The following is a 57,671-nucleotide window of genomic DNA, read 5'->3' on the forward strand; positions in this document are numbered from 1 at the left end:
GGCGACGGCGAAGTAGGCCGGACGGATCGCCGACCGGCACCGAAGCGGGGGGAAGAGGAACGGTCGTCGTGGCAGTGGCTGCAAGCTCCCCGTCCAGCGCGCCTGGCGCCTGTCCTGTGAGAACAGCGAGCGCGTTCAGCAAGGCATCGCATTCCGTCGCAAGATCCCGCACATTTCCGTTCGATTGAGCGATCTGTGGTTCGAGTTGCTGACTTTCGAGCGTTGGGGCGGTTCCGGCCGCGACGCGACGGTTGAGAGATGCGAATTCCTCCTGATGCAGGCGGGTCGAAAGCCGAGCAAGATTTAATCTTGCCTGCCGGTCGCGCAGCTTAAGATATGCCTGTGCGACGTCTGCGCTCAGACTCAGGCGGGCATCGTCGACCTCCGTTTCGGCGGCTTCGGCTTCCGCTGCCGTCGCGCGAACGGTGCCACTTGCAGCGCCGAACAGATCCAGTTCCCATGACGCGTCAAAACCGAGATTGTAGAAGTCTAGTGCGGAACGGCCTCCATCATTGTTGCCGAGACCCAGATTCGTAGGGGGCAGTTCGCCGTGCAGATAAAGTGCGCTTGCACTGTTCTTTGGCAGTTTGTTAGCACGGTCCAAAAGTGCAGCGGCGCGGGCCTGACGCAGCCGTGCCTCGGCAACCGCTACGGAGGGGTGATCGCGCAACGCGCGCTCCTCAAGCCCGTTTAGCACTGGGTCGCCGAACGACGTCCACCAGTGTGCAAGCGAAGGTGAACTGGCGGTGGCGGCACCCGGCATTCGGACGAAGCCCGCCGTAACGGCGGTAACTGGAGGGGGGCCGTGATACCCGGGACCCAAGGTGCAGCCGCCGAGCACAAACAGCGCGATGAAGATGGTCGGAAGTCGCATAGATGCCTCAATGCATGGTGCCGAGCTTCACGCCCCTGGGTAGTGGGCGGAGCAGCAGGGGCAAGGGAATGATTACCACGATGCCGATCGTCAGGAGGAAGAAGAGATCGTTGAACGTCATGACTAGAGCCTGCTGGGCAATGGTATCGGCTAACATTCGAAGAGCAGCGCCTGGGTCACCGACTACGTCCGACAGATTGCTCAGGTGCTCCTGAACGAGGTCAGGATTGACGGACAGGCTCTCCTCGAGCTGGCGGCTGTGGAAGGTCAGCCGTTGATCTTGGATCGTGGCAATCGCGGCGAGCACGATCGATCCACCAAGGTTGCGGCTGGCTGCGAACAGACCTGCGGCATCGGCCGCAAGATCGGTAGGAACCGACGAGATGGCTGCCTGATTGAGGAACAGGAAGCACAGGATCGTTCCGACACCACGCATAAGCTGCGCCTGCGTAAAGGCGCTGCCGTCCGAACTCGCCGAAAGGTGCACGTTCAGCCAGCAGGCGACCGCCAGGATCAAGAGCCCGCTGATGATTGCGACGCGGATATCGATTGTTCGGATCATGCGAGGCACGAGCGGCATCATCAGCAGGGCGGGTATCCCGGACAGCACGACCACGTAGCCCGACTGCAAGGCATCGTACCCCGCGATTGCAGAAAGGAACTGCGGGATCGCGAACGACGTACCGAAAATCACCATGCCCAGCACGAAGCCCATGAAGGCAACCGCTCCGAACTGGCGGTCCAGCAGGAGCGAAAGCTTGATCACCGGACGGCTGGCGTAACGCTGGCCGACCAGAAGCATCGCGAGCCCGAGCAAGGTGAAAGACGTAAGCCATACGATCAGCTCGCTCTCGAACCATTGTTCACGCTGTCCCTCTTCAAGGACGATGGTTAGTCCTCCGAGCGCGAGTGCGAGGCCGACGATGCCGAGCCAGTCCGCCTTTAGGATCTCCCCCTTCGCAACGGGCTGATGCGGCAAGCCCAAGATCAGCAAGGTCACGAGAAGAATGCCGATCGGCACATTCAGAAAGAAGGCGTAGTGCCAGCTGAACTGCTCGGTCAGCCATCCGCCCAGCAGTGGCCCGAGAACCGGTCCGAGGATCGCCGTGAGTCCGAACAGCGCGCTGCCGATCGGTTGCTGCGGTTTCGGCAGACGCGTGGCAACGATCGACATCGCGGTGGGTATGAGCGCGCCGCCCGTGAAACCCTGACCGACCCGTCCGACGATCATCGTCGTGAGATTCTCGGCGCTTCCACAGACGACGGAAAAACCGGTGAAGAGCGTCACGGCGATCAGCAGCATGGTGCGAAGGCCAAGCAGGCGCTGAAGCCAGGCACTCAGCGGTATGACGATGATCTCGGCAACGATGTAGGCGGTCGCGACCCATGTGCCCTCCGTACCGCTTGCCCCGATCTCCCCCTGTATCGTCGGCAGCGCTGAATTCACGATGGAGACATCGAGGGTTGCCATCATTGCGCCAAGACTACCGGCCGCAACCGCAAGCCAGGCCGCGGTGTCCGCCTTCTCATAGACCGGCGCGTTCGGCCACGCCGCCGTGTCATCGCTACGGACGACGGCGTCGCTCATTGCGCGGGCAGGGCTTTGGCGGCGCGAGCATGCAGGTGATCCTGCCGCCCGTCGTCGATTGCGGATCGGGTGTCGATGGTCACCTCAACGGACATTCCCGGGACCAGCAATTCGCTTGCCTTGTTGCCGCGGCGAAGAGCGATCCTGATTGGTAGGCGTTGAACGACCTTGGTGAAGTTGCCGGTGGCGTTCTGGGGCGGGAGGACGGAGAACTGGGCACCGGTACCGGGAGCGATACTGGTGACCCACCCGGGTATCTCGACGCCAGGATAGGCGTCAATCTCGACCGTCGCGGGCTGACCCACCCGTACCAGGCCGACTTGGGTCTCTTTGTAATTTGCCTCGACGTACAACTGGTTCATCGGGACGATGGACATCAGCCTCGTTCCGGCTTGCACATACTGGCCGGTTCGAACGGACCTGTTCCCGATCCGTCCGGCGATGCTCGCGCGGATCACGGTAGAGGCGAGGTCGGTGCTGACCGACGCCAGCTGCGCACGCGCCTGCTTGATCTGCGCACGCGCTTGCGCGCCTTGCGCGCCAAGTGTTTTGAGGCGCGATCGCGCGCCTTCAAGTGACGCTTCGACCTGCGTCAGCTTGCTCCGGGCCAAAGCGTCCTGACGCCGAAGCTGAGCAAAATGTTCGCGCGTCTCGGTCCCGTCCGAAATCAGTGGGGCATATCGCGCGACCTCACCACGCGCGTAAGCCGCATCGGCCATCGCGGCCGCTACGTCCGCCTCCGCGCGTCGGACCGCCGCGTTCTGTTCGTTGATCTGGGCGACCACCCCCTGATCGGTCGCCTGAGCAACGGCAATCTGCGCCTCGGACTGCTGAGCTTGACTGGTGTACGAACGCGACTCGACCCGAACAAGGGGTTGTCCGGCACGCACTTCCTCGTTCGCGTTGACCAAGACGGTCTCCACGTAACCAGAAATCCGTGGTGCGACGGTAACCGTGTCAGCCTGCACAAAGGCGTCGTTGGTGGACTGCTGGAATCGGCCAAAGGAGCGATAGCCCATATACCACCACATCGCTGCGCACCCGCCAAGAATGGCGACAAGAAGGATGATGCGCCGCACGATATTGGGCTGCTTGGGCGGACCATCCGATATCGCTATTTCGCCCACAGGCTCCACCACCCAAGTCCCTCTCATACCGATCTTTCTATCGAACGACTGTGTACTATTAATCAGGCGGTGTCTACAGTTTCACCTGTGTCACATTCCGTTCGTCACACGCCCTGATGGATCGACACGAAATATCCTGGTACGTGTCGACCTGCGCCGTAATCGCGTGACTTGAGGGGCCTGCTCCGCAAGCGACACCAAGCCTTCTATTGGCGGCTTTCCCGTTGCCCTTACCGAGGGCTTTTGCGCAACGAGTGGTCCGGAACCGTTATCGCGATCCTTAATAGGCAGCTACTTTGACCTGTATCCGGTCTTTCGTTGACGAGCGCGTCGCAGCTTCACACATGGACCCGTCCTTAAGCCGGCGGTTCCCCCATACTCGCCAGCATACACCTTCCGTCTCCGCAAAGCCCAGAATCGACGTGCGTCGGACCCGGTAGAAATCATTGCTACGCCGGCAGGCATTGGCGACATTCAGCTTTCAGGGACTGCCGGGTCACCGGGGCGAGGTGCCGCCGTGTTGGCTACCGTTATCTTGACCGACATCAGGTCGGCAGACGAACGGCCGGTATAGATCGTGAAGACGCCTGGCTCAACGTTCCACCGCATCTGTGCGTCCCAGAAGGCGAGCACCTCGCCATCAAGGTCGAACGTCACCACCCGCCGTTCACCCGGCGCCAGAGCAATGCGGCGGAAGCCGCGTAACTCCAGCATCGGGCGCGGTACGCTGCTGACCTCGTCGCGGATGTAGAGCTGGACAACTTCATCCCCCGCGCGACGGCCGATATTCTCGACCTCGACCGAGACCGAAAAGCGTTCCCAAGGGCCGATCGCCGTATGGGACACGCGCGGGGCACCGATCTTGATCTGCGCATATCCCAGGCCGTGGCCGAACGGGAACAACGGCTTTCGCGCCCCTTCCAGATATTTGTTGGTGTCGGCGGTCGGATGCCGATCATAGTGGGCGGGCAGTTCGCCGACGCTGCGCGGGATCGAGACTGGTAAGCGACCGCCCGGCTCCGCCACCCCGAACAGCACGTCGGCAAACGCGGTGCCGCCCTCCTGGCCAAGGTACCAGCCCTCGAACAGCGCGTTCGCCGTTTCGGCCAGCCGCACGCTGGCCAGCGGACGCCCGTTCAGCAGCAGTGCGACGATCGGCTTGCCGAGCCTCGCCATTGCCGCAATCAGATCGTTTTGCTCGCCCCAAAGGTCCAAAGTCGATCGATCACCTGGTAGTGCCGGATCGACCGCCTCGCGCGTGATCGCAGGTGTGTCGCCAAGGACCAGTAGGATCACGTCGGCATCGCGCGCAACCTTCACCGCTTCGTCGATGCGCCGCAGATTGTCAGTGCGCGGCACCGGGTCGGTCAGCGAGTAACTGAGGTGGCGCTCAGTTTTGTCAGGCGCGGTGATCCACACGCCGTCAGCCTGCACAATCCGCACGTTCTCAGGCGCGGCACGACGCAGCCCCGCCAGGATGCCGACCGACTGATCGTTGTCACCCGAATAGCCGCCGAACAGCGGTTCGGTCGCGTTGGGACCGATCACCGCCAGCGTCATCGTACGCTCAGGATCGAGGGGCACAACACCATCGTTCTTGAGTAGCGTCAGTGCTTTTTCCGCCGCGCGTCGGGCGAGCTGCCGGTGCGCAGGTGCCCGTGTGATGCGGCGCAGCCGGGCGAGATCGATATACGGATGCTCGAACAGCCCCGCCTCGAACTTGAGCGCCAGAACCTGAGCTACTGCGGCGTCCAGCAGTGCCTGCGGTACTCGGCCGCTGCGCACTAGATCGGGGAGAAGCTTGAAGCTCTCGCCCTCGGGCAGGTCGGCCTGGACGCCGCTTTCCAGCGCCATCGCCGCGGCCTCGGCCTGATCGGCGGCGACATGGTGCTGGCGTTCCAGGTTGGCGATGCCGCTGTAATCGCTGAAATACGCGCCTTTGAAGCCCAGCCGGCCGCGCCCCGTTTCCAGTAGCAGGCCGGGGTTGGCGTGCGCGGGGACACCCGCTACTTCGTTGTACGACGGCATGATTATCGCCGGATCAGCATCGCGTATCGCAGCGGCAAAGGGAACAAGGAAGGTTTCGCGCAGCGTTCGCTCGCTGACATCGGCCGGCGCGATGTTCAGCCCACCCTGCGGCGCTCCATGGACGAAATGCTTTAGCACTGCGAACACCCGGTCGGGTGCCAGCGGGCGGACACGACCCTGAAGTCCGCGCACCGCCGCCGTACCCATCGCGGCGACCAAATGTGGATCCTCGCCGAAGAATTCCTCGCTGCGCCCGAAACGGGGATCACGCAGCAGGTCGATCACCGGGGTCAGGGCGACGGTAGTCCCGCGCGCGCGCGCCTCGCGCGCGGCGGCGGTGAATACCTGCTCGACCAGATCGGTGTCGAAACTGCTGGCAAGTGCCGTCGGTATCGGAAACACCGTCGCTTCGCTGGCAAGCAGCCCGTGCGCCAGCTCGTCATGAAACAGCGCCGGAATGCCCAGCCGTGTTCGCTCGACCAGATGGCGCTGGATCGCATTCACCAGTGTTACGGTGTTAGGCAGTGCGCGCGAACGAGTAGCGTCCCAATCGGGGAAGCCACGATAGTCGGATATGCGCGATAGTTGCCCAATCCCGTGCGGGATTGCCTTCGCAGCGCGCTCGGACGAAAAGTCGCGAGCCTCGTCCAGCAGCGCGGTCTTACCTTCCCACAGGCAGCGGAGCTGCGCCGCCTTCTCGTCCAGTGTCATGCGTTCGAGCAGGTCGGAAACCCGGGCGGCGACAGGGGCACCGGGGTCCAGATAGGTAGCGCGGGGTCTGGCCCCAAACGCTGGCGCCGCGACGCCCAGGAAGGTCGAGGCGAGCAACACGCGGCGGGTAAGGGGGAACGCACCAGGCATGAGGGGGTGCGTCATCAGTCGAAGTCCTCGATGCGCCATTCCGGTAGCCAATCGATCCGTGGCCGGTCGCCGTCGAAACGGATCGGCAGCCAGACGTAGCGCGCCTGTGACGTATCGACCGCCAGCCCGCCCTCGATATCTCGTGCCTGCTTCTCCTCCGGAGTCATCGGTTGCGGCGGGTTGGCGAAGCTTTTGGAAAAGGCGAGCTGCACGAGGCGCGAGCGGTCGCCGCTCTCGAAGGCGGCGCCGCCACGCGGCCCCATCCAGCGGTCGGCCATTGCGACGTACAAATCCTTCTTGCCTGGGTGGCGGAAGATGCAGCTGATCTGTGAGTTGAACGACGTGCGTGAACGGTCGGTTGGATGCAGATCGCCGAGCGTGGTCCACGGACCATGGTACGTGCCGGCGACCGCAATCTCGGACGGGTTCGGGAAATAGCCCGTCGTACCTGAGGTCGCGAGATAGTGATGGTCGCCGCGCCGGAAATAGGCCGGCGCCTCGCGTACCGACGGCGGGCCGGCGGAGGGAAAGTGCGTTGAATAATAGCCCGTGAAGTCGCTATAGTCGCTCGTCAGGTCGGCGCAGATCATCTCGCTATGGACCCGCTCGAAATACATGTATGCCTTGCCGTCGTCGGGACTGGCGACCAGGTCAAAGTCGCCGGCTCCCATACCCAACGGCTCGATGTCCCGGCGGACGATCCGGTACGGCCCGGTGATCTGATCCGCGACCAGCACCGTGCGCGTCTGCACCGGGCCACTAAGGATCTTCAGCCAGCACACGAACTTGCCGGTCCGGCGGTTGTGGATGATGTGCGGTCGGTCGAGATAGCGCTTCGGACTGAGCGGCGACGCCGGGTCTTTCAGGTCAGGCGCGATGATGAGGCCGAGATCGTCCCAATTGTAGAGGTCGGTCGAGCGGTAGCAGCGCACGCCGTACGTCCAGATGTCCGATTTGCCGGTCGTGAACTCCTTGTTCTCGCCATACCAGTGGAAGACGCCGTCAACGACGATCATCGATCCGCCATGCGCCTGGATCGGCTTGCCGGCGGTATCGAGCCAGCGTTCGCCGGGAGTGAAGGATCGGCGCAGGACAGGGCGGGTTGCCGCGTGCGCCGGCCCGGCTGCGGCAAATCCGAGCGCCGTCGCGCCGCCCAGCATCACGTTCCGTCGTGACATGTCCGTCAGCGGACGCATCACCGGACCACCACACGGGCGCGGGCGATATTGACGGGCTGTGCATAGACGCTGTCAGCCCGTCCCTGTCGCTCGGACCGTACACGGATGCCCGGGAAGACAGTGCCTGCGCTGGTGTAGCGATACTTGTATGCCAGTGTCACCTTTCCGCCTGCCGAAGGGGGGATGGTGGCCTTGACTGGATAGGTGCCCGCCCCTTCGGGGTCCCATTCGGCGCTGACGATCCTGCCAGTGCCTGGCGGCACCTCTGCGGTCGCAACCAGTGTCACCTCGTCGCCCTTCGCGATGTCCGCACGGACCTTTCGGTTCGCGGCCAAGGTGACGACCGGCTGCACCCCTAGGCGCTCGGCTGCAGAGGCCGGCACGATCACTTGCCCGTCGACCACGCGGTAGTTGGTGGAGGGCGGCGGTGCGACATTATGCTCGGCCCAAGTCGCAACGTCGCGAAGCGCTTGCTGCAGCATTCCCATGTAGCCGACCGAGCGCGATGGATCCTCCAGCACCGGCTCGTCACCATGTAGCGTGTTGTCATTCATCCAAACCCGGAAGTTACTCTCGGCGACAGTCACGCCCTGCTTCTTCTGCGCTTCCTGCCGGTACCAGTCCGCCTGCCAAGGATAGGCCTCGCGATCCAGCAAAGATTCCACTATGATCATTTTCCCGTGGAAGGCGCCTTTGGGCACTGAACCGGCCGCCCCCTGCACGAACAGCGGCGCGATCAGCATCGGCCGCTGCGGATATAGCGGCTTCCCGGCGGCATCCCGGAACTGGTCCCACACCTTGAACTCGGGGCCGGGCACCTGATGACGGTGATAGGTTTGGGCGGCGAGGAAGGCCGAATTGTCGATCTGCACCTGATCGCCCGGCTTGATCTTCGCCAGCACGTCTGGATTGGCGACGCCGACGCCGACTGCGTCGCCTTTTAACCCGACGAGCATAATTTTCTGCCCGGCGGCAGCGCCGCTCTTCACTATCATATCGCCGCCGAGAAAATAGACCTGCGGCGGCGTGCCGGACAGGCGGAAGCCGACAGGCGGTGCGGCCGCGTTGAAGGCGGAGTCGACCCCGCCTGCCTGTTCCGGCTGCTTGAGGCCAAGCGTCACAGCGTCCTTTGCGGTAAGCGGCCCTGCGATCGTAGTCTCATATTGCACTCGATATTTTTTGAACTGCTCGGGCGCGTCGTGACCAAGGTAGCCTGGTTTAGTCCAGAAATCGGCGAAATACGACGGGTCAGCCCCCAGCATCCCGCCGTAGAGCGCGATGAAACCGTGAATGCCCATGGTCTTCCAGCCAAACCAGGACCGCTGTGGGAATCCCATGGCGGACACCTCTCGCAACGCCGCAGCCTCGTCGGCGTCTAGCCCCTTATACGGGTCGCCGCTGCCGCCAGGTTCCATCGCGTCAACGATCTGCGCAAACTTTGAATGCAGCCGCTGCATCGCCAGCATGCGGACGGTGAACACGTTCGGGATCGCCATGCTCGACCCCGCGACATACGGAACGAAGCCGTCCCAGACGCCTGACGTGTTCTCTGCGGCGCCAATGGTACGATATGCGCCCCCGCTGCCTCCGAAGGCATAGCCATAAGGCCGCGCCTGGCTCGCGAAAATCCGCTTCGCCACTACGCGCGAATAATCGGCGGCAGCGGCGTTGGCACGATAGGCCGAGACGCTCGGATCGCCGCTACCCTTCTGCCCGCGGCCAAGATCGAACGCACCGCCGCCATTGGTCTCGACGAAATATCCGCCGCTCGCCAACGCGAAACCGACATGATTGAATTCACCCGGCGGGTCCTGCTGCGTCAAGGTTTCGCTGATCGGGAAGGGCGTGATGTACTGGAAGAAGCGGCCCTGATATCCAGCCTTGTCGGGGAAGTAGAACGAGAATTTGGCATCGGTACCGTTGAAGCCGCCATGGATATAGCGATGCCGGACGGGGGCGTCGCGCCACTCGTCCTTGTCTATATAGGGCTGCTGGAACAATGGATCTGCGGTACCCGCTGCCTTGTCTTGCGCGACGTCGGCGGGGATCACAACTGTCGTGTTGGAGCTAGGTGACGATGCCGTCACCTGGGCTGCAGCGCCGGTGGTGGCCCCGCACAGCGCGAGCGTTTCTATCAAGAGTCCCACTGTTGAGCGCAAGAAAGTCGCGTGCCTGATCATGTTATTTATCCCGTGCCGGTTCTCGTCGCCCGGCTACCGGGATGCAGCCCGGTGCGAGAGACTTTTATAGTTCAAAGCATTGGTGGCGATTGCTGAAGCCGCAGTGAAGCCGCCACCCGCGACGCTTTTGCCACGCCGCTGGGCGCCCACGTCGCCGATCGGAGCCGTATCCACAGCCGCTCAGCGCTCGACTGCAATGCGAGCCTCCATCACCATCGTCCGACGAGAAGCTTTGCAATTCAGTACCGGCCTGCGAACAGGGTCTCACTGACCGAGCGTGCTAAGACCGCCAGTCGCATTCTGGGACGACAGCCCGGTTGGGCAGGAGGGCCATCCGAAGCCGCATCGTTATTTCTTCGCGGGCAGCTTCTCAAGATCTGCATTTATCGCCGCGAGCTTCGCGTCCGTGATCTGGTCGGCCGCATAGTTCTGCAATGCCTTCAGGGTGAAAGTGCGTGCCATGTCGATCTCCTTGTTGGAAACGACGTTGGGGAGGTGCTTAACCAGCACGGCCTTCGCCGCCGGATCGTCGAGCAGCGTGCCAAGCAGGGTCTGTTCAACCGAGTACTTTTCCGTAGCGGTCGCCGGGGTGGTTGGTGGGATTGTCTGAGCAGGCGCAACTGTTGGTGTCAAAAGGGCGAAGGGTAGCATGACGCAAAGGTAACGCATCGCTATCGGCTCTCCTAATCGCGACAGGCTGTCTGTCGCTTATTGAACAAAGCCGTTCTATATTCTGACCCGGATGGACGCAAGCGCTTTGATAGCACCTTGCAGGTCCGGGCCGTTATCCACGAATATCGTTCGTGACGTTCATCGCTTGTCGAGTATGGGAACAGAAGCAGCGTTGGGGGTATAGCCACAGGAACGCTCGGCTATCACCAAGCCGATCGGCCTCCAGCAAAAAGAGCGACTAGTCGGCTGACGAACGCATCGCAGTCTTCCTTCGACAGAGATCTTATTCTGCCTTCCCGCCGAACCCAACCGATCAACGCCGCGATAAAGGCGGTCGACAAAACGAAGGGATCGGACGCTTCCCAGCTTTCCTCTTTCGTGACTTTAGACATCCGGTCGCTAAGTCGCCGAACGGCTTTCACATAACCTTGTTCGTGAAACTCCAAGGCAAGTTCCGGGAAGTTGTCCGCTTCGGCGATAATGAGCTTATCGAAGGCGATGACATCTGCCGTTAGCATGCGCTCAAGAAAGACCGTGCCGAACCGATGAAGCTGCTGCTGGCTTGAGCCATCGCCGAACACTGCTTGGTCCGTGACGAGATCGGCCGATCTGTTCAGCCTAGCCGTGACGATCGCGCGGAACAGAGCCGGCTTATCCGGATAGCGCGAATACAGTGTGCCCTTTGAAACACCGGCTGATGCCGCGATAGCGTCCATTGCGGTATTTGCGTAGCCTTCAGTTAGAAACATCTGGCGACCGACTTCGAGAATAGCGCGATCAATCGCCGCCACTTGATCCTTAGTTGGCCTACCTCGTTTTGGTCGAAAGTCTGAGGTCTTTACCAACGCTGCCCCTGATCCCACATCCGTCACTTTTCGATAGACTCCGCCGGAAACACGACGCCATTGCATATTAGCATGGGGACGTCCAACAACTAGCGCACCTCAAAAGTCGTGGCATTCTTGGCTACTGAACTACCTCCTACCCAAACGTCGAACACCGACGCCTCGTTCACCCAACTGCGGGTGGCGGCGTTCCAATAGCGCAGGTCGTCCTTTGTGAGGGTAAAGCTAATGGTACGCTTCTCGCTCGGCTTGAGCGCGATGCGCTTGAACCCCTTCAACTCACGCACAGGACGTTGCGCACCGGCCAAGCGCTGGTGGATATAAAGTTGCACGACCTCCTCTCCGGAGCGCGTGCCTGTATTGGTTACCTCGGCAATGATCTGCACCGGCTCGCCCGTAGAATATTCGGGCTTGGCGGATCGCACGTTGGTGTAGCCGAACGTGGTGTAGCTCAACCCGTGGCCAAACGGGTAGGCAGGAACACTGCTCGTATTGAAATAACCCTTTTCGGCATCCTTCGGATTGTGAGAAATCAGATGATTGTAGGGGTTTGGTGCCTGCGCCGCATCGTTGATCCAGCTGAAAGGCAGCTTCCCGCCGGGCACGGCATCGCCGAACACCAGATTCGCCACTGCGGCTCCGCCTTGCGAGCCGGGATACCAGACGTCCAGTACCGTCGCGGGATTGCTGTTGCCGAGGTCGACGGGTCGGGCACTCATCAGTACCACGACGACGGGTTTGCCTGTCGCGGTGACTTTTTCCAGCAACTCGCGCTGCCGTCCAGCCAGTTCGAAGGTGGTTCGCGATGCCTGTTCGCCGCTCATGTCCTGGGTTTCGCCAAGCACTAAAATGGCCGCATCGGCGGCACTCGCCATATCGATGGCGCGCGCTATCTCTCTCGTCTCGTCGAGTGGCGGCTTTGCGACCTTCTTGTCGAGTGACCCACCGGGAGCGGGGAAGAGGCGGGGCGGGATTCGAACGCCCTCGCTATAATTGACACGAACAGCGGTACCGAGCTTCTTCCTGATCCCTTCCAGAATCGTCATCGAGGGCGGGTCATTCGGCGCGAATGCCCATGAACCCAAAGTGTCACGCTTCGAGTCGGCCAACGGACCGATGACGGCCACCGATCGAACCGCCTTGCGATCCAATGGCAGGACGTTCCGGTCGTTTCGAAGTAGGACGGCACTGCGTTCCGCTGCAATCCTGGCAAGTTTTAGATGTTCCGCGCTCCCCAGTATTTGGCCGGCCTTACCTGCATCGATGTACGGATTGTCGAACAGCCCCATTCGTATCTTCATCTCGAGAATGCGTCGCACCGCGCGATCCACCTCGGCCGCTGTTACCCGGCCGTCGCGGATCGCCTGCGGGAGCGCGGCCATAGCAGGCGTTTGGCCGGGGCCTGTCATCTCGATCGTGAGACCGGCCTTGATCGCCGCGACGGCGGCATCCTGGTCGTTAGCAGCGACACCTTGCGTCTTGAGCGAAACGACGCCGCCGGAGTCGCTCACCACGAAGCCCCTAAAACCCCAGGTATCGCGAAGCACGTCGGTGAGCAGCCACCGGTTACTTGCGGCAGGTATGCCGTTCAGCCCCATATAGGCGCTCATGACGTTTCCAGCGCCCGCCTTGACGACCGCCTCGAACGGAGGAAGATAGGTGTTCCACAGTTCGCTATCGGAAATGTTTGCTTCGGCGTAATCCCGGCCGCCCAACGAGGCCCCGTAGCCCGCCAAGTGTTTCGGACCGGAAATGACATGGCCCGGCGCTCCGATATACGGGCCTTGGAAACCTCGAACCTGCGCAACCCCCATGACTGCCGTAAGGTAGGGATCTTCGCCGGATCCCTCTACAATCCGGCCCCAGCGCGGATCCCGTGCAATGTCGAGCATGGGTGCGAACGCCCAGTGAATTCCGACGGCGCGGGCCTCGCGTGCGGAGATTGTCTGAATCTTCTCGACCAAAGACGGATCCCATGACGCCGCCATGCCGATGGGAACCGGGAAGATGGTCTTGAGGCCATGAATTACGTCATACCCGAATAGGACGGGTATGTGCAGCCGCGACCGCTCCACCGCAATGCGTTGAAGCCGATTGATCTCGTTCGGATCCGTCGCAAACAATAGCGAGCCGACGCCTGTCGTGGCTAGCGCTTCAAGCGCCTTAACATTCGCTGGTGGATAGGGCTGAAGATAGAAGAATTGGGTAAGCTGCGCCGCCTTCTCTTCGGGCGACATCTGCGCGATCAGAGCGTCGGCCTGTTTGGCAACAGCCTGATCGGACATCTGCGCAGCAGGCGTTTGCTGCGCCATTGCCGTCGACGAGACCGAACAGCAGGCCAAGGACAGGTACACGGCCTTCCAGGCGTTTCGACGAACATGCGATGAGCGCGACCGGGTAGGCGGCGATATGTTACTCGACTTGCCGCTGCCCGTCCTTGAATGCTTCACGGTTTTCCTCCCAGGAATGCTAGGCGGCATGGCGCTTTTGCGGTCCTGCGCGCGCTTGCCAAGCGGCAACTATTGAACGAATGCGTTCTAAAATGCCAGTCTCTTTCACGGCGTCGGGGGACGTCCGCCTCCTATTCAGGCGGACATTCGCCGGGACCGGCACGCTGTGCATCGGTTCAGACAATCACACATGGCAACCGCGAACCCCGGCATTAACAGGTACGATGCGCCCACTTGTGTTTATCGAACGACACTGTATCAATCCTGTCAGCGCCGCGGGAAGACGGGTATTGAGGATGAGTCGAACAACAAATCCGTATCGACGATGAGAGCAAGGCCTCGACCTAACGGTTTTAGGCTAGCTGCCGAACGTTCGCACGCAGGTTAGTTGACTGACTGATTTTGGAGATCGGGACGCGTCCCCGCATAGAAGAAAAAAGAACAGGGAGGGTGATATGAAGTTCAAACTTGGTTCGGTTCGTCAACGGTTGGCTTTGGGGGCGGCAGTGATCACGTTGATCCCCGGTTTCGCCATGGCACAGGTTACGCCCGCTCAGTCGTCCTCGCGGGACGCGGAAGAAGCGCGGACGGCAGCGACCGAGGAACAGGCCGCTGGCGGTGTGGCTAATACGTCGTCCGAGCCGACCGATGCGGATATCGTGGTCACTGGTACTCTTCTGCGGGGAACCGCCCCTGTTGGTTCTAACGTGATCAGCGTCGGTCAGGATCGTGTGCAGTCGCAGGGTGCCACGACGACGAACGAACTTTTGGGTACCATTCCCCAAGTCTCGAACTTCTTCAACAACGTGCCGAGCGCCTCGCTCGTCGGTGCGGTCCAGACTTCGCAGACAAGTCGGCCCAATCTGCGTAATCTTAGCAGCAACACCTCGTCGAGCGCTTCGACGCTCGTGCTTTTCGATGGCCACCGCATTGCTGGCGCCGGCGTGACGCAGTCTACAGTCGATCCCGACCTGATCCCCACCGGTGCAATCGAGCGCGTCGAGGTGGTCACGGACGGTGGCTCATCGACATATGGCGCGGACGCGGTCGGCGGGGTGATCAACTTCATCACGCGTCGCAGGTTCGACGGGGTGGAGGCCGATGCACGCTACGGGTTCGCCGACAACTACTGGACCGCGACCGCCAACGCTACGGTTGGTAAGGACTGGGAAACCGGTTCACTTTACGCGTCGTACTCGTTCAACAAGAACGACAGCATCTTCGGTCGCGACCGTGACTTCATCCGGGCTTTCGACTATTCGGTCAACCCTGCTGTGCCGGCAAGCCGGCAATGCGATGCAGCCAACCTCACTATCGGTGCGAACAACTACGCCTACCCCACGGGCGCATTAGGAGGCGTTCGATGCGACGCGTCGGACAATACTGCTTTCGTGCCTTCTCAGGAGCGACATGGCGGTATCGTAAGCCTGTCCCAGGAAATAAACGCGGACATATCAGTAGATATTAAGGCGTTCTATGGTCGTCGCGAGACGCTTGCGGAACAGATCGCATCAGGCACCGTAACGATCGCGTCTGCCAATCCGTTCTACTTTGCCGTTCCGGGCGTTGCCGGACGTCCGAACCAGACCGTGAACTTCAGCTTCTCGCCAGTGTTCGGCGGAGACAGTTCCGCGTCAGGGACGACCATCGAGGAATGGGGCGCGAACGCAGAGTTCAGAGCAAAGCTTGGTAGCAACTTCCAGTTGCGCACGTTGCTCAATTACAGTCGCTCGAACTCTGCTTATTACATCAACCAGATCAATACCGCAGCCCTGACGTCTGCGGCGTCGGGGACGACTGCTGCAACCGCTTTAAGCCCCTATGATTTGTCCCTGACAAATCCGACGGTTTTGGCAGGAATCAGAGATTTCCAAGCCGCTGGCCAGTCGAAGGATGATCAGTTCAACGGCCGTGCGATCATCGATGGGTCTCTACTTTCATTGCCGGGAGGTGACGTTAAGGTCGCAGTCGGATACGAGTATATTGGTGATGAATTCGCCCAACGCTTTACTAATGGTGATGTGCGCGGTGTATTGGGCAGGCAAGCATATAATAGCTACAACCGTCATGTACACGCTGGCTTCGGTGAAATCCAAGTACCGATCTTCGGTGAGGGTAATCGTACGGACGGAATATATTCGATGTTGCTATCAGGCTCTGCCCGGTACGACCATTACAGCGATTTTGGCGGCACCTTCAATCCTAAGGTTGGTGCCAGCTACAAGCCCGTCTCTTGGTTTACGCTTCGTGGCAATTACGGCACCTCGTTCAATGCGCCCACGCCGGTGGATCAGCTTGGATCCAGCCGCAATTCGATCCTAGTTGTTCCTTTCGCGGCCTTCGTGCGGCCGGGTGATACCGTTTCTTTCTTCGGCAACGGTACAGTAGCTTTGACTGGGGCGGTTCCAAATCTACAACCACAAACTGCAAAGACCTGGTCCGTAGGCGGGGATGTAGACTTTCAGTTTCTCGAAGGGCTACATGCCAGCGCGAGCTACTATAACGTTAAGTTCGACAACATTCTTGCAACGCCTACGCCCAACGCTGGAATTTTTCGCGACTTCCCCAACAATGTTCAGACAGCCGTCACCGGCATCGATCCAGCCATTGCTAGGGCTTTTGCTGCGCAGGATCCCAACGGTCTGGCGCAAGTGAACGCCTTGATTGCGTCCGGAATTCCTATCTATGAACTCGTCGACTTCCGCACCGGGAACTATGGTATCTTGAAAGTTTCCGGAATCGATTATACCGTCAACTATCGTACGGGAACGAGCTTTGGTGGGATCGACGCGTCCGTTTCAGGAAACTACCAGATAGATCGGCAGTTCCAAGCCTCACCAGGAGCGCCAGCAATTGATCAGCTTCTTCTCGATCAGGGACGTTTGACGCTTCAGGGCACCATAGGCGCTGATCTCGGAGGCTTCCGTGCGCAGGCGACGCTCAATCATAACAGTGGTTTCGATTATACCCAGCGTGCTGGCGATGTTTCTGGCCAAACGCGCGTGTCAGCGTTCAACGTGGTCAATCTGTTTTTTAAGTATGACGTGCCGGTAACCTCAGGCGCGCTGCAAGGATTGAGCTTGTCGGCGAACATCAATAACGTCTTGGATCAGGATCCTCCCATCTACCGCATCACCGGCGGCAGTGGCTTCACCAATGGGTTCACTCTGGGCCGCCTGTTCTTGTTCGGTATCGGCAAGAAATTCTAGAATATGATTTTGAACCAGCGGGTCGGATCGTGTTGGTAGTCCGTATCCGCTGGTTCCGTCGGGTAGGCCCGATATGTTAATATTGACGTGCTGCTGAATATTGTGATGGCGTTCAGCCATGTAGATCACGAAATGCAATTTATTCGGTGGCGCCATCTCGTTTCACACTAATCCAGCGAGCAGATGATAACACGGTATCAGGGCAGACAGCGGAATTTGGATACCGCTTGCTCAAGCTCAGCCGCCCGAAAAGTCCGACTGGTGTGTCGAGGACAGTAGATCCCGCGGTTGCCTATAGTCTACCCGGCACTGTCACGGTTCAGGGTGTCCTCCCGGCAGGATCGTGCCCACGGGCCATGACCGGTCATATTCTGAAACGCTGCGGCGACACAATTGGTCGACACAACGCTGGATGCCACTGCCTTCCGAATCGCACACATGTTCACTGCAAAGAAAGCCAATTCCCGTCATCACGTTTTAGGCCTCTTGAGGGGTAGGATGGTAGTGCGGGGCGGCGTGGTATTGCAAATCTCTCCAACGTCTTGAGCCGCCTAATCGGCCGAAGCTTCCGGCCTAAAATAGGTGCCCCCGTACGACTGGATAACAACGGATGCGCTGGATCGGCATGGTCCAGCGGTGATGGCGCAAGGGTAGAAGGGGCAATCCTCATCTGCTCGGTGAAGGATGCCGGGAAAAGGGCTTGGAATGAATGACGTGCAGCCCTGCGCCACGATAATTTCACTTACTAAATTTGAGCGCGTGCCCAGCTTTTACAACGGATGCCCCTTTGCGACCAAAGCGAAGCAGTATAAAAGAACGGCGTAGTTCATTTCTGAGCTGGAAGTTAAGGCGGGCTGCCGCACCTTCGATAACGTTGCCTGGCGATAGTTTCCATTCGTGTACCGGCCCCTTGCTGAAGCCCCGTGCGGGACTTGCCCCTATGGAGGAACAACGGCGGTCAAAGTGGGCACGAATCCCGCTCGACCGAGAAACAGAGGATGGCGATGCTATGAACACAGTATCTGTGGCTGACCGCGGCATTGAAACCGAGACCGAAGGGGGGTGGAAAGCCACCGTCCTTGCCGGCTTGGCGAACTACATTGATGCCGGATCGATTGTCGCAGGTTCTGCCGCCTTGGCCCTGTGGGTTGAGATCTACAAACTCACGCCTACGTTCGTCGGCCTAATCGGCGCGTTCAGTGCCAACGCAATCTCCGCCGGGATCGGAGCGCTGATCGGGGGGCGCCTATGCGATCTCTACGGCCGCAAAAAAATCTACCAGTATGACATGCTGTTCTACGCTTTCGGTATGTTGTGGCTGGTGTTTGCGGTGCAGCCGTGGATGATCGTCGTCGGCTTCGTTCTTGTCGGCTTGGCGGTGGGTGCCGATATACCCGCATCGTGGTCGCTTATTGCCGAACTGGCCCCGAAGGGAGCGCGCGGCAAGCACAGCGGTGTCGCGCAAGTGCTATGGTATTTGGGCCCGGTCGTCGTGCTGCTGATGTTTCTAGCACTTGCGCCTCTAGGTGTACTCGGCGCGCGTATCGTGTTCGCGCATCTTGCCATCCTTGCTTTGGTGCTCACGTTGTTTCGAGCGCGAATGAAGGAGTCGCAGGCATGGGTCGATGCCCAGACGGCACAGTCCGAACCTGAGGCGGGCCGGTCCTTCGCGATTGTGAACGGTTGCACGTCGTGGCGTGAGCTGCTGAAGCCGAAGCATCTTAAGTCCATGGCGTTTCTTGTCGTCATGTACGGGATGTGGAACCTGTACGCGGGCACGAGCGGTTTCTATTTTCCCTACATCCTCCGAACGGTCGGAGACCAGAGTCAGACAGTCAGCGTTGCGGTTCAAGCGTATAATTTTGCGCTTTCGATGCTGTCGATCCTCTTGGTCTTCATGCCCTTGTCCGACAAGGTCAACCAGAGAATGCTCTTTGCAGTATCGGCCGCGATGCAAGTTGCCGGCATGATTTTGCTGGCGGTGTTCCCGCTCACCCTCCTTCTAGCGTTGCTCTATGTCTCCATTATGGCTCTGGCAGGCGGGTTCGGGGCCCAGTCGTTCTTCCAGCTCTGGAGTTCGGAACTGTTTCCCACGCTGATCCGGAGTAGTGCGCAGGGGCTGACGTTCGCCGTGGTCCGGATCGGCCTGGGATTTTGGAGTTTCTTCGTGCCTGCACTCACAACGACAGGCTTCCATACGCTTGCGTGGATCTTGGCAGGGTTCTTGGCGGTGAGCGGGATTGTCGGCACGATCTGGGCCCCGCGCAATGAGGGAAAGTCACTCGCCGAGATCCAAATGCAACGCGAGGAAAATGCGGCATGAACCTTGATGTTGCGCAAAGCGTCGCCCCACGCGATGAAGAGGTCCAGCCGATCGGTCTGGTCGCGGACGGTGCGGACGATGCAGGCCATATCGGCATGGCGCGGCCCAGCCTCGCATGGCGCCTACGCGCGTCGCGCGACGGCGTAAGGCAGGTCGGTTACCAGTTGCAGGTAGCGCGCGACGCGTCGTTTGAACGGGTTCTGGTCACGACTGACTATCTCCCCTCGTCCCTATGTCGTGCGCCGGCGTGGCCGGGCGCACCCCTGACGAGCCGCGAGACGTGCTGGGTGCGCGTTCGCGTGCAGACGGATCGCGGGGTTAGTTGCTGGAGCACTCCCTTGCGTCTCGAGGCCGCGCTATTGGCACGTAGCGATTGGCAGGCACGCCCGATCAGTCCGGTCGATAATGCCGATCGTGCCGAACCAGGGCCCGTACCGTTGTTGCGCCGCGCGTTCCATGTCGACCGGCCAGTCGCGCGCGCACGACTCTACGTCAGCGCGCTCGGCGTTCAAACGAGCTGGATCAATGGTTCGCCGGTAGGCGACGCGCTGCTGGACCCGGGCTGGACGGCTTATCACGAACGCCTCCTGTACGCCGCGCATGATGTTACCGAAGTGCTGAAACCGGGTGAGAACGTCCTGTCGGCTGCCGTCGGGGACGGATGGTGGCGAGGTTGGCTGACTTGGATGGAACGCCGTGCAGTCTACGGCGCGACCACGGCCTACTTAGCGCAACTTGAAATCGAATATGTGGATGGTACGACGGTCATTATCGCGACCGCGGACGGAACGGACTGGCGCGGGTCAACCGGAGCCGTCCGGCGCGCCGATCTTTACGACGGTTGCACGATCGACTTGCGTGCGGAGACTGAGGGCTGGCGTCTGCCCGGCTTCGACGACGCTGGCTGGGGTTCGATCGTCTCGTTGCCGTTGCCGTCTGGCCTAGAGTTGCGCTCCATGCCGCCAGTCCGCGTGGTTTCGAGTTGGGATGCGGAAGCCGTACCCGTCGGTGCCGGGCGCTGGCTTGTGGACGTAGGCCAGAATCTTGCCGGCTGGCTGACACTTCGCGTCGAGGGCCCGGCCGGAGCGACGGTGGTGGTACGCCATGCGGAGATGCTAGGCAGCGCTGGCGCACTTTATACCGCGCCGTTGCGCAATGCCGATGCGACTGACAGCTACGTGCTCGCAGGCACCGGAGCCGTCAATGTCGAGCCGGTCTTCACGTTCCACGGCTTCCGCTACGCAGAAATTGTCGCGGACGAAGGAGTTACCGTCGAGAGGGTCGGGGTTCGGGTCATATCGTCGGACCTTCAGCGGACAGGCACCTTCAGGTGCAGCGACGACCGCGTCAATCGGCTCTACGAAAACGTCCGCTGGTCGCAGATTGCTAATTTCCTTGCACTTCCGACGGACTGCCCCCAACGGGACGAGCGGTTGGGCTGGACCGGTGATATCCAGGTTTTTGCCGATACCGCCTGCATGAACGCTGACGCCGGAGCTTTCCTCCGGAGTTGGCTCAAGGATTTGTCGATCGAGCAACGTGACGACGGCAACGTGCCGAGTACCGTGCCCAACGTCATTGGGGGGCACGAATTCGAATATGGCGGCGTTGGCTGGGGTGATGCCGCGACGCTGGTGCCGTGGTCCCTCTACGAAGCCACCGGCGACATCGGCGTTCTCGAGCAACAGTTCGGCAGTATGCGCCGTTGGGTTGACTGGGGCGCGTCGCGACGCGACACCGACGGGCTATGGAAGCGAGATTTCCACCTGGGAGATTGGCTGGATCCCGGAGCTCCGTCGGACGAGCCGCAAAAGGCAACGACGGATCCGAACTTCATCGCAACAGCCTATCTGAGCCGAAGTGCAGCCGTTGTCTCGAAGGCAGCGACATTGCTTAAACAGGCTGCGGTGGCCGCCTACTACGAAGCTTTGTCCGTTGAAGTCGCACGCACCGCTTGGTCCCGCTGGAAAGATGAGATCGGTAAGACGCAGGCAGGGTGCGCCATCGCACTGCAGTTCGGCATTGTACCTTCCGAGGAGGTCGCGGCGACCGCGGCGGCACTCGCTCGACTTGTCAACGATCGCCAAGGACGGATTGCGACCGGGTTTCTCGGAACGCCGCTCGTGCTGCCGGCGCTGTCCGAACATGGACATACCGAAACGGCCTACCGCCTTCTTCTCAACGAAGAGTGCCCTGGCTGGCTCTACCAGGTTCGGCAGGGTGCTACGACGATGTGGGAGCGCTGGGACGCTGTTGGCGAGAACGGCCGGCTACATGCAGGAGAGATGTCTGCGGGCGGGGGCTCTTCGATGATCAGTTTCAATCATTATGCCTATGGCGCCGTCGCGGCGTGGCTTTATCGATCGGTTGCAGGAATCGCATCCGATCCTGCCGAACCCGGTTATGGTCATGTCGTGTTCGCGCCGCAACCCGGCGGCGGTCTGAACCATGCCGCCGCAACCATGGAGACGGTCCATGGGTGTTCGGGTATCGCTTGGCAGATCGACGCGAATGCTTCACTTGGAATCACGCTTAGCATTGCCCCGGGCTCACACGGAACGTTCCACGTTCCTTCTGGCTGGAAGCTCGAGGGCGTGAACGCAGAGGCGTCCGTCATACTATTCGGTTCCGGTAAGCACGCAGTACACCTGACTAAGTGCGTGAGCCGGGAACAAGCAGTTACATGATCAAGCCAACCGATGAGGGATCTTTCCAAAAAACGAGTCTCATCCTCTTACGTCAAGATGCCGATGTAACTCATACAGTTGAGATCGTAGCAGATGGATATTGAACTGCGGACCGCCCTTACGGGAATCAGGCAAATGACCTTGGGACGTCGCCGGTTCATGTCTGGACTAGCCTGTACGGTAGGGGCGCTTGCTACGCCAGCATCGGCGGTACCGAGCGTCGCTGCCCCCCGTGCCCGGTTTCTGCTGGTCAACGATCTGGCCGGCGATGTCGACGGACTGTTCGCGGCGGCGCATGCACTGATATCGCCTTCGCTCAGGACGACCGGCATTGTTGCAACATCCACAGGCCAGAAAATGGAATCGGCGGCGGCAGCGCTAACGCTTGCCAAGCTGCTGTTGACGAAGGTGCCATCTGCCAAGAATATACCGATCTATTTGGGTTCTGAAGGCAAGATCCAAGTTGCAGGAACGCCGATACGAAGTGACGGCGCACAGGCAATCGTTGACGAGGCGAAGCGCGACGACCCCCTGCCACTCTATATCGGATGCGGCGGCGGACTGACCGAGATCGCGAGCGCGTTGATGATCGACCCCAGCATTGCTGAGCGCTTCACGCTTGTCTGGATTGGCGGCGAGTCCTATCCCGCCGGGGGCCGCGAGTACAATTTCGATATCGATCCGTTCGCTGCCCGATTTGTGTTTAACGAAAGCACCGTGCCGATCTGGCAGGTTCCGCGCAATGCCTACGCTCGCTGCATGGTATCTTTGGCGGAAATCGAGGCGGAGGTCGCACCTCAAGGATTACTCGGCGCCTGGCTTTATGCACAAATACTGGCGACCATTCAAAGAAATGCGCGTTATGGTCTCAACACAGGTTCTACGTGGACGCTCGGAGACAATCCGCTGGTGCTACTCACTGGGCTAACGGCATGGTTCCCCCGTATGGTCGGTCAACAGCGGCGGTTTGAAGGTACTGACTCTAGCAAGTATACAGAAGCACTTGCCCCTGAGATAGTTGCAGACGGCAAATATGTAGCAAAATCGTCGAACAGAAACATTCGTGTATACGACGAAATCGATAATAGGCTAATACTTGAAGACTTCTATGCTCGTCTCAAGTTGAAGAAGATTGCTGAGGGCAGCTAACTTACCTCAGGATGTAAATTACGTGGATTCTGATAGAAACACGGAACGAGGCGGTTATGTAAGCATCTGATTGCACAGAGCATATGGCCTCTATCTGACTGACTGGGTTCAGACAATGCAAAAGATCCATGGTATCGACGTTAACGGCCAAGTAAATCGACGGGGTCTGCTGGGCCTTACAGCTGCTGGTTTTGGTCTTGTTGCGGCTGCGACCGGTCCGGGATCCGCGGCAATGGCTTCCCGTTCCGTTCCCGCCATGTTGCCCGCTCCGCGCCAGGGAGCGCGGCGGATGCCTCGATCGTTTCTGTGGGGGGCTTCCACTGCCGGTCACCAGATCGAGGGCAACAACGTAAATTCCGACGCGTGGGTTATGGAAAATGTTAGGCAAAGCATATTTCCGGAGCGTTCTGGTGATGCGTGCGACAGCTTGCATCGTTATCCGGAAGACATATTGCTCCTAAAAGAGCTTGGACTGAACAGCTATAGATTTTCTATAGAGTGGGCAAGAATAGAACCTGCCGAAGGTGTATTTTCTAGAGCCATGCTGGATTACTACAAGCGCGTAGTCGAGTATTGCCACAACGCAGGTATCCGGCCGTGCGTTAGTTTTAACCACTATGTAAATCCTGCCTGGTTCGCAGCATCGGGTGGCTTCATGAGGCCCGATGGGCCACAAATCTTCGCACGTTACTGCGAAATCGCTGCTAAGCATCTTGCGGATGGCATGCATATGGCGTTCACGCTCAACGAGCCCCAGGCGCCCATTATCATCGATATCATGACGAAGGGGGCGGATCGTGCCAAGCTTGCGTCAATGGAACGTGCCGCCGCGGAGGTATGTGGTAGCGATCGCTTTGTTACCTGGAAGACCATTGATCCGGTTGCGGGAGTGCAACCGACTATCCGGGCTCACAAGCTTGGCTATGCCGCTATCAAATCTGTCCGGTCGTCCCTTCCGGTTGGCGTATGCCTTGCGACCATAGATTATCGCGGCATTGGCGAAAACAGCATCGCGTCGGAGGTACGCGAAAGGATCGACGGGCCATGGATGGCGGCGGCGAAGCAAGCTGGCGACTTTGTCGGTGTACAGAACTATTGGCCTCTATACCTGGACAACAAGGGTCCGACCACCGCGCCCGAGGGAACAGTGATCAACGGCGTATTCCCGTTTGATTTCGATAGCCTCAATAATTGCATTCGCGAGACCCACCGCGCGACCGGCAAGCCAATCCTTATTACCGAAAACGGATTAGATAGCCCGGACGACGGCAGGCGCATTCTATACATGACGAATGTGTTGAACCGGCTTGGCAACGTCCTGGACGAGGGCATTCCGTTATTAGGCTACCTGCACTGGTCGTTGATCGACAATTATGAGTGGGGCTCTTTCCAGGCAAAATTCGGCTTGGCAGAGGTCAATCGCACGACCTTCAAACGAACCCCCAAACCCAGTGGATGGATGCTTGGCGAATTCGCCCGCCGCGGGCTCATCTGAAAAGTCGGAGCGTCACGTAGTCCGATTGGTAGGCTAACCAGAACGTTTTTCTCGAAGCTTGGACGTACGTGACGCGCTCTCATATCTGTAGAATATACTTAGAGCGACGCGGTGACGCGACACAGAGTAATTAATATATCGAATTTTTCGGAACAATTAGTTTAAATTACATTTTTGAACAATAAATTGCCTCCTAGGCGTGACAGCGCATTATTAATGGATTCGGAATTAGTATTTGACTAGAGATACTATGTGATGTGTCGCCTTGTAAAGCTACATTGAATATCACAGAGAAGGACGGTCCGAAAAGCGTAGTTCGAAAATTAGTGTTTAGAAATGCTAAGGATGGTAATATGCGTATGTAGCGAGCCGCTGAGATCTGCGGTCTTGTGACCAACGCTATCGGAATACGGACTCCACTTTGGCTCGCTGCCATTGGATGTTGCGACGACGGATAGTTAGTTTCTAAACGATAGAAGATTTACCGGTGCTATAGTGTACACGATTAATGAACTTTGAGCGGGAGGGTTCGTCGTGATGCCTAGGATCCTTACCGCTGCGCAACGTTGCCATCAGCGGAGAACATGTCGTGCCCAGCGTCCTTATTGATGAATTGAGAAGTATAGTCGGGCGGCGGCACGTGCTTATTGACAGTACTGCTGTTGCTCCTTTTACGACCGGCTACCGGACGGGCAGTGGTTCCGTGGCTGCAGTGGTAAGGCCAGGTTCGCTTGTCGAGCAGTGGCGCGTATTCAAGGCTTGCGTCGCAGCGAAACACGTCGTGATCGTGCAAGCGGCGAACACCGGACTTACCGGCGGTTCTACGCCGTTCGGCGACTATAGTCGGCCTGTGGTGATCATCAACACCCTTCGAATCTGCGGTGTACGACCCATTCTCGATGCCGAGGAGGTCGTATGTCTTGCTGGCTCTACTCTCTATGAACTCGAACGAACGCTGGCGCCGCTAGGTCGGGAGCCCCATTCGGTCATTGGATCGTCCTGCATCGGCGCGTCCGTCGTAGGGGGCGTCTGCAACAACTCGGGTGGTGCGCTGGTGCAGCGGGGCCCGGCCTATACCGAGTACGCTTTGTACGCTCAGGTGCATGCGGACGGGGAAGTCCACCTCCGCAACCATCTTGGCGTCCGACTAGGGACCGATCCGGAGTCGATCTTACGCAACCTGCAGGAAGGGCGCTTTACAGACGACGATATCGTGGAGACACGACGGGAAGCATCGGCCGCGGGTGCCTACCCCAACATTGTCCGCGCAATCAACGAAGACAGTCCTGCACGGTTCAATGCCGATCCGGCCCGCCTTTTCGAGGCATCGGGCAGTGCCGGCAAGATCATGGTCTTCGCGGTAAGACTGGCAACGTTTCCCGCAGCCCGGCGTACCGCCGTCTTCTATATAGGGACCAACGACACTCACGAACTGACGACACTCAGGCGAAGCTTCCTGTCGAAGCTGGACGATCTCCCGGTTTCGGCCGAATACATTCATCGAGAAGCGTTCGACGTTGCGGACCGCTATGGGAAGGATACTATCGTGGCTATCCGAACGCTTGGCACCGAGCGATTGCCAGCGCTGTTCCGACTGAAAAGCCGCATTGATCGAATAGCCCGCGTGTTGACGATGCTGCCGGAATCGTTTGCCGAAAAAATGCTGCAGGCCTGCTGTCGTCTCTTGCCTGACCAATTGTCCGCTCGCCTTCGAGCATTTCGGGTCCGGTTTCAGCATCATCTGATCCTCAAGGTTGCCGACGAAGCGATTGAACCCACTCGCAACTTGTTGGCCAGCCTGTTCCCGAGCAGCACAGGCGATGTCTTTGAATGCACGCCTGATGAAGGCGACCGCGCCACGCTTCTCCGCTTCGCCGTTGCCGGTGCAGCCGTACGATACCGTGCGATGCATTCGGATCAGGTGGGAGGGATCATATCGCTCGATGTGGCGCTGCGGCGTAACGATGTGGCATGGTTCGAACGGTTTCCACCCGAGATCGACGAGCAGATTATTGTTAAACTTTACTATGGCCACTTCTTCTGTCACGTGTTCCATCAGGATTACGTCGTCCGCAAGGGAGTTGATCCGGTCGCCCTTGAGCATCGCATGTGGGCGCTACTCGACGAACGTGGCGCGCGGTATCCGGCCGAGCACAACGTCGGTCATCTTTACCCGGCGGCGGCAGATCTCGCGGCACACTATCGAATGCTTGATCCGACCAATCAACTCAATCCCGGCATAGGCCAGACCAGCCGCTTGGCTGGGTGGCTGTAACAAAGGAGTTCGCCTTGAATCGTTTGCAAGGAAAATATGCATTTGTCAGTGGCGCGGCGCAAGGAATTGGTCGCAGCATTACAGAAGCTTTTATTAAAGAGGGTGCAAGGGTAATTGCAGCCGATCTCCAATGGCGAAACCGTTTCTCGATTGACACCATCGAGGAAATCGACCTCGACTTGACGGACGAGGCCGCAGTCGGTCGGGTCATATCGGACCGTCCTCTAATTGACGTTCTTGTGAATTGCGTTGGGTGGGTCGCGAGCGGCAGCCTCCTCGATTGCACCACCAATGAACTGACCCGTTCCTTCGATATCAATGTTCTGAGCATGGCCCACACGATGCGGGCAGCGCTACCTGGGATGCTTGCTCGAGAGCGCGGTTCCATCGTCAATATCGCGTCCGTCGTCTCCTCGACGAAGGGCGTTCCCGACCGGTTCGCCTATGCGACCACCAAGGCCGCTGTGATTGGGCTTACCAAATCGGTTGCGCGGGACTTTATTGGCAAGGGCGTGCGTTGTAACTCCATCTCTCCGGGATCGACGTTCACTCCATCTCTTGAAGATCGCTTCGCTGCATCGGGTGACGCCGCAGCGGCACGCGCTGCTTTCATCGCTCGCCAGCCTATGGGGCGGCTCGGCGACCCAGCGGAGATCGCGCAAGTGGCTGTAATGCTTGCATCAGATGAAGCCAGATTTATCACCGGTGCCGACGTGATCGTCGATGGAGGCATGAGCCTGTAAGCGTCGGCAGATTTGTTATCGGCGGTGCACGCGGGGGTATAAGTTGAAGGATCGCGTTTGTACTGCTGTCGAAAGATTTCGAGTTACGTCAGCACCGCGGTAGCTCGTTCGTACGTAAAGTGCTGGCGATACACCAGCGAAGTTTCTGACGAACGACAGCACGCGGATTGTGGAAAGCAAAGCCTTAAAGCTTGACCGAAAAATTGAGTTGAGCGACTTCAGCAGCTTGTGATTCACCGAGGGTTGCGAAGACCACGGAGATCACATGAGCTGGACTGAAATCGCTCGCCGGAGATTTGACAGAAGAGGGTTGCGGTACGCAAGCGACTGCACCGACTAGGAGTGGGCGATCATTGCCCAACTGCTGGCACGAACAACGAAGGTGGGACGTCCACGCCTGCACCGCGCACGGGATCTGTGGAACGCGATCCAGTACCGTGCGGCGACGGGGTGCCAGTGGGCGCAGTTTCCCAGGGACTTCCCACCGTTCACGATGGCGCAGTATCATTTCTATCGGATGCGCGATAGCGGCCTGCTCGATGCGATCGACGCGGTGCTGGTGGCCGGAATGCGGGCAACGGACGGCTGCACGGTAGAGCCGACCGCAGGCATCATCGATAGTCAGTCGATGAAAACCACCGAAGCAGGCGCGCTGCGCGGCTATGATGCCGTCAATAAGATTAAGGGGCGCAAGCGTCATATCGTAACTGATACGGTCGGCAACCTGCTCGACGAGCTGGTCGCTCTCGGTGACATTCAGGACCGTGACGGCGCGCCGGACCTGATCGAACGCTGCCGGGACGCCTATCCGTCACTATCCCACTTCTTTGCCGATGGCGGCTATGCCGGACAAAGCCTGGCGGCCGCTATCGCGCATCTCGGCCGCCTCGCCGTCGAGATCATCAAGCGTTCCCACGCCCACCGCTTCATCGTCCTGCCTCGCGGATGGGTGCTCGAGCGGACCATCGCCTGGCTTAATCGATGCCGACACCCTGCCGAGGACTGGGAGGCAACTATCACCTCCTCCGAAGCATGGCTCCTCGTCGCTTCAATCAGACGGACGACAAAGCGCCTCGCAAAGGTCGAATTGTGAGTCACGCTCTTAAATCCGGTCTTCAAATCCTAGACCGTCAGACGCGTGCGGCACCTCGCAGTGGCATTGGCAGTGATCCCCAGTTCACGACCGGCGTCACGAGTGAAGGTTACAACTAGCTGTCTCGCTGCTCGAACCGCGTGCGTTGTAGTGGCGCGACCGTCACGTACCTTTCCCGAGCGGCATCCGTTCACCTTAGCGAAAGAATTACACCAGCAAACCCTTAGTCGACTAGTACGCTGCTATCAATGTCCGCGATACGGCTCTTGCCCGTGAGCGCCATTGCTACCCGCATCTCCGCTTCAACCAACTGTAGCATGTGGCGGACACCAGCCTCGCCGCCGCCGCCTAGGGCGTAGACCCATGCTCTGCCCAACAACACTCCCTGCGCACCGAGCGCCAACATCCGCACGACGTCGAGTCCAGAGCGGACTCCGCCGTCCGCCAGCACGGTCAGACGGTCGCCCACCGCCCGTGCGATCACCGGCAACGCGCGGGTGGTAGACGGTACACCGTCAAGCTGACGGCCGCCATGATTGGACACCACGATGCCGTCGGCGCTCAGATCGGCAGCGGCGCGGGCGTCTTCAACATCCAAGATGCCCTTAATAATTAACGGGCCGTCCCAGCTTTCGCGGATGAAGTCGATATCGCGCCAGCTTACCGTCGGGTCGAAATTGTTGCGCATCCACGCAAAGAAGTCCTCCAACCCGGTATTTTTGCCGAGCACAGGTACGACATTACCCAACTGGTGTGGGCGGCCATGTATGCCGACGTCCCATGCCCAGCGAGGATGGGTCATCCCCTGCCACATTCGCCGCAGCCCACCAATCATTCCCGATGCCCCGGCAAGGCCCGAATGATAATCGCGGTAGCGCGATCCGGGCACCGGCATGTCGACGGTAAATACTAGGGTCGAGCAGCCGGACGCACGTGCTTGTTCCATCAAGTCGCGCATGAACCCGCGATCACGGATCATGTACAGCTGGAACCACAAAGGGGCCTGAACGGCGCAGCTTACCTCGGAGAGGGGGCAAGCGGAAACGGTCGAAAGGCAAAAGGGGACGCCCGCCGCTTCCGCCGCGCGCGCCGCCTGCACCTCACCGCGCCTAGCATTCATACCTGCTAGGCCGACCGGAGCAAGTGCGACTGGCATGGACAGTTTTTGCCCGAACAGCTCGGTCGACAGGTCGAGCCTAGACACGTCGGTAAGGATGCGTTGACGCAGTGCCACCGCCTCAAGATCGGTGACGTTGCGCTTCAGTGTCACTTCTGCATAGCTGCCGCCATCGATATACTCGAACAAAAACGGCGGTAGGCGGCGGCGCGCGAGTTCGCGGTAGTCGAGCGCGGAAGCAGCTTTTCTCATAACGACGTCTTTCCGTTACCGTGACGGTTGCTCATTGGAGGTTTACGAATGCGCCGCCATCGACCAACAGCGCGGCGCCAGTGACGTAGCGCGCCATGTCGGAAGCGAGGAATATGATCGGCCCGGCAAGGTCGTCGGGTTCGCCAAGGCGGCCTAGTGGAATGCGCGCGGTCATGCGCTTCCGCTTGTCGAGATCGGCAAGGTCATCCTTGTTGATGTCAGTTAGGATTGTGCCGGGCAGCACCGAATTGCAGCGGATGCCATGGCGACCGAGTGCGATCGCAGTTGACTGCATGAGCGAATGGATACCCGCTTTGGTTGGGGTGTAATGCGTCTGGAACTCTCCACCTACCAGTGCCGAGATAGAGGATACTGCAACGATTGCGCCGCCGCGGCCCTGGTCGACCATGCGGTTAGCCGCCGCCTGAACCATATAATAAGCACCGTGAAGATTGACCCTCATCGTACGCTCGAATGTTTCAGGTGGCATGTCGAGAAAGGCGTGAAAGGGGCAAATGCCCGCATTGCTTACGAATACGTCGATCCCGCCTAGCATGTCAGCGGCTTTCGAGACAAAGGCGTCGGCGGTGGCATGTTCGGCGACATCGCCCTTGATCGCCAGCGCGCGGCGGCCAAGGGCCTCGATCTCACGGATGACTTCCTGCGCGGCGGCGTCGTTGCCCGCAAAGTTAATCGCAACATCCGCTCCGTGGCGCGCAGCTCCGATTGCGGCGGCGCGGCCAATTCCAGCGGATGCGCCCGTGACCAGGACATTCTTACCTTCCAGCAACATCTATCTCTCCTTCGCCTTTATAGGATGGTCAAGGTCGCGGCTGATCCCGTCTGCGGTTGCAGTGACGTAGGTAGATAAGTCTTCAAGGCGGGCGTCACCCATATATATCGCAGCGCTTGACACACTGATCGCAGCGACAATCTGGCCGCGTGCGTCGCGGATCGGCGCAGCGACACAGCGAATCTGATCCTCGTTCTCTTCGAGATCGAAGGTGCATCCGGCCGTGACATATCGTTCCATCCGTTCCCGCCATACGGTCGGGTCAACATGCGGTTGACGATCGCTAGATTCAGCAGCGAAGCGCTGTTCCCAGTAAGCGGGCGGATGATCGAGCATCAGCGCCTTACCCAAGCCCGTCGACGTAAGAGGGTGTCGATCACCGACCCGGCTACAGATAGTAATCCGCCGCTTGCCTGGCATCTTGTCTAGGTAAAGTGCGAAATCGCCATCGAGAACGCCGAGGTGGACTGCGTCCTCCGTTGTCTGTGCGAGTTCTTCCAGATGGGGACGGGCGAACTGAATAATGTCGGTCTCCTCTTGCGCAAGATTACCCAATTTGAGCAACTTGCGGCCAAGGCGATAGCCTGTGCGGGGGGTAAAGCCCAAATAGCCGCGCTCGACGAGCGACGAAGCGAGCCGATGGGCCGTACTCCGGGTTAGCTTTAACGTATTAGACAGTTGTGGCAACGTCACTGCACCCGCCGCAACTGCCTCTATGACGTCGAGGCCACGCATCAGCGTCTGGCTACCGCCGGCGGTCGTATCAGATGTTCGCTCTCCCTTCATTGTCCCATCCCTTTACACTGCTTCCCACAATATGAAAATATATATTGAACGTGATCGTACGAATATGCATAAGCGCCAAACGTAAGGAGAGGTCTGATGCTGCCCAAAATTAAGCATGTACGGGCGTTCGTCGCCCGCGGCGCGGGTGCCGATTATCATGACCAAGGCGAAGGCCATTGGATCGACGATCACATCGCCACACCGATGAGTCGCTATCCGGAATATCGCCAGTCGCGGCAAAGCTTTGGCATCAACGTGCTGGGAACGCTGGTCGTCGAGATCGAGGCGGAGGACGGCACGATCGGCTTCGCGGTTACAACTGGCGGCGAGCCCGCCTGCTACATCGTCGAGAAGCATCTCGTGCGCTTCCTCGAAGGACGCAGCCCAACCGAGTACGAGAAGATCTGGGATCAGATGTACTTTTCCACCCAATATTACGGGCGGAAAGGCTTGGTGATCAACGCGATCTCAGGCGTCGACCTAGCGCTGTGGGATCTGCTCGGCAAGCTGAGGCAAGAGCCGGTCTATCACCTGCTCGGCGGCGCGGTGCGCGACGAACTGCAATTCTACGCCACCGGCGCGCGGCCCGACGTCGCTAAGGAACTTGGCTTCATCGGCGGCAAGATGCCGCTTCACCATGGCCCCGCCGAGGGAATCGAAGGGCTAAAGAAGAACATTGTCGAGCTGGCCGACATGCGCGCCCGGGTCGGTCCCGATTTTTGGCTGATGTGGGATTGCTGGATGGCTCTCGACGTCGATTATGCCACCCGCCTCGCCATCGCCGCGCACGAGCATGGCCTGAAGTGGATGGAGGAGGCGATCAGTCCCGACGATTATTGGGGCTATCAACAGCTGAAGCGCAACGTGCCCAAGGGGATGCTGGTCACGACCGGGGAACATGAGGCGACGCGTTGGGGCTTCCGTCTGCTGATGGAAATGGATTGTTGCGACATCATTCAGCCAGACGTGGGCTGGTGCGGCGGCGTCACCGAACTGCTGAAAATCAGCGCCTTGGCCGATGCACATGGCAAGCTGGTCGTGCCACACGGCTCCAGCGTATACAGCTATCACTTCGTCGTTACGCGCCACAATTCGCCGTTCGCCGAGTTCCTGATGATGCACCCCGGTCCGACCGAGATCGTGCCGATGTTCGCACCGCAATTGCTGGGCGAACCGGTGCCCAAAGACGGCCGCCTCCGCGCATCAGCGCTCGACAAGCCCGGCTTCGGTGTCGAGCTGAACCGCGACGTGCCGCTCCATCGTCCCTACACCCATTGATTGCGAGACCAGACCCATGAAGCTGTGTCGTTATGGCCCCCGAGGGGGCGAGAAGCCCGGGATCGTCGATGCCGATGGCGCGATCCGCGACCTGTCGGGCGTCATCCCTGAACTGACGATCAATACGCTGCCGCAGGCACTGGCCACAGATTGCTCTGCCCTGCCGGTGGTGGCAGGGACGCCGCGATACGGAGTGCCGCTAGAGGGCATCGGCAAGATCGTCGCGATCGGCCTCAACTACCGTGACCATGCGATCGAGTCTAACCTACCAATTCCGACCGAACCGATGATGTTTATGAAGGCGCTGTCCAGCCTGTCGGGTCCGGACGACGACGTAATGCTGCCCAAGGGCTCGACGCACAGTGATTGGGAGGTCGAGTTGGGGGTGATCATCGGCAAGACATGCCGCTATGTCGACCGCGCCGAGGCGCTGGATCACGTCGCGGGCTATGTCCTCGTCAACGACGTGTCGGAACGCTTCAACCAGAAGCAGCGCGGCACGCAATGGTCGAAGGGGAAGGGCCACGACACTTTTTGCCCGACCGGTCCGTGGCTGGTGACCCCCGACGAGGTTGGTGATCCGCAGGATCTCGACATGTCACTGGATGTGAACGGCGAGCGGATGCAGACCGGCAACACGAAGACGATCATCTTCCCGGTCGACGAGCTGATCGCCTATGTCAGCGAATATATCACGCTGGAACCGGGCGATCTGCTCATTACCGGTACCCCGCCGGGCGTCGGCGAGGGCAAGAAGCCCGATGCGATCTACCTGAAGGCCGGCGACACGATGGCACTGGCGATCGACAAGCTGGGGACGCAGCGACAATCGTTGGTCGCATGGCACCACCCGCGCACCGGAGCGTCGGCATGAGCGTCTATGCGGGACGGTTCGCAGGTCGCGCTGCGATCATCACCGGCGGCGCGTCGGGCCTTGGCAAGGAAGTCGCGCGGCGGATCGTCGCCGAGGGCGGCCAGGTCGTCCTGTGGGACCTGAACGCCAAGGCGCTGGAAACCGCACAGGCCGAAGTCGGTGCGACTCATGTCGTCGCGCTCAACGTCGCGGAGCTGGCCGATGTCGAGGCAGCGCTGGCGGACAGCAAGGTGGCACTGGGCAAGGTGGACATTCTGGTCTGTTCGGCCGGAATTACCGGCGCGACCGCGCCCGTCCATGAATTTCCCGTGCAGAGCTGGCGCAACGTGATGAGCGTCAACGTTGACGGGCTGTTCTATTGCAACCGCTCGGTCGTTCCGTTGATGCTGGAAAACGGCTATGGTCGCATCGTCAACGTGTCGTCGGTCGCGGGAAAGGAGGGAAATCCCAACGCCAGCGCCTATTCGGCGTCGAAGGCGGCGGTGATCGGCTTCACCAAGAGCTTGGGCAAGGAACTGGCGGGCAAGGGCGTCATCGCCAACGCGCTGACGCCGGCGACCTTCGAAAGCCCGATCCTCGACCAGCTGCCGCAGAGCCAGGTTGACTATATGCGCTCCAAGATCCCGATGGGCCGTCTGGGCCTGATCGAGGAATCGGCTGCGATGGTCTGCTTCATGGCCAGCGAGGAATGCAGCTTCACCACCGCCGCGACCTTCGACACGTCGGGCGGGCGTACCACCTTCTGACCGCATGACGCGACCCGGAATACCGGGCACGACAGGAGAGCATCATGCACGACGTTCCCTTCGTCGATGCCCATGTCCATTTCTGGGATCTGGCGCGTCTTCGCTACCCCTGGCTGCAACCGCCGTTCGCCGATGGCGGACCCAACGGCTCGGTCGAGGCGATCGCGCGTACGTATCTGCCCGGCGACTACCGGGTGGAGGCGGCGGCTTGGAACGTCGTCGGGGCGGTGCATGTCGATGCCGGGGCCGATGCCGGAGACGCGCTCAGCGAAACGCAGTGGCTGGAAGGGCTGGCGGGAGAAACCGGCCTGCCCGACGCGATCGTCGCCTTTGCTGATTTGGCCGACCCCAATGTCGGCACGCTGCTGGCGCATCATGCCGAACATGGGCGGGTGCGGGGTGTCCGTCATATCGTGAATTGGCATCCGGATGCGCGACGAAGCTATACCGCTGCCGACCTGACGCGGACCGATCGCTGGGCGGCGGGGTTCGCGCGGCTGGCCGACCACGGCCTGTCGTTCGACCTGCAATGCTATCCGGCACAGATGATCGCCGTCGCCCGCATCGCGCAGCGCCACCCCCACGTGCCGGTCCTGGTCAACCATCTCGGCATGCCGGTGCTGACCGATCCCGACGGCGTGTCCGACTGGCGTCGCGGCATGGCGGCTCTCGCGCGCCTGCCGCAGGTGTCGGTCAAGCTGTCGGGGTTCGGTTTCGTCCAGCGGGAATGGGATGTGGCGTTGGTGCGTCGCTTCGTCGCCGAGACGATCGACCTGTTTGGTCCCGCCCGGGTGATGGCCGCCAGCGATTTCCCCACCGACCGCCTGTTCGGCAGCTACGACATGGTGCTCGGAGCGCTCGCCGATGCGATCGGCGACCTCGACATGACCGACCGCCGCGCCATCTGGGGCGGCAATGCCTGCCGCCTGTACCGTATCGATCCCTCCATTCTCGGAGACGTGAAATGAAGCGCCCTCAAATCGTCCTGGCGCAGGACGTGCCGCCGCGCATTCTTCGTACCGCGCTGGCGCTTGCGATCAGCCTCTTCTTTATCTGGGGGTTGGCCTATGGCCTGCTCGACGTGCTGAACAAGCATTTCCAGGATACGCTGAAGGTCGGCACCGCCGAATCCACTTGGTTGCAGGTCGCCTATTTCGGCGCCTACCTGGTTGTCAGCCTGCCCGCCGGAATGCTGCTGCAACGGCTGGGGTACAAGGCCGGCATCCTGATCGGACTGGCGGTGACGGCGGTGGGCGCGCTGCTGTTCATTCCGGCCGCCGGCATCGGCCAGTTCGCGCCATTCGTCGGATCCATGTTCGTGCTCGCATCGGGCCTTGCCTGTCTGGAAACTGCGGCGGACAGCTATGTCAACGTCCTCGGCCCGGCCGAGGGCGCGTCGCGTCGCCTGAACCTTGCCCAGTCGTTCAACGGCCTCGGCACCTTCATCGGGCCGCTGATCGGCGGTACGCTGTTCTTCGCCGAGGAGGGCAGTACGCCCAGCGGCGGGCATGACAGCGTCCGCATGATCTATGCCGGCATCGGCATCGCACTGGTCGTTTTCGCCCTGTTCGTCTCGCGCGTAAAACTGCCCGAGATCGCCGAGCAAACCCACGCTTTGTCCGGTGGGCAGGTCACGCTCAAGCGGCCGCACTTCATCTACGGCGTGCTGACCCAGGCGATCTACATCGGTGCGCAGGTCGGCATCGGCGCACTGTTCATCAACGTCGCGATCGCGACTTGGGACGGGCTGTCGGCGCGGTCGGCGGCCTATCTGCTATCGCTCGCGCTGGTGACTTTCATGCTCGGCCGCTTCGCCTCCACGGCGCTGCTCGCCCGGATCGCACCGCGTACCCTGCTGCTGGTGTTCGGCCTCATTAACGTCGTGCTGACGCTGATCGTCGCGGCGGGGATCGACCGGGTGTCGCTGATCGCGATGATCGGGGTGTTCTTCTTCATGTCGACGATGTTCCCGACGATCTTTGCGCTGGGGGTCCGCGATCTGGGACCGGCGGCGACGCGCGGCGCATCGTTCATGGTCATGGCGATCGGCGGCGGCGTGCTGCTTCCCTATCCGATGGGACTAATCGGCGAACTGTACGGCACGCCGGCCGCCTTCCTGCTTCCTGCGGCGGCGTTCGTTGTCGTCAGCCTCTACGCATGGCGCGGCGCCGCCCTGCGTTGAGTAATGGGGAGCATTGCTCGATCTGAGCAGCAGCCGGCAGCAGTTCCCGGTTTAGGTCACGGCGGGCAACCGTTTTGTGCTGTACATGAACGGACACTCGGTGGAGACGGAGCTGTCAACCGATGATATCGACCAATGGCGGCAGGCAACAATCGATCTCGCGCACTGTGTACGGCGCTGACGCAACGTTGCCGCGGCGGTGGTATGACACGAGGTGAAGCCGGTTAAACGGCCGGCGAACTCGACGCCGCCGCGACGTGAAGTGTTCAATTTGGGCTTTGCCCGCGCTTTCTTGAAAGGAATATTTCGAGGGTTTAGCTCGAGCACTTGACAGGTCTTGGAGTCGCGCTTGATCCGGCGGTTGAAGCGGGCAAGCATGTCGCGAAACGAGGCGTTGGATGATGGGATCAGAGCGGGCTGCGGCTTGGTCTGGTGATGGGGTTCAGAAGCGCTGATCCGGGTGAAAGCTAGATGGCAGTGAGAGTTGGCGTCGGTGAAGATGCGCTCCATCTCGCCGACAGCAGCATTAGCTAGGGTTTAGATGGCGGTCGTGTTAATTACGCCGTAATCGCCCAGATGATAAGCAACGACGCGTCGATGCCAGCGGCTGTACGCCATCCAGATTACCGCTCGCTGCCTTCTTTGAATGTAGGTGTCGATCTCGTCCACCTCGATAACGTGGGCTGTCCAGTCGTGGATCGGGGCGGCAGGCGGGATATCTCGAGCCGCTGCAGGCAGCGGTGTGGCGCTGACCGTGTCAGATGCGGGATCATTGGCTGCAGCACATAAAGGCAATCGTTGAGCGGCGGCAAAGTATGAGAACGGAATGCCACGAACGTCGCCTCTTCGGCTTGGGTCAAAGTCGTTGAATGAGGGGCCTTCGACCCAGTCTCTAAATCCGTTATTGTCGCTGGCTTCTGACATTTCGCTACTGTCATCGGTTGATCCCGAGTTCTCGATACAGCGTCGAGAGCGATGCTTGCGGCCGCGGTATAGTTGCTATGATGCCGTGCGTGGTCGTGGCGCCTCCTAAACGTACCTGTCCTAGACGGCTTCCTTCCATTCTAACGAAAGGGTCGCACGTTGAATCGGTGAAACTAAACACATAGTAGGAGGCGCCATCAACTGCGATCATCGACTCGCCATGCGCTTTGATTGGTTCGCCGGCGGTATCGCACCAGCGCTCGCCAAGGGGGAACGAACGGCGCGGCGTAGCGCGGCCCGGTTTGCCGCTTCCCAGGTTACATGCAACGAGTTCATGTGCGGCGGCACCGCTCAACATTACCGTCGAGCCCAAGATATGCATTATTTGGCTTCTGTTTTATTGGCGGAGGAACCGACCGGTGTGGTGCCAGAACCGGCGACCTCAAGTTTTAATGAACCGGCGGGATCGGTCGAACGACGCACGGGGCGGTACTCGTGGGCGACGATGCACCCGGCACTATGACGATTGCGCGGTGATAGCTGGTCAGCGCCGGTTGGCCGCTGTCTGTGACCGCCAAGACGACATGGATGGGATAGGTGGCGGGCGGGGTGAATTGGTCTGTGCGGGCAGTGTTGCCAATCGTCAGCTCGGTACGCATGCTGGTTCCGGACGACAGTGTGATTGACGGGACGAACAGCCCGCCGGCTTCGCGATAGCTCAACCAGCGGTAGGTCAGCCGGTCGCCATCGGCATCCTTCGATCCCGCAGCGGTTAAGGCAACGGGTTTGCCCGGACAAGCTGCAATCTCGACTGGAGCACTCCCGTCTCGGCCGTTGAGCACCGCAGCGGGTGCATGGTTTGCGTCTTTGTAGCGGGGCGTGACCGTCCATCGCATGCGAGCCGCGAAGTCGTTCTGATAGGCAACGCGCCACCGCCAGATGGTCAACTGTGGCGATTCTGTAACCTCGCCGTCTGCGCCAAGAAGCAGATCACCGGAGGTCGTCCACAAACCTAGGTCCGTCGACAACCGGTCATACCGTCCGCCCCAGCCACCCCAGTCCGGTCGCTCCGGGACCGAAAGCCCGTTAGGAATGAGGTTCAGGAAAGACGGTGTATCCCCCTCCATAATGTAGGCCGGCAGCGGATATAGCGCACCCAGCGGGCCGACGTCGCGAATGTTAGCTTGGAGCCAGCCTTTGCTGACGACGCTCTGGTCGGCTCCGGGGAACGAACCGGAAATCCCTCCCCAAGTCGCCTGGTTATAATGGGTGAAGCCGTGGACGTCGGCAATCCAGAACAACTTTGGAAAATAGGCGCGCGCCCAAGGTCCCGCGTCATCCTGATCCGAGATCGAGTAGACGCGCAGATTGGCGACGAAGCGGTCAAGCGCTTCAGCGGATCGCGTAGCGCGCACAGTCCACAAGGCTTGCGCCAAATCGGCGGCACCGCCCCAGACCGCGATCCAGACCGGACGTGGATCGGGACTGTCGATGGCTTGAATAATTCGGCGCGAAGCCGCGGTGTCTTTGCCTTTGCCGACGCCGCTCATGCCGTAGACCGGGCTTCCAACGAGAACGCGCGTCTGCAGGCGCTCGGCATCGGGATAGCGGGCGTCGTGAACGCGCAGGTTCGTTAGCACTGTGCGATATCCGGCGACCCGCTCGTCAATTAACTGGCGAAGCGGAGATCGCGGATGATGTCGCGATGTCGTCGCGACGAGGCCCTCGATTTCGATATCGTTCGCGTAGAGCAGCAGACGGACAATTGATTCCGAATCATCAGGTTCGTTGCCGATGTCGGTGAGAACGATCAGGCGCTGACGCGACGACGGCGCTTCTTGCAATCGTGCGACCGCCGGGCCCGCCGTCACAGCAAGCGCTGTAATGGCGAAAAGGGATCGCGCAAGCATCTTGATAGCCTTCCTGAAATTTACACGCTCGATTGTCGACGTAAAGGATCCAAGACGCTTCTCTTGGCTTGATACCGGACTAGCAACACCGCCGGGTAACTCCGGCCGACATCGGTACGGTCTGACTGTGCCACCGGAACTCGCAAGCACGCCGGATGGCAGGTTGGTCGTCGCCAGCAAGCCGCTCGTGCGTGCGCGGTACAGGCGAACTTTGATAATGCTTGCCAGATGGGAACTGCTCTTCTCAGCCAATCTTGGTGCTTCCGTCACCGGCCCGTCAACGACACTCGTAAATCCCGGCGTCACTGACCGGATGCCAAGAACGGCCGCGAGCAAGCGGTAGTTGGTATGAGCACGCTATAGGTACGAAGCTGACCGGGTCGATCCTGGGGTCTCAGCGGTTGACGTGAGATTGATGCGAACATTTCCCGCCAAGGGCCCGACCGCTACACCTAGTGGTCAGCAAGACCTCCGTGGTGCAGCGCTTCATCGACGTCGGATCGGAAGTGATAGCTCGCATAGATACGATCCTTTAATAATACTGCGCGTCTTCGGGCGCCTGCCGAGAACGCCCCATTTGATACTATCAACTAAATTCCTTTAGAGCATCAATCAAACGCAAACGTTCAATTTTTCGGTTGGCAATTTTTGAAGCTGGCCGACCACTGCCCCGGCCCTCTTCTCCGCTGTCGCCCTGGCGACCACCGTCATCTTGTCGCTATGACCGATGAGTCATGTCCCAAGCGTATGACTGGGTCCGCGTTATGTAGCGCCCCCACATCAAGGTTGTTCAAGGATGCGGCCGCCGCAGTTCGAGGGATCCGATGGTATTCATGCCTCAAAGCAAGCTGCTTAGAGAAACTTTTCGCCAGCGTGCTCGCGGAATAATTCTCGGCTGCGGACGTAGGCAGCGAGTACTTGCACCGACTTGTGCCGACTTACTTCCTGCATCTTGAAAATGCTGGCGCCTGATGCTTCTGCTTCGGTTAGAAAGCCAGCGCGTAGGCTATGTCCTGCGAATTCAGAAGGATCGTAGCCAGCCGCTGCGGCGTGCTTTTGCACGAGCCGTGCAACCGCACGATCCGACATCCCGCGGTCGGTTAGCCGATCACCGGGCGTCAGCTTGCGAAACAAGGGGCCGTCTTCGTGCGCGGCCTCCTTCATCCAGGCGAGCAGCAACGCTTTGGGACGAATGCGACGACCTTCGGGGACCGCAATTACGACGCCGGCACGCTCCTGATCTGTTTTTGAGCCGCGGATAATTACCTTCAATCCCTCCGGCACGAGTTCAACATCGTCTAGCGTCAACGCAACGATCTCAGATCGGCGCAGGGCTGCTGCCATCCCAAGCGCTAGCACCGCCCGGTCGCGCGCGCTGCGCAGCCCGTCCCCATCAATAGCGCGCAGCATGTCGCGAAGCGCATCACCGTCCGCCGCCCGCTTACGCACCGGCCGCACGCCCTTGCTGCGGCGAATACCGCCTAGGACCTGACTGATCACTGCGGCACCCTCCCGGGCCTGAGGCGGCTGCAGCCCCGCCTGCTTGTGGTGATATCCGATCGCTGCGAGCCTCCGCCCGATGGTCGCGGGCTTTGCACCTTTGTCTGCCTCGGCAGCAAGGAACGTCGCAACAGCGCGAGGATCCGCTGGCAATGGCTCGATTGCCCGGTCGCTGCACCAGGCAGTGAAAATCCTCCAATCGGACGCATACACTCGTTGGGTCGAACTCGCCCGTGACGCTTTGGCATAGACGGCTGCGCTCTCGATCTCGGCGACCAACAAACCAGGCAGCGCGGGTACGCCATCGTCTTCGACCCAGATAACCGGAGAGGGCGCGCTTTCGTCAGGATCAATCATCGACGCCCTCAATATAGCTGACAAAGCCGCTCGCCAAGCGCTGTCCGAGAATCGACTTTATCGGACAGTGTTGTGAACGGGCAGGGGATTGGCGTCTCCGAGGCGTGCTCGTCCGCCGCAGTAGGCCGCCGAGCTTCGCGTATATCGCGACGTGGCAAGCCGCGCGTGGGCGGCCGGCAAATGCGACGTCAGTCGAGGAACGGTGTTAGGCGGCGTCCAAGCTGCGCCGGCGAGGTTGAGCGCCGCCGGGTAATCCATCGGACGCTTGGATTGCCGATGTCGTCGACGTCTCGATTCGAAACGTCACGAGTTTCTGTGAACGTCGAACTGCCGCTGGCAAGCTGCGGTTGGGATCTTAGAACGGCGGCCCGATAGAGAACGAACATGGCTTAGAAAGGTTCTGGCAGAGGATCGCTCCATCTTGCAGGGGGATCCAATGGAAGTTTCTCCTGATAGGCCTGGGCAATCGCTTGCCAAAGACGTCGCCCCGACGGGTGAAGACACCAAAAAACCCTCGTTCCGCGTGGCGCAGTTGAGCGAACGCCAACTCTCCTACCTCCGCCTCGTTTATCAGCATCGCAGTTCGAAAGAGATCGCGGCGCTCACTGGCGTCAGCTCGCGTGCTGTCGATAAGCAGTTGTTGAAGGCCAACAATTTGCTCGGCACGAACTCCCGGGTTGATGCGGCCCGACTGGTTGCAGACTATGACGGAGGGGTAGAGCCTTTACCCCCTGCAATCAGCCCCCCTTCCGAGGAACGGCTGTTTCCTCTTCCGTTGCCCTTGCCGACCACAGGGGCGGCAGCGAATATGCTCACCTGGAAGCAGGCGGCGATTTGGAGTGTGATCATCGCGATCGTGACCCCAATCGGCTTGACCGTTGCCGGTATGGTGATCCTGACGCTGACGTTCCTGTTCGGCCTTAAGCTACGGTAGCGGCGCTGCGGCGCCCAAGGAGACGTAATGCAGGCACTCGAGAATACCGGTCGGATCGTGGCGGACGAGCTTCGCAAGGCGGAACGATCAATCAACCTGGCGGCGCGGGATACCGCGCAGTTTTTGCTGACGACGCTCGAGGCAACGGAAGCGCACCGGTTGTCGCCGGCGATGGCTCAGCGGACGGTGAAGGCCACGGTCGCAGCCTTGGCCGCCTTGGTCGAAGGCCAGGACCAAATGGCAATGCGGGCGCACCCATTCACGGAAAAGGTCGGTCGTCAGCTCGGCTTGACAGAGACAAACTGGGGTGAGGGCGCCCCAAAGCCTGCAATGACGGCGCTCGAAGCCGCCTACCGCGAAACGGTCTGAGGCATCGCACGGGAAGGCCAATGTCGATACAGCTCGTTTTGGCATTGGCCTTCAACACGGTATTGTTCACCGTTTGCACGGGGGCGTTCGTGTTTGGGGGGCGCCCCGAGCGGTTGGGCGCGGCGATAAACCTTGTCGCATCGGGCACAACTACAGCGCTGCGCTTGGCAAATCCGTATTACTTCGCACCAGCAGAAGCGATCACGTTTGTGATAGATCTGGGTGTCGTGGCAGGCTTCTTTTGGCTCGGCATCACGACGACCCGATTTTGGCCAATTTGGGCAACAGGTTTTGCGTTGGCTAATCTATTCATGAGCCTCTGCGCCGTTCTGCTGCCCAGCGTTCCGCTATTTGCCTATCATTCGGGCCTCGGAATTTACGCTTACCTAGCGCTCTGCGCGCTGGCGCTAGGGACGCTGCGGTTGCCGCGTGACGCCGAGCCCTACCTTCTTGATGGATCGAGACGATCATGGCTTCAATACCAGAGGCCGACGACCTGATAGACGTCGTCGTGCGTCTCCCACGTAAGGCCGTCGAAGACACATTGCTCTCTGCCGCTGCGTCATCGGGGACACGCGCGGAGAGGCGGCTCGGAGAGGCAAAGGCGCTTCTAACCGGGCGCCGTGAGCGCGGCCGCTGCTTCAAGGGCGTACGCTTTGGTGATCCGAGTTGGGACATGATCCTCGAGCTCTATGTCTCCAACGCAGAGGAAAAAGTTATGCCCGTCACGCAGCTATGCGTTTTGAGCGGCGGATCGACGACTACGGCTTTGCGTCACATCGAGCAATTGGAAGCGCTGGGCTACATAGACCGGCGACCGGATCTAAAGGATCGGCGGAGGGCGAACGTAACGATGCTTCCACGCCTACGTTCTGCGGTCGAGCAATGGCTCGACCTGCAGATTACCGCATTCCATATGCGTGGATGACCGTGGATGAGCATGGCTGTTTGCACGAGCTGACCACTCCTGTGATCGCGCGGCTCATCGGAGGCCAACCTCGGATCAAGGCAAAGCGTCGTTCTACGCCTGTGACATCCGCGACCGACCTGTTAAACGTCAGCCCATGATTCCGAGCCTTCTTCCTATCCTCCGGGTCGACCGTCGGGTGCCTAAGGGCAGGCTGACGGTAGGTCCGCAAAAACACGAAGATCGCTCCAAGTTTGCCCCGATCGTCGCATTCCCCCTCGTAGGGAACCGCCCCTTTCGTGCTTTCGCGGACCTTCGGCGAGCGCTTTTCGTGCTTTTGCGGACCAAGGTTGCCGCGGCATGACCGAAGCTTCCCCGACGCAAGGCGACCTGTTCGTCCTGGACAGCCCCCTTCTGGCCGAGGTGCGCGGCGAGCACTCGCTCATGGCGTACCCGTTTTTTGCACTTGCAAAGGCCGGGTCCAAAAAGTCGCTCGTCTACAAGACCGATACCGTCTCGATCGAGATCGGTGCCGGTCCAAGTGGGGTCGCGACGATCTACGACAAAGAGATCCTGCTTTATATTGCAAGCCTGCTGGTTGCGAAGATGGATGCTGGCGAGCGCGTTGCTCAAGAGTTCTACTTTACGGCCCATGACCTCTTCCGCGTGACGGGAGTCAACGGATCCGCCCGGTCCTACACGCGCCTGCAAGATGCCTTGGGACGACTTCAGGGTACGCAGATTAAAACAAATATTGAGGCTGGTGGAGAGGGGCAAACCGGGTTTTTCTCTTGGCTCTCGGAAGCAATCCTGCAGTACACAAAAACACGAACTGGTGAACAGCGTCTCAAGGGCGTGAAGGTTCGGCTTTGCGATTGGCTATACCGCGCGATTTTGCAGGACCGCCGCGTTCTCGAATATTCACCTCACTATTTTCAGCTCGGCCCGGTCGAACGTCGCTTGTATGAAGTCGCGCGGTCGACTTGCATTGACGGACCCGTTCAGGTCGGCTTGAACGATCTACGCCTCCAGCTTGGCTATCAGAACACCCTCAAGCATTTCCGGCACGTTCTCCGTGGCATCGCTGATGCGGACTCTATCCCGGATTACAGCATCATTTTGAATGAGGCAGATGTACCCCCGGACGGCGCTGCGAAACGTCGAGTGGCGGCCCCTACCTTTGTTACGTTGATGCCAAAAAAGGCTGTAGTCGCCAGCTGAAGCCGCTGGCGAATCAGGCGCAGACCGATTCGGCGATCGGTCCGTCAAAGCACGAACATTCGTTGATAAGCCCGGCCGATCCGGTCCGCGAAAGCACGATCTTCAGTCCTTCAAAGCACGAACCCGGCGGTCCCGGGTCCGTCAAAGCACGAACATTAGACCTGCTCGGTCCGTGAAAGCACGAATCGTACTGCTTTTGAGACAATCGCCAGGCTGGCATCTTCTTGTTGTGTTCCCGGCCGTCGATTGTCGACGTGTGCGGGGCGAACGGAAAGGGCGACCGTGAGCACATAAACGAATGCCCGGCACGAAGGCCGGGCACCCAGAAATCGCAACGTGGTAGCGTCGCCAAACGCTGACCGGTCACTCAGAGACCCTCCACGTACCGGTTTCCGAACCTCGGTTCAAGGGAGCGCGCTTCGCGCCACGCCTCTGTTTTGCCTGCTGACGGTCCCTCGACAGAGGGGACGAACGATGAGCTATACCCAAACGGCCTTTACCGGCGGGACAGGCGCCCGGCCAATAACGGCCTTTTCGCGTCAGATCGCGAGAGCACTCGAAGCACGGCTCGCCGATGCGCCTGCCGAAGTCGACCGCAAGGCCGTTTTCGCGATCGTCAAGCGGGCAGCACCAGCGCTCGGGATAGGCATCGGTGCGCTGCAAACGCTTGAGCACCTCATCAGCTACACGCATGCAGACGATTGGAAGGCTGGCCGTTCACCGATTGCCTGGCCGAGTAATCTGACCCTCGCTGAGGTCGCCGGCAAGACCGTAAGTGCCATCAAAGCCAGGCTACGTCAGCTGCGCGCATTGGGCTTGATCCTTGCGCGCGACAGCGGTCACGGACGTCGTACGGGACGTCGCGACGAAAACGGGACGATCTCCATCGCTTTTGGGGTCGATCTCTCGCCATTGCGTATCCGCTTCGAGGAATTGCGGCAGCTCGCGGACGCATATTCTGCGCAATCACGCCTCTTTAAGGAAGGGCGTCAGGAAATTGGCCGAGTTCGGCGTATCGTCAGTCAGGCGGTTGCGCAGGCCGCAGACATGCGGCTGACCGGGACGCACTGGCTAGATCTGCAGCTTGCTATCGATCGTGTCGCGGCGGAAGCAGCCAACGCGAGAGCGCTCCGCGATACCGAAGCCTTTCAGGAGGCGCTTGGTCGTTTAAGCGACGTTGAGCGCTTGGTCGCAACGACTGTCGACCAGTTCATGTTTCCAGAAGAAAATGAAGGGTCAGGGTCAAAAAATGATCCCTCCTTACATATACAAACCAGCCCTCACCCCATCGAAGATGTACAGGCTCAGCGAGCTTGTAGTTCTGATCCAACCGGTTTCGGACCAGTCGCAGCCGATCTCCCAGAGTCACCGTCCAACAGTCGGTTCAATGCCCGCCCGGCCGAACTGGTGGAGATGTTTCCTACGACAGCCATGTACGTCGGAGCCCACAAGCCGTCTTGGTCCGATATCCATCGCGCGGCCTCTCGCCTTCGCAACGATCTCGGCATTCGGATTGGTGTCTACGTTGATGCGCTCGAGAAGCTCGGGCCGGATGCTACGGCCGTAGCGATCATGATCACTGCCGAGCGCTACTCGCGCGCTGAGATCCGTCTCACCCCTGGCGCCTATTTCGCGGGAATGATTGGAAAGGCGAAGCGCGATGAGCTGGATCTTGCCAAAAGCCTTTGGGGTTTTCGGACCGAGCGTATGGCAGCGCACTAGTAGCTAGGTTGTAGCGTCCAATTTCGTCCTGTGGTATATTGACACTATGCGATGCCGTACGGGTCTTGCCTCTCGTGTTGAGATTTCCGCCGCTCGCGGGGCGGGCCAATGAGGTTGCGTGCGATCACGAACGGCGCCCTTGCGCTAGCCGCTTTAAGTTTTTGCCATCGCACGGGTGATGAACGGAAATCCGACGCTATCGCTTTGGGCATCCCATGCCGTGACAACGGCAAGGCGCCGCTTTGCGAAGCGGTCCGTGACCTGCGTAAAATCAGACATGACCTGGCGCAATCCGTCAGCGTGATCAGACGTTTGCCACCACCAACCGTAATGGGCGCTAGCGACCCTAGCGTCCATCAGGACAATATCGGCACGACGATCTGTCGTCCGGGATACTCGCGATCGGTTCGACCAGCCTATTCCATCACTGGCCCACTTAAACGTCGAATGATGAACGCGCAGCATCCAGGCGAACCTATGGCCAATTATGAGCTGGATCATCTAATACCGATCTCGTTGGGCGGTGCCCCACTGGATCCTCGCGATCTTTGGCTTCAGCCACGCCTCGGTCAGGCAAACGCCGACGACAAGAATGCCCTCGCCTTCGTGCTCTGGCGTTTGGTTTGTGAGCACGAAATGCCGCTGGCAGCCGCGCAGCAGGCAATCAGCCGCAACTGGATCGAAGCGTATCACACCTACGCGACGCCGGCGAACCTAGCGCGATATCATTTCCGACGGCGCGAAGACGGCCGGAAGGGATCCTAGCCAGGATGTTGGGGACGCCAGGTCCCCGGTCAACGAAGGGAGAGGACCATGCCGCAGAACATTGCTGAGTTTCGGATTATTGGGCGGGTTGGCCGGATCACGAAGCGCGAGAAAGTGACGTACGTCAACATCGCTGCCAACTATAAACGTCGTGACGGCGATGAATGGAAACAAGATACGCTTTGGAACAGCGTCGTTTGTTTTTCGAACGTAGCGAGCCAGCTCGAATTGACGGAAATTGGCGATCTTGTACATGTAACCGGCCGAGTGCGCGAGAGCCAGCACGGCGAAAACAATGACACGACCTATCGTACCGAACTCATCGCCGACACATTCGCCGTCCTGGCGAAAAGTACCAGCGAGCAGGATTAGAAAGTGCAACGCGCTGATCGTTCTCGACCACGCTGCAGCCTTCAGGTTGAAGCCTTAAGTGCACTTTCTCCTTTCGTTCTGCCAGCACATGATTCAGAATCGCGTGATGCCGATCCGTCCGGAACATCGCTGGCTATACCCAATCGACTGGCCGGAGATCAGCCGGATCGTTCGCTTTCAGCGCGCGGGCGGTCGCTGCGAGCATTGCCGGCGTCCCCATGGTCGCCATGTGGCTCAGCTTGTGGAAGGCGATGGTGCCTGGTGGGACGTGGAGGTCCGATCGTGGCGCGATGGCCGCGGTCGCCTGCTTCGCCGCCCCCCTCGCTTCATCGCCCTAGATGCGATCCGAATGACGCGCAGACCGGTCTATCTCGCAACCGCTCATTTGAACCACGACCCCAGCTTCAGCGGGCCACGCTGGAGCAATCTAGCCGCACTTTGTCAGCGCTGCCACATGATCCACGATGCCGCAGAGCATCGTCGACGTCGCTGGTGGAATGCGTTTCGACGACGCGCCCTCGGCGATCTGTTCACTGGGCGCTATTCCTAAGCCTGCGATATGCAACCAGCGCCGCGACGAGCTAGGCCTATCAGCGCCATGGCCCCGGTTGGTTGTCGGACTGTCATTGGTCTTCAGAGAGGAGGATGCTGTCAATCTTTCGGTTCAGGGTTGCCGGAGGGACGGGGCATAGTTGGGATACAGCAAATCATCACGACGCGTCCCGTGGCTAGGTCATCAGTCGACGCCGCACTTCGGGCAAAGGCAATCGTCGAAGGGCTTGGCGGAGTCTGGCGCGGTTCTCGCGGAGAATGCCGGTGCCCCGCGCATGATGACACATCTCCTAGTTTGTCTGTCCGTCTCGGCGACAGCGCCATTCTGTTTCACTGCTTTGCCGGCTGCTCCGCTGTCGAGGTCATGAAAGCCCTTCATCGACAGCGCCTCCATGATCGCGCGCCGCTTGCGATGCCAATAGACCCGCCGAAGCGCGACATGGGTGCGCTTGCCAATCGCCTTTGGAAAGCGAGCATTCCAATAGCCGGCACACTTGCCGAGCAATATCTAATCGCGCGCGGGCTATCAGGCCCCTACCCTCGCTGCCTCCGCTTTAACCCGAACACGATCCTCGGCTCGGGCCCCGACAAGCGGTTCATGCCGGCTATGATCGCCGCGGTCGAGAACGACCTCGGGATTGTCGCGGTCCAACGGACAGTTCTCGATCCTAGCGATGTCCTTCACAAGCCGATCGCCAAACCCAAGGTCTCTCTCGGCCTTCTGGGTACTTCCGCCATCCGTCTCGCACCGGCAACAGAGGAGCTCGGCCTCGCTGAAGGAATTGAGGACGCCATGTCGGCTATGCAATGGTTCGGCACACCAAGCTGGGCACTGGGCGGCGTTGAGCGGCTCCCGTTCGTTGCTATTCCCGAGAAAGTGCGGCGAATTATTGTCTACGCCGATCGCGGACAGGCAGCAGAGCGGCTTTTAGTGAAGGCCCGAGAGCATCTAATCGGTGGACACCGTGAGCTTGTTGTCAAAGTGCCACATGTTCACAAGGATTGGAATGACGCGTGGCGTGGGCATCGGGCAAGCGGTTGCCATAACTAGAGAGGGGAGGGCGCCTTCGGCTTGTTGATCCGGTGATGAGCACCGGGCGACACAATGGAGGCCTCGATGCGTACCTCATCCTCGCTGGCAACGTCGGCGCCACCCCCGAGACCCGCACCACCCAGGGCGGGACCAAGATCACCCAGTTCAGCCTCGCCACCTCGCGCCCGAAGCGGGACAGCGAAGGCAAGATCCCCAAGGACAGCGACAATCGCCGCATCGAGGACACCGAATGGCACCGCATCACCTGCTTCAACGGCATCGGCAAGACCGTCGCGCAGTATGTGGACAAGGGCCAGAAGGTCATGGTCCGGGACCGCATCCACTACACCCGCTGGACCGACCAGGAAAACATCGAGCGCTACGGCGTCGAGATTATTGCCGATGAAGTGACCTTGCTCAGCCGCGGCCGTCAGCATGGCGGCACGCAGGACGGCGGTTACGACAACGGGGACGATGTCCCCTTCTGAGCCCAGACAGCAACGGCCCGGAGCTTCGAGCTCCGGGCCTTTCGCGTGTTCGCCGCCCACTAGACCGCCTTCTGGAATGGCTCCGGCTTCTTGCCGTCGGGTAACGTCTCGCGCAGCTGGTCGTGAAGCGTCCGGGTAACGATTGCCTTACGAGTTCGAGCGATCCGTCTGCCCAAGCCGCGAATGCGAGACGGTCTTCGCTGTTTGACACAGCACGCTCGTCGCGTTGAGCCGCTGGAGATCGTCCAGTTTGATGACGTGCGTGGCATTGTCGTTACCCAACACGAATTGGCGGTCGGCGGTACTGCCGATGGGCCAACCGATGAGCGTGCTTCCTCCCTTCAGCTCATAGCGTGCGCAGATACCGCTGGTAGAGTTCACCCTCGCCAACAGCGCCTCTGCCGCCCGGTTCCCGGCCGCGTCGGCCGGGCCGCCGACCAGGACCGCGCCCAGCCCGCCGAGGAAGGTCCCGCCGATCGCGACGAGAGCGGCGATGAAGGAGGCTCGAAATCCCTCATTCCGACCCAGCTCGATCAGCGCCGGGTGTGGTGTTCTCACCTTCAATGAGATGCCGAGGTTCGTGAAAAGCTTCTGCAATGCGTAGGCCCCGCCCCACGCCAGAACGATATACGCCAGCGTACCGACAGTCAGTATCGCCACCACCCACGAGACATTCAGCACGATCCCCTCGAACCCCTTCGCGATCGCCTCCTGCATCGTGATCGGTAGCATCGCGGGATCAAGGCCGAGACGCCCCAGATAGGCTTCGCGATAGTGGAGGGTGTAGTAATAGCAGACACCGGCAAACAGGCTGAGGAGTGTGGCGGTCCCGACCGTCGAGAAGAGTGCCGCCACAGTGGATCCTGGGGGGCTCGTCGGAGCTGCTTTCCTCAAGTCCGGACTATCGCTCTTCGTCTCGCTAGTTCTGTGCATTTCGGTGCGATCATCCGGACTATCGCTCTTCGTCTCGCTAGTTCTGTGCATTTCGGTGCGATCATGCTGCATCAATGAAACTCCCTTCGCTTCCCGGTTTCAAGACAGGCGTCTCCCGGCTGTGCCGGGACCGTCGCTCTATGGCGCTTCGCTCCACCAAGCCCGTGACCGGTCTTGGCCCATTCGGGTGACGATCGACTGACGGTGCGCCAGCGCACGGGGAAAGATTTCTTCCGCTGGCGGCAACCTGTCTTTGACCCGGCTAGGCAACAGCCATTCTGTCTGGCGCGCAACGCTTCAGGAACGCCGGGAACGCAGAAGGGGGCGCGGGATCGGGTCAGCGTCCACAGCCTGCGCGAAGGCGGCGCATCGGGCGGTCCATCGTTGCACAGCACATCTCCGGCCGGCGTGCTTCACCCCGCTCCTGGAGGCGCAATCCCTGGGCCGGCTAGGGGCCTGGTACGATCAACCCGCAAGGGGTCCGGGCGCTGCGCTACGGCTTTTTGCCGTGCCGGCAAAAAGTGATCGCNGCGCAATCCCTGGGCCGGCTAGGGGCCTGGTACGATCAACCCGCAAGGGGTCCGGGCGCTGCGCTACGGCTTTTTGCCGTGCCGGCAAAAAGTGATCGCGGCCCCTCCCCGTCCTGTCGGGCGCCTGTCGAGCGGGGATGAACCCCGCCGGCTTCACAGAAGCCTCGGACAGGTTCAACGATATCTGGATCGCCCGCAAATCCGCCCTCAGCCTCGCGCGCACYCTCATGGTCGCCACCATGGTCATCGGTTGTCATGCGAAAACCGTACTAGTGGGTACGCCGCGTGCCATNCTGTCGAGCGGGGATGAACCCCGCCGGCTTCACAGAAGCCTCGGACAGGTTCAACGATATCTGGATCGCCCGCAAATCCGCCCTCAGCCTCGCGCGCACCCTCATGGTCGCCACCATGGTCATCGCCGTCGGCACCTAATACGCCGTCATCACCGCCGAAGATCGCGATAGTTCGCTGACCGTCGTGCAAGAATATGACCCGTTCGCCTGACCGGGTGGGGGGCCAAGAGGTCCCCGCGCCTCTCGGCGCAACGAAAGGGGGGCGGGGCGGGCATCGAGCCCGCCCCGACCCCGCGCTTCGCGCCCCGATCGGTAACTTGGTAGAGAACCGCTCTGTCGTGTCGCAGCCCTGCAATTACCCCCGCGCGGTCCGCACTGGTGGCAATGCCTCGAACGCCGCGACCAGCGCTGGATCACGCAGCAGCGTCGTCCACGGGCCGCCATAGGTCCGCGATGCCAGATAGAAGGTGGCGCTGACACACTCGACCATTCGGCAGCGCTCCAGTGTGTCGACCAGCGAATGTCCCCGGCCATGCCGGGCGACGATGTCATGCAGGTCCGCCCGCATCAACGTCCCGCAACCCGAGCAACGCGTTCGGACCCGCGCGTTCATCCGCAGCATCTCGCCTGCGCTTTCCATCCAGCGGGGCCACAGGGCGACGATGTTGGCAGCAGAGGGCATGGACGGACGATGCCTCCGATCGCCGCGGTCGTCCAGCATCAGCCGGGGCGATGGCTGTCCCTCCTGACCGACAGTCGGGGGGCCTTTCGGGCTCCGACGTCCTGGCCGGTGCGCTCCCGCGCGCAAGCCCGCGAGGCGGGCTTCTCCACTCGCGTTTCGACCCTTCGGGTGCGCGCCCTCGCCTGTCACCGGCCGTCCTGTCGCCTGTCGAAAGGCCCCGATCGTCGGGGTTTGAATGGCTGGAGACCATCATGACCAAGCAAACGCCGCAACCCGACCGCGCCAAGGGTGGCACCTACGAAATCGCCCGCCTCAACGACTGGCTGCGCGACAACATCCATGCGCCCGGTCGCAACCGTGTGGTGATGACCCGCGGGGTGGCCGAACTGATCGGTGACGTCAGCCTGTTCCGGAATTTCCGCAAGCGCGCCGAGCTTCTCCGCGCCGTTCGCGCCTATGACGGTTTCGATCAGTCGATCGACCCGCATGGCGAGCGTGACATGGGCCGGTTCGCGTTCGAGGGCACCGATTGCTACTGGAAGATCGACTATTACAACGCCGATCTCACCGCAGGCTCGGAGTATCCGGCCGATCCCTCCCAGACCACCCGCGTCCTCATGATCATGCGCGTCGACGAATGGTGATCGCGTCTGGCCCCGGCGCGGCGCGCCGGGGCTTGGTCCTCTCGATCATCAGGATCGGCCAATGACCATCCGGGATCGCCCATGAGGTTCCCATCACCAATGCAGTAAAGCGCAATCTATCGGCGCGGGATCGCCTTCCTCTCCCGGCCCCTCCCCCACCACTGTTGAAAAGGCTCTATCGTCGACACTTTGCCATCGTGACGACCGGGCAGGGCCGGCGTCAAGAATGCGCGGTGCCCCCAATTTTGCCGTGGCTTTCGCTGGCGCTCCCGCCCACGACAAAATCGGCACCCCCACGCCCCGCTTCGCGGCCGCTGCCGCGGTCCTGTGATCCCAATCCTGCCCGATCGTCAGCCCGACCCCGTCGTAAACGAACAGACGGAGGTTCACATGCAAACTCAGACCGCACGCACCCAGGCATGGCTCGCTGATCTGGCCAAGATCCAAGTAGAAATCGCAGCCCATGGGATGCCGGAGGCACCGCGTCCCACGCGCAAGCGTACCCGCAAGCTCAAACCGCTCTGGGAGGAGTGAGCGTTGTTGCAGGCGGCTCAGCCGCCTGCAACCGTACCGCGGGCGTGCGGTACGGTTGAAAGCGGGGTCGAAGAGTACGCGACACACGTCATGGGCGCAGAATGCGAAAAAGGGAGGCTTTTCAGCCTCCCTTTCCCTATTTGCGCCACCCGCTTCGTGGCTTCCCGATACTTTCCCCTTATGGGTATGACCTCGGGACACGGTGCCAGCACGGACCTGCAAGGTTTTTACACCTTGCCTCATATTTAACGACCCTGAGGTTGATACAAGGTCGTGGATCGCTCCAAACTGCCCTCTAGCTAGGCATTATGGCGCGCGCGGTCAAGATCATGATTTTGCCCTTACACACCGCTAAGAAAGCAGACGCCTGCTACCTCGGCACCAAGCTGGTTCTGCAGGATTTCCCTTATCGATAGCAGCGACGATCCGCTGGCGAACAGGTCATCCACGACGAGAATGCGCTTGTCACGCAGCTCCGGGGGCTCTCCCGCCAGCGCAAACGCCCCGAAGAACGGGCGAAGCCCGACATTGATGTCCTTTGCCTGATAGGCTGCCGTTGGCTCCATCTGCTCCCAGGCGTGCAGCTGCGAGGCAAATGCGCCTCTCAGGCCCGGCCGCATGCGAGGTGGCGCAGCGCGGGCGTCCGCCAGAAGCTCACCGACCTGCCGTTTCCGCAGGAAGGCGGGATCCAGGAGCGGTGCGCCGGATACGTCGGAGACCAAAGCAGCGAATTGCGCGCAGAAGGGCGCCGAAGACGGGATCGGCAGGCAATGATCAAAGCCCTGCAGATCCCCCTTCACCTTCTCGAGGATTTGCCGGGCGCGCATCAGGAGCTGCTGTGCCCAGAAGGGCGCGATGGAGAAGCCCCGTCGTGCCTTCAACGCATGCATCAGGGGATTGCCATCGTCGCGACGATCGCCCTTCTGGTTTCGGCTATAGACGTGAATGAGCCGGATGCCCTTCAGCCTCCCGAAGGTAGGGTTCGCTTCAACCGACGTATCGACACCATTCTGGTGAGCGTCATTGACCGTCACGACCTTCGTCGCCGACACCACAATACCCATACCAGCCCTTCACACCTCGTGGTCTCGAGCCCGTAGGCGCTCAGATGAGGCAAGCCACTGGACGATGCAATGCCGTAATATTTTCGGGCTCGTCCGGCTCTATGCACGAGCTCGGGCGTCAAACTGCGCGCCTAGCCAGAGAACCTGTCTGTCCGTCGCTGCACCACGGTCTGGCTGAGAATACGGCGATCTATTTTTACCTTCCAGGCCGCTTGGCGATCGCTCAACTTTCTCTTGAGCTTGGTGCTATGAAGGAACTGATATTCGCTCCCGTATAGAAAGCCCTTGCGCCTGGCATATTCGATGACCGACTCGTTTGCATTGGCCGATGCGTCGCTCCGGATCCTTTTCAATCCGTCGAAGAGGTTGCCGGTATCGATGCCCAGAAATCGATTGATGCATATGTTGCCGACATAGGTCTCACGCTGCGTGAGACGGTTCCGGATATAGCAATGTTCCAGAATTTGCTGTGCGCAGGGGCAATGGTCGGGCTCATCACTGATCTCGGCATACATCAGGTCCCACTCCGATCGTGCGGATTCAAAATCTTTCGCAACTGACCGAGGCAGGATGTGGGCCTTCAACCGCTCGAAGTTATGACCTTCCATCTGCCGTGACCCCCTGAGAGGATTTTTGACATATTTTCAGCGCGCAAGCGATACCCAAGCGCTGGAGGTCATTCCGGGGTGGAACAGAAAATCAGTTGGGCTACATGAAAACATCAGTTGGGCATTAGCGCCGGCGCGCGATAGGGACATTGAGATGGACGAGACCTTGAATACGATCGAACTGGCGACCGAATTGACGATCGCCTGGTTGGGAAATCCCAATACCCGTGCCGACGCTGATGCCGTCCCCGCTTTCCTCAACTCGATGCACGCAGCCGTGAACGCGCTGGCCGGCGATGTTGTCGAGCCCGCGTCCGAACAGCCCGCCGAGCATGTGGCGGCCGTGAGCGTGAGGAAGTCGCTTGCCAGCAAGGATCACATCATTTCGATGATCGACGGCAAGCCCTACAAAACCCTGCGTCGCCACTTGTCGACCCACGGGCTGACCCCCGAAGAGTATCGCACGCGCTACAACCTCAAGGCGGATTATCCGATGGTGGCGCAAGGCTATTCGGAAGCGCGCCGCGATATGGCGAAAAAGATCGGCTTGGGCCGCAAGCCCTCGAAGACTGTCGCTGCAGAAGCGCCAACCACGGAGCCCAAGCGGCGCGGCCGAAAGCCGGCCCAGGCTGAGCCGGCCTGACTGCGTAGCGCCCACGACAACGATGGGCGCGGTCACCTTCGCACCCATCGCTTGCGTGCCTTGGGCTTGCGTCCCCCGACGCAACATGCGCGTTGGACAGCCACCATCGCACAAGGACCACCATGAGCGACGCCGCCCTCGTCAACGTCAACACCGCCACGGCTGAGGAACTCGATGCCGTGCCCGAGCTCAAGGGCCATGGCTTCGAGATCGTCCGTTACCGCCAGGAGCGCGGCTCATTCACCGACCTGCGCCAGCTTGATGAAGTGCCTGGGCTTGCCGGAAAGGCCGACGGTGGACGATCAGCGCTGACGGTCGGCGAGGGCTGACGACCTACCGCCGGAAGATCGGAATCGACGACACGGACGCATGACCGCGTCGACCGCACCCGCGGCAGCGTAGCCGGATGACCTTGGATGACACCTCGCCGTCGCCCTTGAAACGGCCGAGGATATTGGCAGCCGGCATGTTCATGGTGCGGCCACAGGCGCATACAATCCGCATATCCGCACGGTCCGCCGCCCATTCGCCCAGCGTGCTGTAGGGTGCCTCGATCGTCGGTCGCTTGCTCACAGCGGCGAGACGTCCTCATAGCGTCCTGCTTTTCGAAGTTGGCGCACGATTCCATTGAATGCGGCGGTTACGCCCTGGGTGCGACCGAGCTCGTTCGACTGGGAGGCGGCGTCCCAGTAGAGCTCCAGCGGCCAGCGTTCCGGGCAATGGGGTAGCAGGCAGCGCAGTGCGAGCCGCACCTCTATTCCGTCGACCTTCGTCTCGGAACAGCGGGCAACGCCGGCGCGCAGGATATGCACCGAGAGCGCGATCACGACGCGCTGGTGTCTGGGCAAATGCGTCACGGGATCAATGGAAGTCGTGCGACTTGAAGCGCACGACATCCTCCGGATCGGCACCCTCCGCGTGAGGTGGCCAGTAGAAGTTGCGGGGCTCCGGGCTCCATCCCTTGTCGCCGCGGTCCGGGGAGCCGGGGTGCTGGGCCGCATCACCTCGCCCGGTGCGGTGGGGGAAGGACATGTCGCCCACGCGGTGCAGAAGATCACCGTGATCGATGATCCGGTCACAGATGACGTGGATCACCTCCCCTTCCTTCTGCACCCGCCCTTTCAGGCCGACCATGGAGGCCGACATGACGGTACGGCGCTGCGCTTCGAAACGGTCCGGCCAGAGGATGCCATTCGCAATCCCCGTCTCGTCCTCGATCGTGATGAAAAGGACGCCCTTGGCCGACCCGGGTTTTTGACGGACGAGGATGATCCCGGCGACCTCGACGTGCCGGCCGTCGCGGACGCTAGCGAGGTCGGCGCAGCGCGTAACGCCGCGGCGGGCCAGCTCGTCCCGCACGAATGTGAGCGGGTGGGCGCGAAGGGATAATTGCAGGTTGCGATAGTCCTCGATCACCTCGCGGCCGTCGGTTAGGGCGCGTAGCGCCACCTCTGGCTCGACCCCTTCCGCGCTCAGCGTTTCCGCCGCGCGATCGGCTGCCGCAAAGAGCGGTAGCGGCGCTTCGCCGAGCCCCCTCACCTTCCACAGCCCTTGCCGGCGATCGGCGCCGAAGCCGTGAAAAGCATCTCCGTCCGCGAGCTTCTCGATCGCGGCACGCTGCGCGCCCGAGCGCCGCCAAACGTCCTCGACGCTCTCGTAAGTCGTCGTGCTGCGCGCCGCGACGATCTTGGCACCGTCCGCGTTCGAAAGGCCGCGGATCACCCGCAGGCCCAGTCGCACCGCCAGATAGCGTCCGCCGGTTCGCTCCAGCGTACAGTCCCAGCGGCTCGCATTGACGCAAGGCTGACGCACCTCGACGCCATGCTCGCGCGCGTCGCGCACGATCTGGGCGGGTGCGTAGAAGCCCATCGGCTGCGCATT

47 protein-coding genes and 2 pseudogenes (2 of these 49 cut by a window edge) are annotated in these 57,671 nt (G+C 60.4%); 27 read left to right on the plus strand and 22 right to left on the minus strand.

Features of this window, described 5'->3' with window-relative positions; translation table 11 throughout:
- From ASE90_RS05685 to ASE90_RS05725, 9 genes are all read right to left on the minus strand, one after another.
- On the minus strand, positions 1–874 hold the 5' portion of the coding sequence (locus ASE90_RS05685) for an efflux transporter outer membrane subunit (protein ID WP_055997489.1). Its footprint begins 569 nt before the window's first position; the window shows 874 of its 1,443 coding nt (coding positions 1–874); the start codon lies at positions 872–874; its stop codon lies off the left edge, out of view.
- 7 nt (positions 875–881) lie between these two features.
- On the minus strand, positions 882–2,462 hold the full coding sequence (locus tag ASE90_RS05690) for a DHA2 family efflux MFS transporter permease subunit (protein WP_055997492.1): 1,581 nt from the start codon (positions 2,460–2,462) through the stop codon (positions 882–884).
- Entirely contained in the window at positions 2,459–3,598 is a 1,140-nt protein-coding gene (locus ASE90_RS05695) for an HlyD family secretion protein (protein WP_200910792.1), read from the minus strand. Before ASE90_RS05695 ends, ASE90_RS05690 begins: the two co-directional genes overlap by 4 nt.
- 465 nt (positions 3,599–4,063) lie before the next feature.
- Positions 4,064–6,493: a glycoside hydrolase family 3 N-terminal domain-containing protein gene (locus ASE90_RS05700; RefSeq protein ID WP_055997495.1), complete on the minus strand. Its 2,430-nt coding sequence runs from the start codon at positions 6,491–6,493 to the stop codon at positions 4,064–4,066.
- The gene (locus tag ASE90_RS05705) at positions 6,493–7,674 is read right to left on the minus strand and encodes a family 43 glycosylhydrolase (RefSeq protein WP_200910793.1); all 1,182 of its coding nucleotides are present in this window, start codon (positions 7,672–7,674) and stop codon (positions 6,493–6,495) included. The genes ASE90_RS05700 and ASE90_RS05705 overlap by 1 nt, the downstream gene beginning before the upstream one ends.
- Positions 7,674–9,803 carry a hypothetical protein gene (locus ASE90_RS05710; RefSeq protein ID WP_414888927.1) on the minus strand — a complete coding sequence of 710 codons (2,130 nt, stop codon included), beginning with the start codon at positions 9,801–9,803 and terminating at the stop codon, positions 7,674–7,676. The genes ASE90_RS05705 and ASE90_RS05710 overlap by 1 nt, the downstream gene beginning before the upstream one ends.
- A gap of 381 nt (positions 9,804–10,184) precedes the next feature.
- Positions 10,185–10,487, minus strand: a complete 303-nt coding sequence (locus tag ASE90_RS05715) for a hypothetical protein (protein ID WP_235531679.1) — start codon at positions 10,485–10,487, stop codon at positions 10,185–10,187.
- 224 nt (positions 10,488–10,711) lie between these two features.
- On the minus strand, positions 10,712–11,299 hold the full coding sequence (locus ASE90_RS05720) for a TetR/AcrR family transcriptional regulator (protein WP_162235055.1): 588 nt from the start codon (positions 11,297–11,299) through the stop codon (positions 10,712–10,714).
- A gap of 143 nt (positions 11,300–11,442) precedes the next feature.
- Positions 11,443–13,665, minus strand: a complete 2,223-nt coding sequence (locus ASE90_RS05725; RefSeq protein ID WP_082449581.1) for a glycoside hydrolase family 3 N-terminal domain-containing protein — start codon at positions 13,663–13,665, stop codon at positions 11,443–11,445.
- Between the two features lie 593 nt (positions 13,666–14,258).
- On the opposite strand from ASE90_RS05725, the gene ASE90_RS20840 reads away from it, so the two are divergent.
- From ASE90_RS20840 to ASE90_RS05765, 8 genes and pseudogenes are all read left to right on the plus strand, one after another.
- Positions 14,259–17,012, plus strand: coding sequence for a TonB-dependent receptor domain-containing protein (locus ASE90_RS20840; RefSeq protein WP_055997509.1), 2,754 nt, complete (start codon positions 14,259–14,261; stop codon positions 17,010–17,012).
- A gap of 1,009 nt (positions 17,013–18,021) precedes the next feature.
- Entirely contained in the window at positions 18,022–19,335 is a 1,314-nt protein-coding gene (locus ASE90_RS05735) for an MFS transporter (RefSeq protein WP_055997514.1), read from the plus strand.
- A complete protein-coding gene (locus ASE90_RS05740; RefSeq protein ID WP_055997517.1) occupies positions 19,332–22,022 on the plus strand; it encodes an alpha-L-rhamnosidase in 2,691 nt (896 codons plus the stop codon). The genes ASE90_RS05735 and ASE90_RS05740 overlap by 4 nt, the downstream gene beginning before the upstream one ends.
- 93 nt (positions 22,023–22,115) lie before the next feature.
- The gene (locus ASE90_RS05745) at positions 22,116–23,171 is read left to right on the plus strand and encodes a nucleoside hydrolase (protein ID WP_055997520.1); all 1,056 of its coding nucleotides are present in this window, start codon (positions 22,116–22,118) and stop codon (positions 23,169–23,171) included.
- 115 nt (positions 23,172–23,286) lie between these two features.
- Positions 23,287–24,666 (plus strand): family 1 glycosylhydrolase, encoded by a 1,380-nt coding sequence (locus ASE90_RS18985; protein WP_082449583.1) that lies wholly within the window; start codon positions 23,287–23,289, stop codon positions 24,664–24,666.
- Between the two features lie 589 nt (positions 24,667–25,255).
- Complete coding sequence (gene dld / locus ASE90_RS05755) at positions 25,256–26,941, plus strand: D-lactate dehydrogenase (RefSeq protein WP_235531680.1); 1,686 nt, start codon at positions 25,256–25,258, stop codon at positions 26,939–26,941.
- A 14-nt stretch (positions 26,942–26,955) separates the two neighbouring features.
- A complete protein-coding gene (locus ASE90_RS05760) occupies positions 26,956–27,684 on the plus strand; it encodes an SDR family oxidoreductase (protein ID WP_055997747.1) in 729 nt (242 codons plus the stop codon).
- Between the two features lie 265 nt (positions 27,685–27,949).
- Positions 27,950–28,777 (plus strand): annotated as a pseudogene (locus ASE90_RS05765) (IS5 family transposase).
- 223 nt (positions 28,778–29,000) lie between these two features.
- Here ASE90_RS05765 and lldD read toward each other — a convergent pair.
- Genes lldD through ASE90_RS05780 form a run of 3 tightly spaced genes read right to left on the minus strand, consistent with a single transcriptional unit; the run spans position 29,001 to position 31,674 of the window.
- On the minus strand, positions 29,001–30,146 hold the full coding sequence (lldD, locus tag ASE90_RS05770; RefSeq protein ID WP_055997532.1) for an FMN-dependent L-lactate dehydrogenase LldD: 1,146 nt from the start codon (positions 30,144–30,146) through the stop codon (positions 29,001–29,003).
- Positions 30,147–30,177: 31 nt separating this feature from the next.
- Positions 30,178–30,939 (minus strand): SDR family NAD(P)-dependent oxidoreductase, encoded by a 762-nt coding sequence (locus tag ASE90_RS05775; RefSeq protein WP_055997535.1) that lies wholly within the window; start codon positions 30,937–30,939, stop codon positions 30,178–30,180.
- Positions 30,940–31,674, minus strand: a complete 735-nt coding sequence (locus ASE90_RS05780; protein WP_414888911.1) for an IclR family transcriptional regulator — start codon at positions 31,672–31,674, stop codon at positions 30,940–30,942.
- 147 nt (positions 31,675–31,821) lie between these two features.
- Between ASE90_RS05780 and rhmD the strand changes: the two genes are divergently transcribed.
- From rhmD to ASE90_RS05805, 5 genes are read left to right on the plus strand one after another with little or no spacing between them, the layout of a single operon-like run.
- Entirely contained in the window at positions 31,822–33,003 is a 1,182-nt protein-coding gene (rhmD, locus tag ASE90_RS05785; protein ID WP_082449585.1) for an L-rhamnonate dehydratase, read from the plus strand.
- A gap of 16 nt (positions 33,004–33,019) precedes the next feature.
- Positions 33,020–33,877 (plus strand): fumarylacetoacetate hydrolase family protein, encoded by an 858-nt coding sequence (locus ASE90_RS05790; protein WP_055997544.1) that lies wholly within the window; start codon positions 33,020–33,022, stop codon positions 33,875–33,877.
- The gene (locus tag ASE90_RS05795) at positions 33,874–34,623 is read left to right on the plus strand and encodes an SDR family NAD(P)-dependent oxidoreductase (protein ID WP_055997750.1); all 750 of its coding nucleotides are present in this window, start codon (positions 33,874–33,876) and stop codon (positions 34,621–34,623) included. Before ASE90_RS05790 ends, ASE90_RS05795 begins: the two co-directional genes overlap by 4 nt.
- A gap of 44 nt (positions 34,624–34,667) precedes the next feature.
- On the plus strand, positions 34,668–35,591 hold the full coding sequence (locus ASE90_RS05800) for an amidohydrolase family protein (protein WP_055997547.1): 924 nt from the start codon (positions 34,668–34,670) through the stop codon (positions 35,589–35,591).
- Entirely contained in the window at positions 35,588–36,805 is a 1,218-nt protein-coding gene (locus ASE90_RS05805; protein WP_055997549.1) for a sugar MFS transporter, read from the plus strand. Before ASE90_RS05800 ends, ASE90_RS05805 begins: the two co-directional genes overlap by 4 nt.
- A 51-nt stretch (positions 36,806–36,856) precedes the next feature.
- Here ASE90_RS05805 and ASE90_RS19570 read toward each other — a convergent pair whose 3' ends face one another.
- The 4 genes and pseudogenes from ASE90_RS19570 to ASE90_RS05815 form a co-directional block, all read right to left on the minus strand.
- Positions 36,857–37,315: a hypothetical protein gene (locus ASE90_RS19570; RefSeq protein ID WP_156361458.1), complete on the minus strand. Its 459-nt coding sequence runs from the start codon at positions 37,313–37,315 to the stop codon at positions 36,857–36,859.
- A gap of 197 nt (positions 37,316–37,512) precedes the next feature.
- Positions 37,513–37,868 (minus strand): annotated as a pseudogene (locus tag ASE90_RS20505) (IS481 family transposase); the annotation flags it as partial.
- 310 nt (positions 37,869–38,178) lie between these two features.
- Positions 38,179–39,891 carry a DUF1593 domain-containing protein gene (locus tag ASE90_RS05810; RefSeq protein ID WP_200910795.1) on the minus strand — a complete coding sequence of 571 codons (1,713 nt, stop codon included), beginning with the start codon at positions 39,889–39,891 and terminating at the stop codon, positions 38,179–38,181.
- 600 nt (positions 39,892–40,491) lie between these two features.
- Complete coding sequence (locus ASE90_RS05815) at positions 40,492–41,496, minus strand: site-specific integrase (RefSeq protein WP_082449589.1); 1,005 nt, start codon at positions 41,494–41,496, stop codon at positions 40,492–40,494.
- A 436-nt stretch (positions 41,497–41,932) separates the two neighbouring features.
- Between ASE90_RS05815 and ASE90_RS05820 the strand changes: the two genes are divergently transcribed.
- The 10 genes from ASE90_RS05820 (at position 41,933) to ASE90_RS05865 (ending at position 49,859) form a co-directional block, all read left to right on the plus strand.
- Positions 41,933–42,430 carry a LuxR C-terminal-related transcriptional regulator gene (locus ASE90_RS05820; RefSeq protein WP_082449591.1) on the plus strand — a complete coding sequence of 166 codons (498 nt, stop codon included), beginning with the start codon at positions 41,933–41,935 and terminating at the stop codon, positions 42,428–42,430.
- A gap of 27 nt (positions 42,431–42,457) precedes the next feature.
- Positions 42,458–42,799, plus strand: a complete 342-nt coding sequence (locus tag ASE90_RS05825; protein ID WP_055997551.1) for a hypothetical protein — start codon at positions 42,458–42,460, stop codon at positions 42,797–42,799.
- Positions 42,800–42,819: 20 nt separating this feature from the next.
- A complete protein-coding gene (locus ASE90_RS05830) occupies positions 42,820–43,299 on the plus strand; it encodes a hypothetical protein (RefSeq protein WP_055997554.1) in 480 nt (159 codons plus the stop codon).
- 176 nt (positions 43,300–43,475) lie between these two features.
- On the plus strand, positions 43,476–43,727 hold the full coding sequence (locus tag ASE90_RS05835) for a MarR family transcriptional regulator (protein WP_055997557.1): 252 nt from the start codon (positions 43,476–43,478) through the stop codon (positions 43,725–43,727).
- A 339-nt stretch (positions 43,728–44,066) separates the two neighbouring features.
- On the plus strand, positions 44,067–44,927 hold the full coding sequence (locus ASE90_RS05840) for a replication initiator protein A (protein ID WP_055997560.1): 861 nt from the start codon (positions 44,067–44,069) through the stop codon (positions 44,925–44,927).
- Positions 44,928–45,401: 474 nt separating this feature from the next.
- Positions 45,402–46,649, plus strand: a complete 1,248-nt coding sequence (repC, locus tag ASE90_RS05845) for a plasmid replication protein RepC (RefSeq protein WP_055997561.1) — start codon at positions 45,402–45,404, stop codon at positions 46,647–46,649.
- Between the two features lie 108 nt (positions 46,650–46,757).
- Positions 46,758–47,414: a hypothetical protein gene (locus ASE90_RS05850; protein ID WP_235531681.1), complete on the plus strand. Its 657-nt coding sequence runs from the start codon at positions 46,758–46,760 to the stop codon at positions 47,412–47,414.
- A gap of 48 nt (positions 47,415–47,462) precedes the next feature.
- Positions 47,463–47,786, plus strand: coding sequence for a single-stranded DNA-binding protein (locus ASE90_RS05855; protein ID WP_055997567.1), 324 nt, complete (start codon positions 47,463–47,465; stop codon positions 47,784–47,786).
- Positions 47,787–48,633: 847 nt separating this feature from the next.
- Positions 48,634–49,389 carry a toprim domain-containing protein gene (locus ASE90_RS05860; protein ID WP_235531682.1) on the plus strand — a complete coding sequence of 252 codons (756 nt, stop codon included), beginning with the start codon at positions 48,634–48,636 and terminating at the stop codon, positions 49,387–49,389.
- Between the two features lie 35 nt (positions 49,390–49,424).
- Positions 49,425–49,859: a single-stranded DNA-binding protein gene (locus tag ASE90_RS05865; protein WP_055997570.1), complete on the plus strand. Its 435-nt coding sequence runs from the start codon at positions 49,425–49,427 to the stop codon at positions 49,857–49,859.
- A 147-nt stretch (positions 49,860–50,006) separates the two neighbouring features.
- Here ASE90_RS05865 and ASE90_RS05870 read toward each other — a convergent pair whose 3' ends face one another.
- Both ASE90_RS05870 and ASE90_RS05880 read right to left on the minus strand, forming a co-directional pair.
- Positions 50,007–50,714, minus strand: coding sequence for a hypothetical protein (locus tag ASE90_RS05870; RefSeq protein ID WP_055997573.1), 708 nt, complete (start codon positions 50,712–50,714; stop codon positions 50,007–50,009).
- 1,256 nt (positions 50,715–51,970) lie between these two features.
- Positions 51,971–52,297, minus strand: coding sequence for a hypothetical protein (locus tag ASE90_RS05880; RefSeq protein WP_055997762.1), 327 nt, complete (start codon positions 52,295–52,297; stop codon positions 51,971–51,973).
- 251 nt (positions 52,298–52,548) lie between these two features.
- On the opposite strand from ASE90_RS05880, the gene ASE90_RS05885 reads away from it, so the two are divergent.
- Both ASE90_RS05885 and ASE90_RS05890 read left to right on the plus strand, forming a co-directional pair.
- Complete coding sequence (locus ASE90_RS05885) at positions 52,549–52,941, plus strand: DUF3768 domain-containing protein (protein ID WP_055997576.1); 393 nt, start codon at positions 52,549–52,551, stop codon at positions 52,939–52,941.
- 327 nt (positions 52,942–53,268) lie between these two features.
- Positions 53,269–53,475 carry a hypothetical protein gene (locus ASE90_RS05890; protein ID WP_055997579.1) on the plus strand — a complete coding sequence of 69 codons (207 nt, stop codon included), beginning with the start codon at positions 53,269–53,271 and terminating at the stop codon, positions 53,473–53,475.
- 341 nt (positions 53,476–53,816) lie between these two features.
- Here the strand turns inward: ASE90_RS05890 and ASE90_RS05895 are convergent, their stop codons facing one another.
- Both ASE90_RS05895 and ASE90_RS05900 read right to left on the minus strand, forming a co-directional pair.
- Complete coding sequence (locus tag ASE90_RS05895) at positions 53,817–54,539, minus strand: phosphoribosyltransferase (protein WP_055997582.1); 723 nt, start codon at positions 54,537–54,539, stop codon at positions 53,817–53,819.
- 131 nt (positions 54,540–54,670) lie between these two features.
- Positions 54,671–55,147 carry a hypothetical protein gene (locus ASE90_RS05900; RefSeq protein WP_055997585.1) on the minus strand — a complete coding sequence of 159 codons (477 nt, stop codon included), beginning with the start codon at positions 55,145–55,147 and terminating at the stop codon, positions 54,671–54,673.
- A 154-nt stretch (positions 55,148–55,301) separates the two neighbouring features.
- Between ASE90_RS05900 and ASE90_RS05905 the strand changes: the two genes are divergently transcribed.
- Together ASE90_RS05905 and ASE90_RS05910 are read left to right on the plus strand one after the other, a co-directional pair.
- The gene (locus ASE90_RS05905) at positions 55,302–55,790 is read left to right on the plus strand and encodes a MucR family transcriptional regulator (protein WP_055997588.1); all 489 of its coding nucleotides are present in this window, start codon (positions 55,302–55,304) and stop codon (positions 55,788–55,790) included.
- A 122-nt stretch (positions 55,791–55,912) separates the two neighbouring features.
- The gene (locus ASE90_RS05910; protein ID WP_055997591.1) at positions 55,913–56,119 is read left to right on the plus strand and encodes a ComEA family DNA-binding protein; all 207 of its coding nucleotides are present in this window, start codon (positions 55,913–55,915) and stop codon (positions 56,117–56,119) included.
- Between the two features lie 240 nt (positions 56,120–56,359).
- Here the strand turns inward: ASE90_RS05910 and ASE90_RS05920 are convergent, their stop codons facing one another.
- Both ASE90_RS05920 and ASE90_RS05925 read right to left on the minus strand, forming a co-directional pair.
- Positions 56,360–56,617, minus strand: coding sequence for a hypothetical protein (locus ASE90_RS05920; protein ID WP_235531683.1), 258 nt, complete (start codon positions 56,615–56,617; stop codon positions 56,360–56,362).
- Between the two features lie 34 nt (positions 56,618–56,651).
- Positions 56,652–57,671, minus strand: partial view of an error-prone DNA polymerase gene (locus tag ASE90_RS05925; protein WP_055997600.1) — the 3' portion only. The gene runs 2,244 nt beyond the window's last position; the window shows 1,020 of its 3,264 coding nt (coding positions 2,245–3,264); its start codon lies off the right edge, out of view — the gene reads right to left on this strand; it ends in the stop codon at positions 56,652–56,654.

Origin of the sequence: Sphingomonas sp. Leaf67 (genome assembly GCF_001421965.1) — a bacterium.
Taxonomy (GTDB): domain Bacteria; phylum Pseudomonadota; class Alphaproteobacteria; order Sphingomonadales; family Sphingomonadaceae; genus Sphingomonas.

What these genes read in the sequence shown, in the direction of transcription:
- ASE90_RS19570 (WP_156361458.1), bottom strand. Translation starts at nt 37,315, where the DNA reads ATGGAGCGCATCTTCACCGACGCCAACTCTCACTGCCATCTAGCTTTC.
- ASE90_RS05835 (WP_055997557.1), top strand. Translation starts at nt 43,476, where the DNA reads ATGATCCTCGAGCTCTATGTCTCCAACGCAGAGGAAAAAGTTATGCCC.
- lldD (WP_055997532.1), bottom strand. Translation starts at nt 30,146, where the DNA reads ATGAGAAAAGCTGCTTCCGCGCTCGACTACCGCGAACTCGCGCGCCGC.
- ASE90_RS05745 (WP_055997520.1), top strand. Translation starts at nt 22,116, where the DNA reads ATGGATATTGAACTGCGGACCGCCCTTACGGGAATCAGGCAAATGACC.
- ASE90_RS05820 (WP_082449591.1), top strand. Translation starts at nt 41,933, where the DNA reads ATGGAAGTTTCTCCTGATAGGCCTGGGCAATCGCTTGCCAAAGACGTC.
- ASE90_RS05900 (WP_055997585.1), bottom strand. Translation starts at nt 55,147, where the DNA reads ATGGAAGGTCATAACTTCGAGCGGTTGAAGGCCCACATCCTGCCTCGG.
- ASE90_RS05840 (WP_055997560.1), top strand. Translation starts at nt 44,067, where the DNA reads ATGACCGAAGCTTCCCCGACGCAAGGCGACCTGTTCGTCCTGGACAGC.
- ASE90_RS05725 (WP_082449581.1), bottom strand. Translation starts at nt 13,665, where the DNA reads ATGGCGCAGCAAACGCCTGCTGCGCAGATGTCCGATCAGGCTGTTGCC.
- ASE90_RS05790 (WP_055997544.1), top strand. Translation starts at nt 33,020, where the DNA reads ATGAAGCTGTGTCGTTATGGCCCCCGAGGGGGCGAGAAGCCCGGGATC.
- ASE90_RS05740 (WP_055997517.1), top strand. Translation starts at nt 19,332, where the DNA reads ATGAACCTTGATGTTGCGCAAAGCGTCGCCCCACGCGATGAAGAGGTC.
- ASE90_RS05735 (WP_055997514.1), top strand. Translation starts at nt 18,022, where the DNA reads ATGAACACAGTATCTGTGGCTGACCGCGGCATTGAAACCGAGACCGAA.
- rhmD (WP_082449585.1), top strand. Translation starts at nt 31,822, where the DNA reads ATGCTGCCCAAAATTAAGCATGTACGGGCGTTCGTCGCCCGCGGCGCG.
- ASE90_RS05895 (WP_055997582.1), bottom strand. Translation starts at nt 54,539, where the DNA reads ATGGGTATTGTGGTGTCGGCGACGAAGGTCGTGACGGTCAATGACGCT.
- ASE90_RS18985 (WP_082449583.1), top strand. Translation starts at nt 23,287, where the DNA reads ATGCAAAAGATCCATGGTATCGACGTTAACGGCCAAGTAAATCGACGG.
- ASE90_RS05700 (WP_055997495.1), bottom strand. Translation starts at nt 6,493, where the DNA reads ATGACGCACCCCCTCATGCCTGGTGCGTTCCCCCTTACCCGCCGCGTG.
- ASE90_RS05775 (WP_055997535.1), bottom strand. Translation starts at nt 30,939, where the DNA reads ATGTTGCTGGAAGGTAAGAATGTCCTGGTCACGGGCGCATCCGCTGGA.
- ASE90_RS05885 (WP_055997576.1), top strand. Translation starts at nt 52,549, where the DNA reads ATGACCAAGCAAACGCCGCAACCCGACCGCGCCAAGGGTGGCACCTAC.
- ASE90_RS05850 (WP_235531681.1), top strand. Translation starts at nt 46,758, where the DNA reads ATGAGGTTGCGTGCGATCACGAACGGCGCCCTTGCGCTAGCCGCTTTA.
- repC (WP_055997561.1), top strand. Translation starts at nt 45,402, where the DNA reads ATGAGCTATACCCAAACGGCCTTTACCGGCGGGACAGGCGCCCGGCCA.
- ASE90_RS05830 (WP_055997554.1), top strand. Translation starts at nt 42,820, where the DNA reads ATGTCGATACAGCTCGTTTTGGCATTGGCCTTCAACACGGTATTGTTC.
- ASE90_RS05855 (WP_055997567.1), top strand. Translation starts at nt 47,463, where the DNA reads ATGCCGCAGAACATTGCTGAGTTTCGGATTATTGGGCGGGTTGGCCGG.
- ASE90_RS20840 (WP_055997509.1), top strand. Translation starts at nt 14,259, where the DNA reads ATGAAGTTCAAACTTGGTTCGGTTCGTCAACGGTTGGCTTTGGGGGCG.
- ASE90_RS05905 (WP_055997588.1), top strand. Translation starts at nt 55,302, where the DNA reads ATGGACGAGACCTTGAATACGATCGAACTGGCGACCGAATTGACGATC.
- ASE90_RS05715 (WP_235531679.1), bottom strand. Translation starts at nt 10,487, where the DNA reads ATGCTACCCTTCGCCCTTTTGACACCAACAGTTGCGCCTGCTCAGACA.
- ASE90_RS05800 (WP_055997547.1), top strand. Translation starts at nt 34,668, where the DNA reads ATGCACGACGTTCCCTTCGTCGATGCCCATGTCCATTTCTGGGATCTG.
- ASE90_RS05825 (WP_055997551.1), top strand. Translation starts at nt 42,458, where the DNA reads ATGCAGGCACTCGAGAATACCGGTCGGATCGTGGCGGACGAGCTTCGC.
- ASE90_RS05880 (WP_055997762.1), bottom strand. Translation starts at nt 52,297, where the DNA reads ATGCCCTCTGCTGCCAACATCGTCGCCCTGTGGCCCCGCTGGATGGAA.
- ASE90_RS05865 (WP_055997570.1), top strand. Translation starts at nt 49,425, where the DNA reads ATGAGCACCGGGCGACACAATGGAGGCCTCGATGCGTACCTCATCCTC.
- ASE90_RS05805 (WP_055997549.1), top strand. Translation starts at nt 35,588, where the DNA reads ATGAAGCGCCCTCAAATCGTCCTGGCGCAGGACGTGCCGCCGCGCATT.
- ASE90_RS05780 (WP_414888911.1), bottom strand. Translation starts at nt 31,674, where the DNA reads ATGCGTGGCCTCGACGTCATAGAGGCAGTTGCGGCGGGTGCAGTGACG.
- ASE90_RS05690 (WP_055997492.1), bottom strand. Translation starts at nt 2,462, where the DNA reads ATGAGCGACGCCGTCGTCCGTAGCGATGACACGGCGGCGTGGCCGAAC.
- ASE90_RS05815 (WP_082449589.1), bottom strand. Translation starts at nt 41,496, where the DNA reads ATGATTGATCCTGACGAAAGCGCGCCCTCTCCGGTTATCTGGGTCGAA.
- ASE90_RS05910 (WP_055997591.1), top strand. Translation starts at nt 55,913, where the DNA reads ATGAGCGACGCCGCCCTCGTCAACGTCAACACCGCCACGGCTGAGGAA.
- ASE90_RS05705 (WP_200910793.1), bottom strand. Translation starts at nt 7,674, where the DNA reads ATGCGTCCGCTGACGGACATGTCACGACGGAACGTGATGCTGGGCGGC.
- ASE90_RS05795 (WP_055997750.1), top strand. Translation starts at nt 33,874, where the DNA reads ATGAGCGTCTATGCGGGACGGTTCGCAGGTCGCGCTGCGATCATCACC.